Raw genomic sequence first — 57,671 nt, 5'->3', positions numbered from 1 at the left:
TGCAGGTCAACCTGCTGGGCAAGGATGAGCGCGACCGCCAGTCGCACGACATCGCCGTGGCCGTGCGTCCGCACCTGGATGCCATCGCGCGTCGCTTCGACGCCTCGGTGAAGGTGGCCGAGATCCCGCCGGGGCCGCCGGTGATGTCGACGCTGGTGGCGGAGATCTACGGCCCCAACGACAGTGTGCGTGTCGCGGCGGCCTCGGAGGTCCGGAAGATCTTCGAGACCACGCCGGGGGTCGTGGACGTGGACTGGACCATCGAGGCGCCGCAGGTGAAGCAGGCCTTCCGCGTGGATCGCGTGCTGGCGGCGCGCAGCGGGGCCAGCGTGGAGCAGATCACGCAGACGCTCTACCTGGCGCTCTCCGGCGCCCCGGTGGGCATCGCGCCTAACGCCGAGTCGCGCGAAGGGACGGCGATCGTCCCGCGGCTGACGCTCACCGATCGTTCATCGGTGCAGGCGCTGCTGGCCATTCCCGTGGCCACGATGCTGGGGCCGCAGCCTCTGGGGCGCTTCGTGACCGTCGACTCCACCAGCCGCGAGGGGGTGCGCGTTCGGCGCAACCTGCGCGCGGTCATCTACGTCACGGGTGATGTCGCCGGCTCGATCGAGTCGCCCGTGTACGCCATCCTGGCCATGAACGAGAAGCTCGACCAGCTTCGCATCAACGGCGCCGAGATCGCGCGCTACAACGCCGTGCAGCCGGAGCAGGTCAACGAGCTGGCGCTGAAGTGGGACGGCGAGTGGCAGGTGACGATCGAGGTCTTCCGCGACCTCGGGATCGCCTTCGCCGCGGTGCTGATCCTGATCTATGTCCTGGTCGTCGGATGGTTCCAGTCGTTCAGCACACCGCTCGTGATCATGGCCCCCATTCCGCTCACGCTCATCGGGATCCTCCCCGGGCACGCGATGACGGGGGCGTTCTTCACGGCGACATCGATGATCGGGATGATCGCACTGGCGGGGATCATCGTGCGCAACTCGATCCTGCTGGTGGACTTCATCGAGCTCGCCGAGGCACGCGGGCGCACATTGCGCGAGGCGGTGATCGAGGCGGGGAGCGTGCGATTCCGCCCCATCGCGCTCACGGCGGCGGCCGTCGTCATTGGCGGGTTGGTGATGGTGCTCGATCCGATCTTCCAGGGGTTGGCGGTGGCGCTGATGTCGGGCGCGATCGTCGCCACATTGCTCACGATGGTGGTGGTGCCGCTCCTCTACTGGGAGCTGATGCACCGCCGTGCTGCCGACTACACGAAGAATGCGATGGAGGGGGAGCGTCTCCACGTCGCAGTGACCCCAATGGAACGACACCTCTGACCAAGAGAGACGACAATGTGCAATGACGACCTGATCCGCCGGTTCGCCGGCACCTTCATCCTGCTGTCCGTGGCGCTCGGCACGTGGGTGAACCCGTGGTGGTTCGCCTTCACCGCCTTCGTCGGCTTCAATCTCGTGCAGTCGAGCATCACCCACTTCTGCCCGCTGGAAAGGATCCTGGGGCGCTTTGGCCTGTTCGGGTGCCGTCGCGGCTGACGGAGTATTACTGAATGGCTATATTATGGTCCAGCAACCACCCGGTGCCTTCTCGCCCTCGTGCGACACAGGAGTAGACCGCATGGCCAGGTCGATGTCTTCCGAGCTGCTCACGCTGGTGGCCGAGCGTTTCAAGGCGCTCGCCGATCCGGCGCGCCTGCGACTGCTCAACGCGCTTCGCCCGGGGGAGCGGACCGTCGGCGAACTGGTCGAGGTGACCGAGCTGTCACAGGCCAACGTCTCCAAGCACCTGGCGCAGCTGCACACGCTGGGCTTCGTGAAGCGTCGCAAGGAGGGGTTGTTCGTCTACTACGCCCTTGCCGACAAGGAGATCTTCCGCCTGTGCGACGTGATGTGCGGGCGCATCGAGGCCGAGCTGCGTGACCGCGAGCGCGTGATGCGCCCCACCGGGTAGCGACGCGCGCGCGCGGCCCGCGGCGCGCGGCGCGTGAGGCATCGGCGACAGGGGCGCTTCCACGTTGCGAGGGGGGCGCCCCTGTACCATCGTTGGGGGAGCCGGTGCACGTACTCTTGCCCCCTTCCATGGACTTCCTTCATTCCAAGCAGCAGCGCGCCGGGCTCCTGATCATCCTGCTGGGAATCGCGATCGTGTATGCGGTCGCGCCATTCGCCTCGGGGCTCCTCGGATCGGCGGTCTTGTACGTGTTGTGCGTACCGGTGTACCGGCGCCTGGCGCGACGCCTGAACGCCGACCTCGCGGCCGCCATCACGCTCGTAGGCGCGATCGTGGTCATCGCCTTCCCAATCGGGTGGATCATCTTCCTCGCTGCGGACCAGCTCCCCGACGCGCTGCGCAGCGCGCAGCAGAGCGCCTTCTTCCAGCGCGTCTCCGAGCTGCGCGTGGGGCGCATCCAGATCGGGAACGAGATCGCGAAGGCGAGCGGCTCGCTGATCCAGTGGGTGTCGGGGCAGGCGTTCGACCTCGTTGGCGGGGCGGCCAAGGCGACGCTCAACCTGGTCATCTCGTTCTTCGCGCTGTACTACATGCTGCTCTCGGCCAATCGGTCGTGGCGCGTCTTCCGTCGCGTCCTGCCGTTCTCGGAGGATACGGCCGACGAGCTACGGACGCGCTTCTACTCCGTGACGCACGCCACGCTGCTGGGGACCGCCCTCACCGCCTTGCTGCAGGGGACGCTGATCGGGATCGGCTTTCGCGTCGTCGGGTTCCCTAACGCGGCGCTGTGGGGCGTGGTGACCGCGTTCTGCTCCATTCTTCCCGTGCTGGGGAGTGCGATGGTCTGGCTCCCGGGGACGCTCGTCCTCGCGCTGGAGCAGCAGTACGGGATGGCGGCGATACTTTTCGTGATTGGTGCCGTCTTCGCCAGCAACATCGACAACGTCATCCGCCCCATCGTCTTCAAGCGCGTCTCCAACATCCACCCGATGATCACGCTCGTCGGCGCCTTTGCCGGCGTGACCATCTTCGGATTGTTAGGGATCCTGCTCGGTCCCCTGGCCATCCAGTACTTCTTTGTCCTGGTGCGACTCTACCGCGAGGAGTACATCGACAAGCAGGTCACGCGCACCATGGAGATGAAGATCCCGCATCCCCTTGCCGACCCCACGTGGGAGGTGGAAGAGCGGGACGCCTGATCGGACTGCCGAGACGGGCGAAGCGTATGGACGGGAGTGCCCCCCGGCGCCCCCCCCAGCATCGTGCAGCAACGCGAACGGCGCCTAACGGCGCCGTTCGCACTCCCGTCCCCCGTCCCCCGTCCGCCCCTAATCCCTTCGCAGCAACTCGAGGAAGCCATCCGCCGTCACCGGCTCCGAGAAGAGCGTCCCCTGCCCGTACTCGCACTTGAAGCGGAGGAGCTCGGCCAGCTGTTCCTCGCGCTCGATCCCCTCGGCCACGGTGCGCAGGCGCTTGAGCTTGCCCAGCGCGACGATGGCGCGCGTGGCGGCGTGCTCCTCGGGGCGGCGCGTGACCTGGCTGATGTAGCTGCGGTCGATCTTGAGGATGTCGACCGGGATGTCGGCCGGGTCCCCTAACGACGCAGAGCGTGACCCGTAGTCATCGATGGCGATGCGCACGCCCAGGGCGCGCACCTGGCGCAGCCGGTTGAGCGAGTCGGTCATGCTGCGCGCCAGCCCGCCCTCCGAGATCTCGAGCACCAGGCGGTGCGGCTCGATCTGGCTCTGCTGCAGCGCGGCGGCCACGTCGTCCACGAAGCGCGGGTGCAGCAACTGCCGCGGCGTGATGTTCACCGTCACGGTGAGCGAGCGGTCGGGACCGATCGTGTCCTGCCACACCTTGGCCTGCGTGCACGCCTCCTGGATGATCCAGCGGCCGAGGGGGATGATGAGCCCCGTCTCCTCCGCCACCGGGATGAAGGCCGCGGCGGGGATGAGCCCGCGATGGCGGTGGTTCCAGCGCACCAGCGCCTCCACACCGGCAATGCGGCGCGAGCGCAGGATCACGATGGGCTGGTAGACGAGCGAGAAGTCACCAGCCTCGATGGCCTTGCGAAGGTCATCTTCGAGCTTGTTGTGCGAGAGCGCCGGCTCGTGCACGCGCGGGTCGAACAGTTCGCAGGCGCCACGCCCGCGACGCTTGGCGGCGCGCAGCGCGACGTCGGCGTGACGAATCATGTCGTCCACCGAGTCCTCGGGCATGGCACTGGCAATCCCGAGGTTGGCATTGCCGATGAACTCCTTGCCGTCCACGAGGAGCGGCGCGGCAAACGCCTGCCCGATGCGATCGGCCACCTGCACGAAGTTCGACTCGTCCGTCATGTCCTCGAGGAGGATGGCGAATCGCGACCCTTCCACGCGGCCGGCCGAGTCGGAGGAGCGCAGGACGGTGTTGAGGCGCGTGGACGCCGAGACGATCAGCTTCTCCAGTTCCTCGACCTTGGCGCGGATCCCGCCGGCGCGGAAGTCGTCAAACTCGAGGTACAGCACGGCAAGCGGGAGCTGCAGGCGATGCGCGCGCGACAGCGCGTGTTCTGCGCGATCGCGGAACAGGGCGCGCGTGGCGAGCCCGGTGAGCGGGTCGCGGAGCCCCTCGTTCGCGCCTAACGCATCGCGCGGCGGTGCCTCGCGAAGCGCAATCACCACGCAGCGATCCACGGCGGCGTCGGCGAGGCGCGTTGCCGTGCACTCGGCCTCGAACCAGCTCCCGTCGGCGCGGCGCACGCGCCAGCGCTGCGGCAGGTGCAACTCGGCGCCGTCGGCCACGCGCTCGAGCGCCTGCGACGCCTCGGCCACGTTGTCCTCGTGGATGATCGAGGCCACGCGCCGCTCGCGCAGGTGCTCGGGCGACCACCCCAGGACGCGCTCGGCGCCGCGACTCGCATTGGCAATCACGCCGTCGCGCCCGGCAATGAGCACGGCGTCGGAAAGCTTGGAGAGAAACACGTCTTCGTTCATGGCATCGAAAGGGTCAGCCCCTGGAGGGGTCGAAGGGGCCGAAAGGAAATTCGGCGATGGCGGTTCGGGCGCGACGTTCGGCGCGGAGCGCGCCAGCCGGTTCCCCCACCACCAGCCGAGTCCCGCGACAATCGTCAGGACGCCGGCGGTCGCGGAGAGCACGGACAGCGTCACGCGGGCACCGCGCCGACGAGCTGTTGCCGGAGTTCGGGCACGAGGTCGAGGTCAGTGGTCGCTCGCGTGTCGTGGTGGAAGAGGACCGAGGGGTCGAAAGCTCCACCGACCGCGTCGAAAGGGAAGACGGTCGCAGCGTGTGGCTTCGCAGCAAGGACGCTTGGTGGAGTGTCGGCGTTGCATCGCGCATTCCTGAGTCGCACAACTGGGGTACTTTGGTGGTAATACGGAGCGGTCGACGCCGTACCGAGCTTCCATTCACATCACGACCGTGGTGCCATTGCCGAGCTGGCTAACGCAACTCCAGTTCCACGCCCCCTGGCTCCTGCTGGGCCTGTTGGCGCTCCCGGCCTGGTGGTGGTGGCGCCGCCGCCGGCGGCCGCCGGCGATCACCTTCTCGCGCGTGTCGCTGTTGGCCAAGGGGCCGCGCACGGGATCGTGGATCTCGCGCTCCCTCTTGGGGTTGCGAACCCTGGCCTTGGCCGGGCTGGTGATCGCCATGGCGCGCCCGCGGGTGGCGGGGCGCAGCGAGCAGTCCAGCAGCGAGGGGATCAACATCGTGATCGCCTTCGACATCTCGAGCTCGATGCTGGCCGAGGATTTCCAGCCGCAGAACCGGTTGGAGGTTGCCCGCGACAAGGTGAAGCAGTTCGTCGGCATGCGCGGGAGCGACCGGATAGGGATCGTCGCCTTCTCGGGGGAGGCGCTGACGCAGGTCCCGCTCACGACCGACTACCCGGTGGTGATTGCCGCGATCGATAACCTTCAACCGGGGCAGTTGGAGGATGGCACGGCGATCGGGACGGCCATTGCCACCGCCGCCAACCGGCTGCGGACGGCCCCCGGCCGCTCGCGGGTAATCGTCCTGCTCACCGATGGCGTGAACAATCGCGGCTCCATCGATCCCCGCACGGCGGCACAGGCCGCGGCGGCGTTCGGGGTGAAGATCTACGCGATTGGCGTGGGGACGGAGGGGATGGCTCCTGTCCCGGTGGGGCGAGGCGTGTTCGGGCTACGCTACGAGAACCGTCCCGTGGAGATCGACGACGCGCTCCTGACCGAGGTGGCGCAGAAGACCGGCGGCCGCTACTTCCGTGCACGCGACGCCGCAGCGCTCCAGCGCATCACCGAGGAAATCGACCGCCTGGAACGGAGCCCCGTGCGCACCCGCGTGTACACCCGGTTCACGGAGTTGTATCGATGGCCGTTGGGGCTGGCGATCCTCGCGCTGGTGTTGGAACTGGGGCTGGTGGCGTGGCGGGGGCCACTTCCTTAGGGAGAAGACGAGAAGACGGGAAGACGAGAAGACGAGATGGGGGTCGGGGACGCAGACTGCTGCGCCCGAGGGTCGAGACCTCGTCTTCTCGTCCTCTCGTCCTCTCGTCCTCTCGTCTTCTCGTCTTCTCGTCTTCTCGTCTTCTCGCTATCAGAGCCACTTCCTGCTCCTGAACAACCAAATCAACCCCACCCCCAGCACCAACTGCCCCACCAGCATGATCTCGAAACCGTACGGATGCCCGGCCAGCGGGATGCGCGTGAAGTTCATCCCCCACATACCGCTCACCACCACGAAGGGGACGCTGAGCGTGGCAACCACGGAGAGTCCCTTGGTCACGACGTTCAGGCGATTGGACACCTGGCTCAGGTACGATTCCATCGTGCTGCTCAACAAGTCGCGGTAGGTATCGAGCGAGTCGTTGATGCGGAGCATGTGGTCGTAGATGTCGCGGTAGTAGAGCTGAATGTCGGCGGGGAGGAGGGGCGACGGGCGGTTGGAGAGGACGTTGAAGATCTCGCGCTGCGGCGAGAGGTAGCGGCGCAGCGAGAGGACCATGCGCTTGACGGCGAAGATGTCGCGCAGCGCTTCTTCATCGAACGCGGCAAAGACGCGCTCCTCGAGTCCGTCGATGAAGTCGTCGACGCGGTCGAGGATGGGGAAGAAGGCGTCGACCGACACGTCCATGATGTGGTGAGCGAGCCGTGCGGCGCCGCGCGACACGAGGTCGGGGGTGCGCAGCGCCACGTCCGCCACCCGGTCCACGTTGGGCGACGCGCCCGAGTGCACGGTTACCAGGAAGGTGGGGCCGAGGAAGAAGTAGAGGTTGGCGGTCTCGAGGTCGTAAGGATCGTGCGTCTCTTCCTGGAAGCGCACCACGCGAAGCGTCACGAAGAGGTAACCGTCGTACTGCTCAACCTTCGGGCGCGAGACCGGGTTGAGGACGTCCTCGATGGCGAGCGGGTGGAAGTTGAAGACCTTCTCCAGCAGGGCGATCTGCTGCCGCGAGGTGGAGTCGATATCGACCCACAGCGTTCCCTGCGCCTCGCGAACGGCGTTCGCGATCTCGCGCACGCCAAGGTCCCGGTGGACCGCCCCTTCTCCAACGGCGAGGAAGCAGCGCGGGAGTCGGGAGTCGGACACGCCACCGGCAGCCGCCGTCGTCGCCGTAGCCGCACCGCCGTTCACGGTGGGGGCCGCGGCCGGGGGCGTGGTGGGCGGGGCGGACGAGCTGGGCGTGGTCGGCGGGGGAGCGTCACCGCGCTTTGGATCGTTCACGGAGAACTATCTCGGGTGATTACGGACGGAGTTGTCGGGGAGAGCCCCGGGTCACGAGGGGCGTCCTCTACGATTAGATTGCCGACTGTGAGAGTCAGGTTAGAGGACAAGGCTGTGGCGGCGGCCACGATCGACAGCGTCACTCGGCGTTTTGGACGCCGGTGGGCGCTTCGCGGTGTCTCGTTGACGGTGTCGCCCGGAGAAGTTGTGGGGATCGAGGGGCACAACGGAAGCGGAAAGAGCACGCTTTTGCGCATCCTCTCCACGGCCATCAAGCCAACTGGGGGAACGGCGACTGTCTTTGGCGCCGATGTGGTGCGCGAGGCGACGCGCGTGCGCGGCCTCATCGCCTTCCTCACTCACTACCCCGGCTTGTATGACGACCTCACCGCCGAGGAGAATCTCCGCTTCGCCTGCAAGATGCTGGGCGAGGACTTCGCGCGAATCCCGTCGCTCCTTGAGCGCGTGGGGTTGGAGCGCGAGGCCAGGGAAACGGTGCGCACCTTCTCTGCCGGGATGCAGCGCCGCCTCTCGCTGGCGCGCCTCCTGTTGCAGCGTCCGCGCCTTCTCCTGCTCGATGAGCCGTACAACAACTTCGACCCGGCGGGGATTGCACTCGTCAACGACGTGGTGCGCGAGACGCGCGCAACCGGTGGGGCGGCGATGATCGTGCTGCACGACCGGCACAGCGCCGGCGACATGCTCGATCGCCTCGTGGCCTTCAAGCAGGGGCTGATCCTCAGCGATGTCTCGCTGCGCGAGCGCGAGGGGGGTGAAGCGAGGGACGAGTCGCCCTTCACCCCTGAACTGGCCGAGGAGGTTCGGTGAGCTGGAGCGACGAATGGCGGCGCATTCGCGCGATAGTCTGGAAGGACCTCACCACCGAACGGCGCTCCAAGTCGGGGCTGAACGCGGTCGCCTTCATGGGGATCCTGGTCCTCCTCCTGTTCGGCTTTGCGCTTGGGCCCGACACGTCGGCGCTGCGAGCGGCCGCGGCTGGTGCGATGTGGCTCGCGATCCTGTTTTCCGGCGTACTGGCATTCAATAGGTCGTATCAGCTCGAGCTCGACGGCGGGGCGCTCGAATCGCTCCTGCTCTATCCCGGGTCGCGCAAGGCGATCTACCTGGGGAAGCTGATCGCGAACCTGGTGTTCGTCCTGATCGTGGAAGCAATCGTGATTCCGGCGGCGTTGGTGCTGTACCAGGTGGCGCTGCCGCCGGGGTGGCCGGCGATGGTGGGGGTCACAGTGCTGGGGACGGTCGGTTTCGTTACGCTTGGCACCTTCTACTCGGCCATGTCGAGCCGGAGCCGTGCGCGCGAGGTGCTCCTTCCGCTCCTTCTCTTTCCGATGCTGATCCCGGTCCTGCTGGCGGCGGTCGAGTCGTCGTCGGCGCTCCTGGCCGGCGATCCCATGTCGGAGGCAGGGGCGTGGGTGCGGTTGTTGAGCGCGTTTGATATCATCTTTCTCGTCGCCAGTGTGATGGCGTTCGAATACGTGATCGAGGTGTGAGATGGGAGTGACAGCTGCTGACCTGCGCGTGGGACCGGTTGCAACGTCGCGATCGCACGGCATGTGGCTCGGGGTCGGCGCGTTCGCGCTCCTGGCCGCGATGCAGGCCTGGGCGATTTCGATTTCGGTCCCGGACCGCGACATGGGACACCTGCAGAAGATCATGTATGTCCACGTGCCGGCGGCGTGGAGCATGATGATTGCCTACTTCATTGTCGCCATTGCATCGCTCCGCTACCTGTGGAAGGGAAAGGAGAGCGACGACCTCCTGGCCGCGGCGGCGGCGGAGGCCGGCGCGCTGATGACCGGGCTGCTCCTGGTGCTCGGGATGATCTGGGCCAAGCCCACGTGGGGGATCTGGTGGACGTGGGATGCGCGCCTGACGTCGTCGGCGGTGCTCTTTTTCATTTATGTCGGCTACCTGGTCCTGCGCGCCTTCGTGGACGACCCGGACCGCCGCGCCCAGTGGAGTGCGACGGTCGGTCTCCTGGGGGCGCTCAACGTCCCCATCGTGTACATGTCGGTGCGCTGGTGGCGCACGCTGCACCAGCCGCAATCGAATCCGGGCACGCTCGACCCCAACTATACGCTGGGGCTTCGCGTGAATGCGATCGCCCTGGTCATCATCCTCATCTGGTTCATCCGGCACCGCTACGAGACCGCGAAGATGGAGCGCGTTGCGGACCAGTTGCATGAGCAGCTCGTGCTGAGCGGGCGCGGAGGGATCAATGCCTGACAATCGTCCGTTCATCATCGGCGCCTACGCCGTCACGTGGCTGGCGCTGCTCGGCTACGCGGCGCGCCTGTACTTCGCGCGCGTGGAGGCGGAGCGTCGCTTGAAGAACGCAGCTGAGGACCTTTCCGGAGGGCAGTCATGAGCGGCAACGTCGAGGGACGGAAGCGCGCCACCTTGCTGGTCGCAGCGGTCATCGTCCTGGGAGCGTTCGGTTACCTGATGTACGGTGGCCTCGACAAGAACGTCGTCTACTTCCTCACGCCGCAGGAGCTGCTGGCCAAGGGAGCCAAGGCGGAGGATGTTCCGGTTCGTTTGGGGGGGATGGTGGCACCGGGGTCGGTCAAGTGGGATGCCGACAAGCTCGAGCTGCGCTTCCAGGTCATGGATGGCGTGAAGGTGGTCGACGTGCACTCCAAGGGCGCGCCGCCGCAGATGTTCCGTGACAACATGGGCGTGGTGTGCGAGGGGCGATTCAAGAACGGTGTCTTCGAGTCGACCAACCTGATGATCAAGCATTCCGAGGAGTATCGCGCGCCCAAACCCGGGCAGACGCCGCAGGAGATGTACAAGGCGATGTTCGAGACGCTCAAGCAGGACGCGAAGTCATGACCCGCCTGCTCGGGCACAGCGCCCTCCTGGTCGCGCTTTTCGTTGCGGCTGTCGGAATGGTGCTGGCCCCGATCGCCGTTCGCCGCACGCGCGACGACCTGGTGCGCGCGATGTACACGGCGACCTACGCGGTGTTTGCCCTGGTGACGGTGGCAACCTTCGCGATGATCTACGCGCTCATCACGCACGACTTCAGCGTCGGGTACGTGGCGCAGGTGGGGAGCCGCGCGACGCCGCTCTTCTACACGATCATCTCGCTGTGGGGGGCGCTGGAGGGCTCGATCCTCTTCTGGGCCTGGGTCCTCACGCTGCTGTCGGCGCTCGTCGTCTTCTGGAATCGCGAGCGCGAAGGGGCGCTGATTCCTTACACGACGATGACGATGCTGGCGGTCAGCGTCTTCTTCCTCATCCTCCTGGTGGGGCCGGCCGATCCGTTCACGCTGGTATCGCCGACGCCAGCCGATGGGCCCGGGCCTAACCCGCTGCTGCAGAACCATATCCTCATGGGGGTCCACCCCCCGCTGCTGTACCTCGGCTACGTGGGGATGACCGTCCCGTTTGCCTTCGCCGTGGGCGCCATGGCCGCCGGCGAGGTGGCGAGCGACGACTGGATTCGCCTGTCGCGCCGCTGGACGCTGGGGGCGTGGGCCTTCCTCACCGCGGCGATCATTGCCGGGATGTGGTGGTCGTATGAGGTGCTGGGATGGGGAGGTTACTGGGCGTGGGACCCGGTTGAGAACGCGTCGTTCATGCCGTGGCTCACGGCGACGGCCTTCCTGCATTCGGTGATGGTGCAGGAGCGACGCGGGATGCTGAAGCTCTGGAACCTGAACCTCATCGTCGCGACGTTCGCCCTCACCATCCTCGGAACCTTCCTCACCCGTTCCGGCGTCCTGTCGTCGGTGCACGCGTTTGGAGAAGGACCCATCGGGATGTACTTCCTGGTGGCCATCGCGCTCACGCTCCTGGTCTCGTTTGCGCTGGTGGCCGGGAACTCCGAGGCGCTGGCGAGCGAGGGGCGCCTGGATGGCGTCGCCGCGCGCGAGACGATCTTCCTCCTCAACAACCTCATGCTCACCGCCTTCACCTTCACGGTGCTGGTGGGGACGCTCTTCCCGATCGTGGCCGAGGCGCTGCGCGGGGTGAAGGTCAGCGTAGGGGAGCCGTTCTTCAACAAGATGACGCTCCCGCTGTGCGCGTCGCTCCTCTTCCTCATGGGGGTAGGGCCGGCTCTGCCGTGGCGCCGCGCCTCGAAGGAAGTCGTGCGCCGGCAACTCCTCCCGCCGGTGGTGGGCGCCGTGGTCGGTGCCATTGCCGCGATCGGTGCGGGGGCGCGCCATCCGTACGCGGTGCTGAGCTTCGCCTTCGCCGCGTTTGCGCTGGTGGCGAACATCCGCGAGTACGTGACCGGCATCACGGCGCGCATGCGCCTGCGCAACGAGGACGCGCTCACCGCGTTAGGCAGGCTGGTTGGCGCCAACCGGCGTCGCTACGGCGGCTATGTGGCGCACTTCGGCGTGATCGCGGTGGCGCTGGCCATCGCGGCGTCGGCCACCTTCCGCGCGGAGTACGAGGCCACGGTCAAGAAGGGCGCGTCAATGCCGGCGGGGGCGTTCGAGGTGAAGCTGCTCGACGTCTATGCGCGAGAGGAGCCGCAGCGTTCGCGCATTGCCGCGTCGGTCGCGATTCTCAAGGATGGCAAGGAGATCGGGCGACTCGACCCGGCGATGAACTTCTATCCCACGTCGCAGCAGCCCATTCCCACGCCCGACGTGCGCAGTCGTCCATGGGGTGACATCTATCTCAACCTGATGGCCTTCAAGCAGGATGGCTCGGACGCCACGCTCAAGGTGATCGTGGAGCCGCTCGTCCCCTGGATCTGGGTTGGCGGCGGGATCCTCTGCCTTGGCGCGATCATCTCGATGTTCCCCACGCGCCGGCGTTCGACGGCATGGTTAGGCGCCACTGCGGCCGACGTGCGCGTGGCGCCGTCGCCCGTTGCCGGTGGTGGAGCGATCATGGCCAGCGAGTCGCTGGAGGGAGCGGACTGATGAACTGGAAGCGCGCGGGGATAGCGGCGGCTGTCGCCGTTCCGATCATCGGCTTGCTGGGGTTCGGGATGACCCGCGACCCCAAGGATATTCCGTCGCCGCTGCCCGGGCGCGAGGCGCCGCTGTTCACGATGGCGGTCTTTGCCGAGGGGACGGGCGAGCAGCACCGGGCCACGGGCGACACCATTCGCCTCGCCGATCACAAGGGTGAAGTGGTGGTGCTCAACTTCTGGGCCTCGTGGTGCCTGGCGTGCCGCGACGAGCACGAGACGCTGTCGCAGGTGGCGGAGGTGTATGCGCGACGCGGCGTGAAGTTCTACGGAGTGCTCTACAACGACCAGCCGCAGAACGGAACGCGCTGGATCGCCGAGATGGGAGGGCAGAGCTATCCGTCGCTGCAGGACCCGCGCACGCGCGTGGCGATCGACTACGGGCTGTACGGCGTTCCCGAGACGTTCTTCATTGGGCGCGACGGGCGCGTGGCGTACAAGCACGTGGGGCCGGTGACGGCCACGGTGCTGGCGTCCAAGCTCGATTCGCTGTTGGCGCAGCCGGCGCCAGCCGGGGGCGGGGGCAATCCGTCGCTCGAGGGCGGGCCCGGCGACTCGGCGCGCAAGGTCACCGTACCCACGACGGGGCAGTGATGCGCGCTCGACTCTGGTTTGTCGCCGCCGCGTGGGGCGGTGCGCTCTTCTCCGGTGCGGTGCGCCCGATTGCCGCGCAGCAGACCACGGCAGGGGCCGCCCTCGCCGACTCGGGGATCGTGGGCGAGCGGAGCGCGCCGGTCTCCAACGATCCGGTGCTGGAGGAGAAGACGCGACAGGTTGCGTCGGAGCTGCGCTGCCCGGTATGCCAGGGGAACAGTATACAGGATTCCCCGTCCGAGCTGGCGCAGGAGATGAAGGGGGTCGTGCGCGACCAACTGGCATCGGGCAAGTCGCCGGACGAAGTAAAGGCGTATTTCGTGGCCAAGTATGGCGAGTGGATCCTGCTCGAGCCCAAGGCCAGCGGCTTCAACCTGGTGGCGTACCTGCTCCCGGTGGTCATGGTCGCGGCCGGTGGGTTGGTGATCTGGCGTGCCGTGACGAAGTGGACCAATGCGGCCAAATCCGGGGACGAATCGTCGCCGGAGTGAGCGAAGCCCGACGCGTCCGTACCGAAGTTACCTGACAAGCGTTAGGCGAAACCCGCAGGGCCGTCCCACAGGGGCGGCCCGTTGTCGTTGCGGAGGTGTGGTGTGGTCGAGGCTCGTTAGGAAAAACTGTCGTGCGCGCGTGCGTGAAGATTACCACGATGTCAGGGGTTTCCCCCGTGGCGTAGAGAAAGCACCTACGTAGAATTACGGCCGAATGAACGATTCATCAGGTGAGGATCGCTTGGCAGTCGAATTGTTGTTGGTGTGTGTGATCCATATCAGCAGGAGGTCGGGTCAATGACTAGGCGCAGTGGGATTCACTTGGCCGCCGTGGGCATCGGGGCACTGATGCTCATCAGCGTGAACGGCTGTGTGGACGAGAAGATCGTCTACCGGGACGGCCCTAACTACGCGGCGCCTCCGACGGCGGCCGCGAGTTTCCTTGGCTATACGGATGAAGCAACGAAGGCGACCGTGTGTGGGAGCTGCCACGTGTCGCAGCAGGCCAAGTGGCAGACGACGAAGCATGCGGGCGCATGGAACACGCTCGACAAGAGCGGCTCGATGCAGGGCTATTGCCAGCCGTGCCACACGGTGAACAACCTGGGCAACACGGTCACCGATACGCTGGCCGGGTGGCGCACCACGAAGGACGCGCGCTATCACGACGTGCAGTGCGAGAGCTGCCACTCCTCGGGGTTGGCGCACGTGCAGAAGCCGGCGCGCGGGCAGATGCTGGCCTCGGCCAAGGCCGACACCGGTGCAACGCAGACCAACGGCTGCTCCGAGTGTCACGCGGGAACGCACCATCCGTTCGTGGAAGAGTGGCGCCGCACGCGTCACGCCACGTCGTACACGCGAGCCTACAACGGCACAACCGCCACGGCCCCTGAAGTCCCGGGTGGCCCGCGCGCGGCGTGCCAGGGGTGCCACATCGGGCAGCGCGTGCTCGAGGCGTGGGGCGTGAACACGAACTTCGTCGAGAAGTCACAGGGCACGACTTCCGCAACCGCGCTTGGCGTGACGTGCGTCGTCTGTCACGACCCGCACGGTGGGTCCAACGCGAAGCAGTTGCGCTTCCCGATGGATTCGCGTGACGTGGAGAACAACCTGTGCATGAAGTGCCACTATCGCCGCGCCAACCCCGACTTCGCGGGGAGCCAGAATTCGCCGCACTCGCCGCAAGGGCCGATGCTCATGGGTGAGGCGGGCTGGTGGCCGCCGGGAGTGACGGTCGACACGTCGCTCGTGGCGACGCATGGCAGCGCGAAGAACCCGAAGCTCTGCGCGACCTGCCACCTCAACAAGTACGACGTGACCGACAAGGCGACGGGCAAGTTCGTGCAGACCGTGACCGGTCACCGCTTCGCCGCCATCCCGTGCGTGGACGCCAATGGCGCCCCCACGGCGAGCCAGACGTGCGCGACCACGTCGCGTTCCTTCAAGTCGTGTCTCGGCTCGGGCTGTCACAGCACCGAGGGCTCGGCTCGTGCGATCATGACCACGGCTGAGGGCGACATTCTCCTGCTCGCGAATGCGCTCCTTCCGATGCTGAACGACGCCAAGGTCCCGGCGGGCGACAAGGTGGCTGGCAAGGCTTCGACGTGGCGCGGGGCGACGTTCAATCGCAACCTCGCGCTGCACCCAGGGTCGGAAGTCCACAATCCGTTCCTGGCCAAGGCGCTGCTGAAGGCGAGCATCGCGCAGATGGCGAAGGACTACGGCATCACGCCGCCGATCGCCCTCCCGATGCTGGCACCGTTCGACCAGCAGATCCTCGGACGTCGCGGCAACAACTAGATGTGATGGGATGACGGACTCCCATTGAGCGAAGCGGGTGAACGGCAGGCATGCGTTCACCCGCTTCGTGCAAGATCCCCCTGCGCACGCGGGCCGTCCCGCGTGCACTCCCCCTCGCATGACCGCGATTGCCCCGACGGTGTCGTACGACATGGCGCGACGCGTGGCATCACTGGAGGCCATGCACGGCGCTGTGCCCGACTCGGTTCGCATGGACCAGTCGCCGTTGCCTGGTGGCGTGGCCACCGTCTTTCGCTTCCTCTTCTCCGGGGTCCCGCAGTGGATCCAGATCGGGGGCGTCGTCCTCGGCACCGTCCTCGGACTCATCGTCGTCTGGCTCGCCTGGAAGCGTCGCGCCGCCCTTGGTGCCTGGCTGGCCTCGCGCACGCGCGGCTACAAGCTGGCGTTAGGCGCCGGCGTCGGGACAACGCTCCTGGCCGCTGGCCTCGGCGGCGGCTGGACGTACCACTACATGATGCACGAGAACGACTTCTGCTCGAGCTGCCACGTCATGTCGTCGGCGTTCGGGCGCTTCCAGAAGTCGGAGCATTCCAAGCTGCAGTGCCACTCCTGCCACCAGCAGTCGATCTTCGCCAGCACCAAGGAGCTGTACTTCTGGGTGATGGATCGCCCGGAGAAGATCGAGGCGCATGCCAAGGTCCCCAACCGGATCTGCGCCGAGTGCCACATCACGCAAAAGCGCGACAGCGTCTGGCAGTTCATCAGCCAGACGGCGGGGCACCAGGCGCACATGAAGTCCGACTCGGCCTCGCTCAAGGACTTGATGTGCGTGAACTGCCATGCCCGCGAGGTGCATCGCTTTGCCCCGACCGACGCCTCGTGCAAGCAGTCGGGGTGCCACGACCAGATCAAGGTCAAGCTCGGAAAGATGGCCGACCAGACGTCGCTGCACTGTGCGACGTGCCATGAGTTCTCGCGCCCGATGGTCGACACCGCATCGGTCGACTCGGCGCGGGTAGGGCTCGTCCCGCTCAAGCCGCAATGCTTCTACTGCCACGAGATGCGGGAGAAGCTGGAGAAGGCTGGGCTCGACAAGGACCCGCACAAGGCGCAGTGCGGCATCTGCCACAACGCGCACAAGCAGGACCGGGCCGACGGCGCCATCAAGTCGTGCGCGACGGCCCAGTGCCACGCGAGCGCCGACACGTTGACGGTCTTCCACCGCGGCCTTGGCGACCACGCGATCGACGACTGCACCCAGTGCCACAAGTCGCACACCTGGAAGGTGAAGGGGAAGGAGTGCCTGAGCTGCCACTCCACCATCTTCGAGGATCGGCCGGCACGCCGCGGTTTGTTGCGAAAGGTGACGAACGCCGAGGCGCCAGTTCGCGGCAGCGGCGCCAGCGCGACGGTGCGCCGCCGGGGCGGGCCCTCGCCCGCGGATGATGGAGCGTACGATTCCGATGGGTGGAGCGACGTGACGCGCGGCGAGGATGCGCCGTTCGTTGCGCCGCCGGCGATGGACCAGGAGAAAACCACGCTCCAGGCGCAACAGCTCCCGCGCCCCGGGCAGGGCACAGCCGCGGACTCCACTTTTCCCCACTCGCGGCACAAGACGCTCTCCTGTTCGGCGTGCCACGACATGCAGACCGGGCACGCCACGCTCACGGTGCGCGACAAGGCGTCGTGCCAGGGGTGCCATCATGCGAAGGAGCGCGCCGACCAGTGCACCAGGTGCCACGAACCGCGGGAACTCGCCACGAGTCGTGCGGCGCGCGTCACGATCCACGTCTCGGTGCGCAAGATCGACAGCACGCGCACGCTGGGCTTCGAGCACGAGCGGCACCAGAAGCAGGCGTGCGCCACGTGTCACGCCGAAGGCGTGAGCAAGACGCTGGTGAAGCAGTGCACGTCGTGCCATCGCGACCATCATGACGTCGAGCGCAACTGCATTGCCTGCCATCCGTCGCCGCGTGTGGCGCACGAGCGCGTGACGCATGATGGCTGCGCCCGATGCCACAAGGATGCGTCAGCGGCGGCCTTTCCACCGACCAGGTCCATCTGCCTCACGTGTCACCGCGACCAGCTCTCGCACTTTGCGCAGAAGGACTGCGTGCAGTGTCATCGCGTGAGCTGGAACGAGGTGAAGATCGTGGAGGAGGTGAAATAGTGCGCTCCTGGACGCGATGCCTCGTGGCGGTCGTGGCGCTCAGCGGGCCTTTTGGCGAAGTGGCGGCGCAAGGCGTCCGCATCACGGGAGCCACGTGGGTGCAGTCGATCGACCTGCGCCCCTGGCGCGAGGACTCCCTGCCGGCGTCGGATGTCCCCGGAGAGGGAACGACGCGAACCACCGCGGACGGCAAGCTGGTGCAGTGTCCCGTCGACGCGAGCTTCTGCTATTACAACACATCCGGTATTCGCGAGCGCACCACGCCGCTGTTGCAGGACCTCACCTTTGCCGCGTGGGGGCTGGGGCGCGGGATCAGCGCCCACGCCCATGTTCGCGCGCGCAGCTCGCTGGGCGGCGCCGACCTGTGGCCTCGCATGGGCGACCGTTTCGATGCGCTCGATGCGTACGTGGAGATCGATCGCCCCAGCGGAAGGGCGAGGCTGGGGCGGGTGTGGGCCTACAGCGGGCTGGGGACCTACAACTTCGATGGCGGATCGTTGCTGCTGCGGCGCGGCGTGCAGTCGCTGGAGGTGTACGGCGGGCGCGCGCTGGTACAGGGGCTCAACGACTCATACACCACCAAACTGATTGGTGCAGTCGACGACATTCCTCCCGAGGACGATGGGATCCTCGTGGGTGTGCGCGTGCGCACGCGTCCCAGCGACCTCAGCTCGGTGTCGGCCGTCTATCAGCGCATCGTGTACCGCGATCGTTCGGCCCTCCTGTCGGAACGCGCGGGCCTCGATGCCTCGATGAGCATTCGCAACACGACGATCGATGCCTCGCTGGCGTATGACGTCACGGGGCGCGCGCTGAACGTGGCGCGCGTGCGCGCCGCCCGGCTCCTCCCGTTGCACCTGGAGGGGACGGTCGAGGCGCGTCGCCGACGCCCATTCTTCGAGACGTGGACCATCTGGGGGGCCTTTGCCCCGGTCGGCTTCGACGAGGGGCGCGCGGAGGTCGCGTGGCGCGCGCCGAGCGACATGTGGCAGGTGAGCGGGCATGGCGCGTATCGGGTCTACGCCGAGGATCACACCGGTGTCGACTACCTCCCGCTGCGCTCCGACGGATGGCGCACGGGAGTCGACGCGAGCTGGCTGCCGAGCCAGCGCTTCGCCGCGACGGTGAGCTACTCCGCCGACCTGGGGTTCGGCGCCTCGCGCACCGACGCATCGGTGGGGGCGCGATGGACGCCGACGCCGCGATGGGCGTTAGGCGCGAGCGCCACCGACTTCCAGACCATCTACGAGTTTCGCGTGGGAACCGGGCGCGTGCTCGGCGTGACGCTCGATGGGAGCGTGCGTGTGTCGGAGGACGTGCGACTGGTGGCGGATGGGACCGTCTTCCACCATCGCCTGTCGAGCGATGCGCCGGGCACCGACTGGAGCCAGCGTCGCGCGTCGGTGCGGCTGGAGTGGGCGCTGGGCGGCGATCCGGGGCTTGCGCGCGGAGCCGGCCGATGATGCGCCGCTTCTTTGTCACTCTCCGGCGCGGCCTGACTTCGCGGCGCTCGCGAATGGCAGCTGCATCGCTCGTGTTGGGAGTCGTGCTGCTGGCCGTCGTCACCGTCCCGGCGCCGGCGCAGGTCTATGGACGGCCGACGGTCGAAGCGTTCCCGCACAAGCGGCACGGGCGCCTCTTCCCGACATGCACGGGGTGCCACGCCGGGGCAACGACGGGTGACACGCTGGCGGTGATGCCGCCGCCGTCGCTGTGCGCGGAGTGCCACGACGGGATCATCAAGCCGCGCGTCCCGTACGTCGGCGCGCCGACGCGTCACGACTTCCTGCGCTTCGTGCACAAGGACCACGCCACGCGCGTGGATGCGCCGGGACGCTACTGCCAGACGTGTCACGCGGTGGCGCCGGGGGCCGACTGGATGGACGTCCGTCGCGCGCCGCCGGAAATCTGCCAGTCGTGTCACGCGACGATAGCCACCGGGCACCTGTCCGCTGACAGCCGCTGCGCGAAGTGCCACCTGGCGGCCGCGGCGTCGAAGACGCTCACCGCTGCGCATCTCTCGTCACTTCCCAAGCCGCCGTCGCACAACGTCGACCGCTACTTGTTGAAGCACAATCCCGACAAGGACACCGACGTCTCGATGTGCGCGATTTGTCACACGCGCGAGTCGTGTGCGCGCTGCCACGTGAACGCGGCCGACGTGAAGGCCATCACGTCGCTCCTTCCCGATGCACGCGTTGCCGCCATGCTGCGCGGCAAGGGGGCGACATATCTCACCCCCGACGATCACCGCGCCGACTCGTGGAGTTCGTCGCACGGACGCACGGCGTCGTCCAACACGCGGCGCTGCGGCGCCTGTCATGCGCAGCCCAGCTGTACTGTCTGCCACACCGGGACGATCGGGATGTCGGTGATCCGGCGGCTCCCCGACGGCCTCACCTCGCTCCCCGGCGTGCAGCTGGTGATTCCGCGCCGCGTCGTGAGGCCGGAGGCGCCCACGGGCTCCGATCCCACGTCGGGGATGCGGGTGGCGCTGCCGCACGCCGACCCCACCCGGACCGTAGTCCGCCCGCACCCGCTAGGCTTTGACAAGAAGCATGCGAGCGCGGCCGGAAGCGGGCGATTCACCTGCGAGGGGTGCCATGCCCAGCGCTTCTGCTCGGACTGCCACGCCGGGGAGTCGCGTCGCAACTTCCACGGCGTGAACTTCGTGGCGCGCCACGCACGCGACGCCTACGGGCGCGACATCGAGTGCGCCGGTTGTCACAACGCGGAAGTGTTCTGTCGCGGCTGCCATCAGAAGCAGGGGCTCGCGCGGGCGGGCCAGCACGCGTCAAATTACCACAACAGGCAGCCGCTATGGCTCCTGCAGCACGGGCAGGCGGCGCGACGGGGGATCGAGGGGTGTATCACCTGTCACGCGCAGCGCGACTGCCTGCGTTGCCATTCACAGCGAGGGTGGGGCGTGAATCCACACGGGGCTGACTTCGATGCGTCTCGCCTCGGGAAGCAGGCCTCCACGATGTGCCTCCGCTGCCACCTGACCGAACCAACAAGGGGACGTTCGTGAGACATATGATGCGATGGATGGTGGGCGGCGCGCTTCTCGTGTGCGCCTGCTCCAAGCCAAACGATGCCAAGCAGGGCATGGCGGCGAGTGACTCGCTCCCGCCGGGTCACGTGCCAATCGACCAGCCGGCCAGCGCCGGTCCCAAGCTGACCGCAGCAGGACAGGCCTACGTCGACTCGGGCAACACCGCCTTCCGCGTGAAGGACTTCAAGGGGGCGCTGGCGTACTACAGGAAGGCGACGGAGTCCGATCCGACGCATGCGGCGCCGTGGTTCGGCGCGTACATGGTGGGACAGGCGACCTCTGACAAGGGGCTCGCCGACAGCGCACTCGCCGAGGTCAAGAAGCGTGCGCCACAAATGGACGCGCACCCGGGCGGTACGCCAGGAATGCCCAACCCGGCGGGAGCGCCACCAGCCGGCGAGCCATCGCCATACTCGCCACACGGCGGCACGGTGGCCCCAACCAGGAAGTCGTGAGTGCGCGAGCCGGCGCGTCCGTGAGCGGGACGCGCCGGTTCGTCTTTCATGAGCGCGTGCGCACGCCGTCGCATCATGCAGAACGCCCGACGGTCGCGGGGTGAAAGTCTGACTGACGGTCGGTGTGGGCTCGCCGAACATAGGGATACGACGTTCCGTACGCTTCACCGCCGTCCGGCAGGAGGTCCCATGCTCAGGGTACGCGAGATCATGACGCCCAGCGTCGTCTCCTTCAGCGCAGACCAGACGCTGCGCGATGCCGTGGAGGTCCTCGTCTCCTGCCGAATCGGTGGTGCGCCGGTCCTCGACGGTGGCAAGGTCGTCGGCGTCCTCTCGGCCACCGACATCATCGAGTTTGAGTCGGTCACGCCGCCACCCGACCAGGAGCTCGATGTGGAGCCCGACGATGAGGCGGACGAGGAAGAACTCGAAGAGTGGCAGGAGGGCGAGACGCTGTCCTCGTCCTACTTCACCGATTGGTGGCCGTCGGAAGGCCCGGACGTTGCCGAGCGCTTTGCCTCGTCGAAGGGACCCGCGTGGGATCTGTTGGCCGACCATTCCGTGGCCGAGGCCATGTCGCGCACGGTGTGTACCGTCGAAAGTGCGATGGAAGTCTCCAACGCGGCGCAACGCATGCTCGCGTCGGGCGCGCAGCGCGCGCTCGTGACGGAGGACGGGGCACTGGTGGGAATCCTCACCACGACCGACATCCTGCGCGCAGTTGCCGAGCGGCGCCTCACGGTGCGGCAGTACGTCTTCGAGAAGTAGCGCGTCGTCGCAATGCGACACGGCACGAGAACGGGCGACCTGTTGCGGTCGCCCGTTCGTGTATCGCTCGATGAGCGCCTGCGTGACTAAGGCTTTGCGACGACTTTCCGCTTCACCCACCAGCTCCCCTTCTGCTGTGGCGCTGACTGATCGCTGTGGTCGGTGGTGAACGTCCCGTCGATGCGGTCGCCGCTGATCGTGCCGCGAAAGACCGTGCGGAGCGTGCACCCGCAGTCGGGCGACTTGTACGGGTCCAGCGTCCCCGAGATCGTACTGGTGGCCACGCGCACGAACGAGATGGGGAGGACCTGTGGTGCCGTGGGGATTCCCGGGACCGCGCTGCGCGGATCGCTCGTCGAAGGGACAACGGCGCGCGGGACCATCACGACGTCGCCGAATGCTGTGTCGGTCCCCGCCTTGAGCGAAAACGAGATGTTGCCGCTGCGCCCGGTCTCGACGCTGTGGTATTCTCCCTCCCATTCGCCGGCGATCACGGCCACCTCCGAGCGCGTCCCGACCACATGGACGGGGGAGGGTGTGGCGGTGCAGGCGGTGAGCAGCGTCGCGACACCGAACACCGCGGCGATCGCGAAGCCTCCCCTTCCGGTGTGCGTGCGAAGCATGGGTTGCATGGGTCCTCCTGAACGGAACACCGACAGCATGTCAACGCGCGCAGGCGTCACGCATCGGGTGCTTCCCTCGCGAGCTGTCGGGCAATGAGGCGGGACGAGACATCGCGCGTGGCAATGTGGCGCGCGGCGATCCTCCCCGTTGGCGCGCTGGCGGGGATGCTATTCGGCGGCGTTGCCCACTGGAAGGGTGGCGACGAGATCGCGCGCTTCACGTGGCTCCTCGCGCTCGGCATCACCGGAGCACCGGTGCTGGTCCGCACGCTGGTTGCCGTGTCGAAGGGAAACTTCGCCACCGACGTCATTGCCGCGCTGGCCATCGGCGCATCGTTGGCGTTGCAGCAACCGCTCGCCGGGCTCGTCGTGGTCCTCATGCAGACGGGCGGCGAGGCGCTGGAGCGATACGCCGAGGGGCGAGCGTCGGCCGCGGTGCGTGCGCTGGAAGACGCCGCGCCGCGCACGGCGCACCTCCTCACCGAAGGTCATGAGCACGACATCCCGGTGGAGTCGATCGCGGTGGACGATCGACTGGTGGTGAGGCCGGGCGAGGTGGTGCCGTGCGACGGCGAGGTGGTGGAGGGACATTCGGAGCTCGATACCTCGCGACTCACCGGTGAACCCGTTCCGCGTCGGGTGGCGCCCGGTGCCGCTGTGCTGAGCGGGATGCTGAACGGGAGCGGGGCTCTCGTGATGCGAGCCACGGCGCGCTCCGGCGAGAGCCAGTATGCCCGCATTGTCGAGTTGGTCAAGTCAGCCGAGTCCTCCAAATCTCCGTTGCAGCGACTCGCGGACCGCTACGCCGGCTGGTTCACCCCGGTCACGCTCCTGGTCTGCGCGCTGGCCTGGTGGTTGAGCGGCGATGCCACGCGGGCACTCGCTGTGCTGGTCGTGGCCACGCCGTGTCCGCTCATCCTCGCCACCCCCGTGGCGATCATCGGCGGGATCAATCGCGCGGCGACGCGACACATCATTGTCCGCAGCGGGAGCGCGCTGGAGCGGCTGTCCGATGCGCAGGTCGCCATCTTCGACAAGACGGGGACGATCACCGAGGGGCGTCCGCGCGTGAGTCGCGTGCTGACGCTCGACGGCATCCCCCAGCGCGAGCTGTTGCGGCTGGCGGGCGCGGTGGAGCAGCGCGCCGGCCACCTGCTGGCACGCTCCACCACCGAGGCGGCGCGCGACGCGGTGGGCGTGCTCCCCCTCCCCGCGAACATTCGCGAGGCGCCGGGGCAGGGCGTCGCCGGCAACGTGGAAGGGCACACCGTCGTGGTCGGTGCCCGCGCGTACGTCCTGCAACAACTCGGCGCCGATCCCGCCGCTGCCACACCGCTCGATGACGACGGCGTATCGCTGCGGGCCTTCGTTGCGGTGGATGGCGTGCTGCGCGGCGCCATCGACTACGACGACCGCATTCGCGCGTCGGCCAGCGGGCTCCTGCGCGCGCTCCCGGCACTCGGCGTGCGCCGCACGTTGCTGCTGTCGGGTGACAACCGACGAAATGCGGAAGCGGTCGCCGCGACGGTCGGGATCTCCGAGGCGGTCGGCGACCTGCTGCCGGGCGACAAGGTGGATCGCGTCGCCGCACTCTCCCGCGAGGTGGGACACGTGATGATGGTGGGCGACGGCACCAACGACGCCCCGGCGCTGTCGCGCGCCGACGTCGGGATTGCCCTCGCCGGTCACGGGGGAGGGATCACTGCCGAGGCGGCCGACGTCGTGATCCTCATCGACGACCTCTCGCGCGTGGGCGAGGCGATGCGCATTGCGCAGGGGACGCTGCGGATCGCCAGGCAGAGCATTGGCGTCGGCCTCGGACTGAGCGCGGCCGGCATGGTCGTCGCGGCCCTCGGCTACCTCCCCCCGGTGGCTGGTGCACTCGTGCAGGAGGCCATCGACGTGGCGGTGATCCTCAACGCGCTGCGCGCCAGCCGCGTCGCCTACGAGGAGTGATGCCGCGTGATGTCTGCGCCGAGCACGTCAGCGCCGTTCATGTCAGAGCCGTGTCAGAACCGCGTCGCAGGGGCGGGGGAACGCGTATGGTAGGGCACGCGCTTCGCCCCATCGTTGGCACGACCGCCCCCGCGACATAAGCTCCGCGCATGCCGTCTCGCCTGTCCCGCGCCGTCCCGACGCGCGTCACCCTCCTCGTCGTCCTGTTGATGGCGACGGTGCTGGTGTCGGCGCGCCTGGCGTACGAGGCGCACCAGGCGGCGCGCGCCGAGCGCATGACGGCCGAGCGCGCCCTGCGCGAGTACGCGGCCATGGCGGCGTGGGAGTTCCGGAGCGATGCCCGCCAGCGCCTGGAGGGCGAAGTGCTCCGCGCGTTAGGCATGGTAGTGGTGGGAACGGCCGCCTCGCCGTACGAGCCGCCGCTCGCGCTTTCCACGCTCGCCGCCAGTGCCGAGGGGGCCTTTCCGTGCATGGCCGGCGACAGCGCCCCACCGCGCGCCTTGGCGCGCCTGGATCTGCGCAGCGGGGAACGCGCCATCTGGCCGGAAGGAGTGCCTGACGAGGTACAGGCGGCGCTGTTCGGGGTGCTCGCGCGCGCGGGGCGCACGCTCCCGGTGCCGGAGGCGCCGTGGCGGTTGGACATGGCGACGATTGCCGGAAGGCGGAGCGCCGTGGTGATGGGGGTGCGCTTTGCACGGCTCGGGACGCCAATCGCCGTCTACGCGCTCACGGCCTGTCCCTCGGCGGTGGAGCGACGCATCCCCGACGCGGTGATGCGCGAGCATCGACTGCTTCCCGCCGTGACGCCGCTTCCCGTGCCAAACGATTCGCTGCTGGCGGTGCGCGTGCGCCGCGGCGCGCAGGAGGTGTTGCGGCTGGGGCGTGACGATGGGACGGTGTATCGCGGGAGCGCCGAGTGGAGCGATGCCGCGCTCACGATCGATGTGTCGCTGCGACGCGATGCGGCGGGGCGGCTCGCCGTGGGGACGCCGGAGCGGTCCAACGTTCCGTTGCTGGTGGGACTGCTCGCCCTCACGGCGGCGCTGGGGGCGGTGGCGCTGGTGCAGATCCGGCGCGAGCACGAGCTGGCGCGCCTGCGCGCCGACTTCACCTCGAGCGTGTCGCACGAGCTGCGCACGCCGCTGGCCCAGATCCTCCTGTTTGGCGAGACGCTGTCGCTGGAGCGGGCGCGCACCCCGCGCGAGGCGCGGCAGGCAGCCGAGACCATCGTGCAGGAGGCGCGCCGTCTCATGCACATGGTGGAAAACATCCTGCACTTCTCGCGCTCGTCGCGCGGCGCCGCGCCGTTGCAGCTGGAGCCGGTCGACCTGGGGACCGTGGCGCGCGAGGTGGCCACGGCGTTCGTCCCGCTCGCCGAATCGTCGGGGGGGGCGCTGACGTGGGAGCTGCGCGATGCGCCGTGCGTGCGCGGCGATGTCGGAGCCATTCGCCAGGTGCTGCTCAACCTGCTGGACAACGCGGTGAAGTACGGCGTCCCGTCGCGCGGCGTGCACCTGGCGGTGTGGCGCGCCGGCGACGAGGGCGTGGTGCGCGTGGACGACGCCGGTGCCGGGATCCCGGCCAGCGACCGCTCGCGCATCTGGCTCCCCTACGTGCGCCTGACGAGTGCGGGCGACAGTGGGCGCGGGGGGAGCGGGCTCGGGCTCGCCGTGGTGCAGGAGCTGGCCGTCGCGATGCACGCCCGTGTTTGGGTCGAGGAGGGCCCGCGCGGGGGCGCCGCCTTCTGCCTGGCGCTGCCGCTGGCGGCCGAGGCGACCGCCGGTGCACCAGCGTCGCGCCCGGGACGGGTGGCCTGATGGCGACCATTCTCGTGGTGGAAGACAACGAGCGCCTGGCAACCGGGCTGCGCAGCAACCTGGAGTTCGAGGGGTATCGCGTGGTGGTGGCGGGGACGGCGCAGGAGGGGTTGGCGCAGGCGCGCGATGCGCGTCCGGACCTCATCCTGCTCGATCTCATGCTCCCCGACGCCGACGGCTACCGAGTGCTGCGCGACCTGCGCGAGCGCGGCGACGACGTCCCCGTCCTGGTCCTCACGGCGTTAGGCGAGGAGGCCGACAAGGTGCGCGGCTTCCGGTTCGGCGCCGACGACTATGTCACCAAGCCGTTCGGGTTGATGGAGCTGCTGGCGCGCGTCGACGCGCTCCTGCGGCGCGCCCGTCGTGAAGGGCGCGAGGGGCGCGAGGCGGGAGCGGGCACTGCGTCGCCCGCGGCCGCCGCGTCGACCGCGTCGCTGCAGCGCTTTGGTGACGTGGTAGTCGATGCATCGACGCGCACCGTGCGCCGCGACGGACGCGAGGTGGCGCTGCGCCCCAAGGAGTTCGAGCTCCTGTGTGCGCTGCTGGAGCGCAATGGCGAGTTGGCCACGCGCCTCGACCTGTTGCGCGAGGTGTGGGGGTACGACGACTCGGTGATGAGCCGGACCGTCGACACGCACATCGCGGAGCTGAGGCGAAAGCTGGAGCGCGATCCGTCGTCGCCGCGGCACATTCTGACGGTGCTGAAGGTGGGGTATCGACTGCAACGTTAGAAGACGAGAAGACGAGAAGACGAGAGGACGAGAGGCCTGTCCCAGCGAGGGCTGGGAACGAGACAGGGCTCGGACGGGGGGCGGACGGGGGGCGGACACTTGTCAGGGGGGGCTCGCTCCATTCTGGGGGGCGCGCGTGGCGGTTGGGCTGCGCGCCGTTCCCCAGGATGGAGGGCACATGGCGGGCTACATCAAGTCGATCGCGCAGTTGCACGTGGAGGCGGGGCGGGGGGTGCTGCGGCGGACGCTGGGGCCGGTGCACCTGACGGCGTTAGGCGTGGGCTCCATCATCGGCACCGGCATCTTCGTCCTCACCGGGACCGCGGCGGCGCGGCATGCGGGGCCGGCGCTCGTCCTCTCCATGATCATCGCCGCCGTGGCCTGTGCGCTGGCGGGGCTCTGCTACGCGGAGCTGGCGGCGATGATTCCGGTGGCCGGGAGTGCGTACACCTACGCCTACGCCACCGTGGGCGAGGTGATGGCGTGGATCATCGGGTGGGACCTGATGCTCGAGTACGCCCTCTCCGCGTCGACGGTCGCGGTGGGGTGGTCCGGCTACTTCGTCTCGCTGATGCGCGACCTGGGGTGGCACCTCTCGCCGGCGCTCACCGCGCCACTCGGCGCCGCGGTCCCGCTGGCAGGAGGTGCGACCGCGACCGGGGTCTTCAACCTGCCGGCGGCGCTCATCGTCCTCGCCGTCTCGGCGCTCCTCGTGGTGGGGATCAAGGAGAGCGCCAGCGCCAACGCGGCGCTGGTCATCGTGAAGATTGCCGTCCTCATCGTGTTTGTCGCGGCGGGGGCGGCCTATGTTTCGCGCGACAACCTCACCCCCTTCCTCCCGCCCAACAGCGGCACGTTCGGCGAGTTTGGCTGGAGCGGGGTGATGCGCGGGGCGGGGGTGATCTTCTTCGCCTTCATCGGCTTCGACGCCGTGTCCACGGCGGCGCAGGAGGCCCGCCAGCCGCAACGCGACATGCCCATCGGGATCCTCGCCTCGCTCGTCATCTGCACCATCCTCTACATCGCCGTGGCCATCGTGCTGACGGGGATCGTGCGCTTCGACCGGCTCGACGTGGCCGACCCGCTGGCGGTGGGGATCGACGCCACCGGGATGCGCTGGCTCAGCCCCTTCATCAAGGTGAGCGCCCTGTTCGGGCTCTTCAGCACCATGATGGTCCAGCTCATCGGGCAGACGCGGATCTTCTACGCCATGAGCCGCGACGGGCTCCTCCCGCCGCTCTTCTCGCGAGTGCACCCGACGTTCCGCACGCCGCACGTGAGCACGGCGCTGGTGGGGGGCGCCATTGCCATTGCCGCCGGGCTCCTCCCGTTGCAGCTGCTGGGGCAGCTGGTGAGCATGGGGACGCAGCTGGCCTTCGTCCTCGCGTGCATCGGGATCCTCGTCCTGCGCCGCCGCGCGCCGGAAGTCCCGCGCCCGTTCCGGACGCCGGGAATGCCGTGGGTCCCGATCGCCGGCGCCCTCGCCTGCTTCGTTCAGATGGTGTCGCTCCCGTGGGCCACCTGGATCCGCCTCTTCACCTGGCTGGCGCTGGGGATGGTCGTGTACTGGGCCTACGGGCGCCGCCAGGCGCAACGGCAGCGCGCGGCGATGGCCGGCGCCGCCCCGGCGCGGTACGCCGACCCAGGCCGCACGGGCGACGCACCGCCCCCGCACGGCTGAGCGGCCCGTCGGGTTTGCCTTGCCCCCGAGCGCCGGCGCGAGTTCTCCCGCCGAGGTCGGCGGCGAGGCGCCCCGGGCGCCAAATGAGGACTGTTTCGTGCGGCTTTACCCGACACAAACCCTCCGACTCCCTCACGGGGCGTGGGTTGAGGGAGGACAGACGCCTTCCCGGCCGACTCGCACTATCGAGGTAAGTCGAGCGGCGACCGCAGGGTGCGGCCCCCTCGGCGATGCGGTGGAGGTCCCCTCATATGTCAACCGCACTTGCAACGCCCCAGGTTGGGGTCGATGTCGTGACGGGCGATCACAACCTGCTGGGGCCCATTGTCGTTGCTACTGACGGTACCGCGTCGGCGGCCGCGGCGCTCAAGCTGACTGCGGCGCTCGTCGAGCGTACCGGCGCCAATGTCATCGTACTCTCCGTGCTCGAGCCGCTCCCCCTCGTGGCGGCCGACTACGGCTTGTTGCTCCCGCCGGTCGAGACCGACGATGCGCGTCGCAACGCGCTGCGGCAACGCGTGAGCGACCAGGTCACCGAACTCGCCGGATCGCACCCTACGTGGACGCTGCAGGTCAAGGATGGCGATCCGGCGGCGCTCATCGCGCGGACGGCGCGCGAAGCCGGGGCTCGAATGATCGTGGCGGGGATCGGGCATCACGACCTGCTCGACCGCATGTTTGGCGGCGAGACGGCGCTGCACGCGTTGCGCCTGTCGCGCGTTCCGGTCTTCGCGGTAGCGCCCAAGTTCACCGCGCTCCCGCAGCGCCTGGCCATCGCGATCGACTTCAGCGAACCGTCGATCGTCGCGGCGCAGGCAGCCATTCGCCTGCTTCCCACGGCGACGCTGGTCTACCTGGTGCACGTCGCCCCGCGCCTCGAGCTGCAACCCGAGGCATACGCGGCCTGGATGTCGGACTACAGCGAAGGGGTCGAACCGGCGTTTGCCCGCGTGCGGGGGCGCCTCGAGATCCCCAGCGGCATGACGGTGGAGACCATCACGCTCACCGGCAAGCCGAGCAAGGCACTGCTCGACTTTGCCAAGTCCGCCCACGTCGACACCATCGTGACGGGGAGTCGCGGCGCGGGGCTGGTGGACCGCATCCTGGTCGGGAGCACCGCCACCGGCCTCATTCGCGGTGCGCACTGCTCGGTGTTCGCTGTCCCTACGCCAACAGGGGCGGTTTCCCGACAGCTACCACAGGGGGATCCAGACGAGATTCCCCAGCACGAATGGGCGGCGTGTCTCGAGGCCTTCACTCGCCGCAACGCCGGGCGCGTGACGACACTCGAAGTCGATGACCCCGAATTCGGGGCGCAGGCGCAACAGCACGACTATCCGTTCCTCGGTGCGGCGTACGATCACCACGACCGCCGCATCGAACTGATGCTGGGTGACATGGAGAACTCCACCCGGCACCTCACGCGTGGCATCGGCGACGTCAAGCACCTGGACCTGCTCAAGGATGCCGCCGGACGTGACTGGGTTCTCCGAATTGCGCATGGCTCAGGACAAACCATCCTGACGCTCGCTCGCTGAGGGGGCGCGCGGGTCCGGGGGAGGGGCAACCCAAACCCGGCATGTGCATGCGGCGCCGTTCCGGTTCTCCGGACGGCGCCGCATGCAGTTTGTGGGCAGTTTGTGGGTCACGCGCGTGCGACGGCGGCCGCCTGACGCCCTAACGCGCGAGCAGCACGATGGTCGCGACGCCGACGATGAGCAGCACCAGCAGCCCCGCCGCCGCTCGCGGACGAAAGCGCGATCCGCCCAGCGCCAGCGCCACCACCAGCTTGAGCGCCGCGTTGGCGCTCACCCCCACCGCGATGGCCTGCGCCGCCAGCGGGACCATCCCGTCGGCACGCCCCATCTTGTTCATCGACAGCGTGAGCGCATCCATGTCGGTGAGTCCGAGGAGCGCCGCCGAAAGCAGGACCCCGGGCGAGCCAAAGGAGCCGCGCACGAACTCGATCGCCATCAGCGCCGCCTGGAATGCGACCGACATCCGGATCGCCGACCAGAGGCGCAGCGGGTTGCGCTCGACCTCCGCTCCCTTGTCGTCACCGGTGACCCGGCCGCTGCGCACGAGGAGGGCACCGGTGGCCAGCGCTCCCGCCAGAAACGGGGGGGCAAGGTACGGCACCAGGGCGAGCGCGACCGACGGCGTGAGTACGAACGACAGGACCAGCACCCGCGGGAGGAGGATGGTGCTGGCCGCGGTGGTGCCCACGGCGAGCGCTGCGCTGAGCTCCGGGCGCAGCTTGCTCAGGCGGGAGAGCTGGAGCGTGACGGCGGTCGACGAGATCAGGCCGCCTAACGCCCCGGTGACGCCGTAGCCGCGCGACGCGCCCACCACACGGCGGGCGATGAAGCCGGCGAAGTTGATCCCCGAGAAGATCAGGACGACGATCCACAGCTCGCGCGGGTTGATCCCGCCCAGCGGACCGTACGATTGGTTGGGGAGGACCGGGAGGACGATGAGGGCGAGCACGGCGAACTGGACCGCGGCCCGGAACTCGGTGGAGTCGAGGCGCGCCACGGCGCCGTGGATTGCCGCCTTCTCGGAGAGCGCAAGGACGAGCAGCGCCCCCGCGCCGCCGGCCACACCAACTTCCCCCCACCCGGCCAGCACGCCTAACGCCAACACGAGGAGTGCCGCCATCTCGGTGGTGCCGTCGATGGCCTCGCGCCCGCCAGCGCGCGCCGCCTGCCAGTAGGCGAGCCCCACCAGGAGCGCCGCCCCCGCCACGAGCGCCACCGCCATTGCCGACGAGCCCACCGTCAGGAGCCACCCCGCCGTTCCGCCGAGCGCCCCCATCAGGAAGAAGGTGCGCACCCCCGCGAATCGCGGATGGGCCCCGCCCGCGCCGTGCCCGGACCACTCGCGCTCGATGCCCACCGCCAGCCCCACCAGGGCAGCGATGATGAGGCGGATCACCAGCGTGCTCGTCATGCGCTCACGCTAGCGGGGGGGTGAAAGCGGGGCAATCGCGCCACGATCGCGTCGCGCGCCGCACGTCACCGCATACGGCGGCATGCAAGGGCATGCGACTGCGCGCCACCGCACGCGCTGCACAACCGGGCCCCTCGCTAGGCGGCGCTCACGCTCCCGAACCGGTGGCTGCGCAGGTCGACCACGGCGCCGTTGGCGTCGAAGTCGAAGCGCAGGATCGCCTGCGGCGCGCCGGCGGCAAAGAGCACCGAGCGCAGCGCGTCGCGCAGGAGCGGGTGATGCAACGGCTCGTTGAGGAAGACGGCGGTGAGCCCCTGCACACTGGCGTGCAGGAGGACGCGCTGCAGCGCAGCGCCGGCCTTGAGCCAGGCATCGGGGGAGTCTTCGCTCGCGCCAAGGACGGCGAGCACCGGGGCCTCGAGCGCGCTCCCGCGCGCCGCCGCGGCGCGCCCGGAACTCCACTCGTTCGACGGCTGCACGTTGGCACCGAGCGCCCCCAGCAGTTCACCCAGCGATGCGCCGCCGCCCATCGCGAACTGCGCCCCGCCGCCGACGCTGCCGCCGCCGCTGGCGCCAAGGCGCGCGGTGAGCAGGCGGCGCGCACCACGCTCGGCGTCGGCAATGGCGGCGGCCTCCGACTCGAGGTCGCCGACGATCTGACGCCGCGCGTCGTCGGACACGACGTCCAGCCACCCCCCTTCGCTGCGCGCGGCGTGACGCAGCACCGCGATCAGGGCGGGGGAAACACCGCCGCCAATGCGGGTGCCGGCTGCCTGCGGGGCGCTGGAGAGGACGGAGTACAGCGCTTCTTCCTCGCGGCGCGGGGAGAGTGCCTGGCCCAGCGAGAGACGCGCGACGACGGAGTGCTCCTGCCCGTAGGGCCACGGTTCGACGACGAGTTCCGCGCGATGGTGGTGGGCGGCGATCCTGAGGTTCTCCAGGACCGCGCCGCACGCCATGACGACTTCCCGGTTGGCGCGATCGCCGAGTGCTTCCTCGCGCGTGCGGTCCAGGCGCAGGAGGAGGCGGTCCTTGCCGTCGCGCACCACCGACCACGGAAGATCCCGCCAGACGGTCAGCGGCCGTCCGGCAAAGGGGAGGATCGCGGAAATCGGGTCGCCAGAGGCGATCACCTCACCCGAGGCGGCATGAGGGGTTGGCGCATCGATCATGGTCCGTCTCCGAGGGAGCGCGTGAGGGTCGTCAAGGCTCGCGAAGACATTTTCGGTACAACGGGGGGGGTGGTCTGTCAGGGGGTGGCGAACGGTGACGGCCAATCCCCCTGATCCGAGGCGGTGAAACCCCCGACCCGGTAGACGAGGTAGGGCAAAACCTGACATTATGTGGGATGTTACAGCGGGGTTTATCCGACAAGCCCCCGACAAAGCCTGACTTTCACATGCCCCATACTCTCGAACAGAGATGCATGTCAGGTGCCCAACCGATGGCAGCAGCATCGGTTGTGTTGTTTCGGGTGTGGTCTTCTGCGTCGATTGCCGTGACGCGCCGGGGTGCGCGCATCTCGTGGCAGGGGGACCGAGCAGGAGCAAGCGCGGCACGGCCGCCGGGAGAGATTACGGAACCGCAACTGTCGTCCGCCACGACTCAACCGGGGAGCGTTCCGAGCGTCCGTGCGCCGGTGGTGCACACTGCGAGCGGGACGAAGATCCCGTCGTGGGTCGGATCGCTGCTGCAGGTCCCGCTGGCTGCAAAGCTGGTGGGGGCCAACGCCATCATGCTGATCGTCGCGCTCTCCGCGGTGGCGATCATCCGGCGTGGTGGCGCGGGCGACGTTCCGATCATGGTCCTCTTTGGGGGGACGCTCATCGGGAGCGCGATCGTCAACCTCATCCTGATCTTCTTCGCGCTGCGCCCGCTGGCCGACCTGGAGTCGACGGCGCAACGCGTCTGGCGCGGTGACCTCACGGCGCGCGTCCCGCGTTCGATCCTGGCCGACGTCAACCTGCAGCGCGTCGGTGGAGCGCTCAACGTCCTGCTCGATGGAGTTGCCGCCGACCGGGGGCGGCTTCGCGAGTTGACGGCGCGCGTCATCCGCGCCGGTGACGACGAGCGGTCGCACATTGCCCGCGAGCTGCACGACTCGACCGCGCAGTCGCTCGCCGCGCTGCTGATGGAACTGAGCGTCGTGATCCGCGAGAACGACGATCCGCGGGACGGCGAACGCCTGGAGCGCATTCGGCGTATTGCCAGCGACGTGCTGGATGAGGTGCGCATGCTCTCCCAGACGGTGCATCCGCGGGTCCTGGACGACCTGGGGCTGGGGGCCGCACTGCAGCATCTCGCGCGCGAGTCCGAGGCGCGCGGCTCGATTCGCATCGAGGTGGTCGTGGAGGACACGGCCCACCAGATCGGACAGGCGGTCAGCTCCGTGCTGTACCGCGTGGCGCAGGAGGCGCTCAACAACGCGCTGCGCCACGCCAATGCCACGTGTGTCCTGATGCGCGCCGGCGTGGAGGGGCGCATCGCGCGGTTGGAGGTGAGCGACGACGGCGTGGGCTTCAGTCCCGAGGATGCCGATCGCCGGCGTCCGGGGATGGGGCTCTTCACCATGCGGGAGCGCATGGCGTTGGTCGATGGGGCACTCGGGATCGACAGTGCGCCAGGGCGGGGGACGCGGGTCATCGCCAGCGTCCCGTTATTGGCGCCGGCCCGTGCGGCGGCGTCGAGCGAGACGACGGCAACCTAACGTTATTGTCGAGGCGTGAATGACTTCTGATCTGATCCGGGTGGTACTTGCAGACGATCACACGGTCGTCCGGGCGGGACTCAAGGCTGTCCTGGGAACCGCGAAGGACATCGATGTCGTGGGCGAGGCCAAGGACGGTCGCGAAGCGATCGCGCTGGTAGACCGCTTCAAGCCTGACGTCGTCGTGATGGATCTCTCGATGGCCGGGATGGACGGCACCGCCGCCACCAAGGAGATCGTCGCCAAGGGAGTCAGCACGCGTGTCCTGATCCTCACGATGCACCCCGAGGAGGACTACCTGGTCCCGCTGCTCGAGGCCGGAGCGGCCGGCTACCTCGTGAAGAGCGCCGCCGATCGCGAACTGGTCGATGCGGTGCGTGCCGTGGCCAAGGGCGATGTCTATGTGCGCCCCACCGCCGCGCGCGTGCTGGCAAAGGGGCTCACCAAGAAGGATCCGCACCAGGTGGATCGCGAGCGCTTCGAGAAGCTCACCGAACGCGAGCGCGATGTGCTCCGCCTGACGGCGCAGGGGTACTCGGCACCCGAGATCGGCGAACGCCTTTTCATCAGCCCCAAGACCGTCGACACGTACAAGCAGCGGATCAACGAGAAGCTGGGGTTGTCGCACCGCGCCGATTACGTGCAGTTTGCGTTGCGGCTGGGGTTGCTCGCGCAGCCATAGGGGGCGAGATAGGGAGCGTCGCAGCGAGCGCCACATCGCCCGAGGGGCGTCGAGTATCTTGCGCGTTGCCGGTTGGTGCTGACGCCAGCCGGTGGCGCGCCACCAGTGGAGGGTAGCGGGATGCGTCGTTCGCTTCGACTGGCGGTCGAAGATCTCGGACGGACGACCCGCACTTCGATAGAAGGGGCGGGGCGAACCTGGCGTTTCGTGGCCGAGACGGTGCGCTCGGCGCGCGACGTCCGCACGTGGGGTCCCGAGGCGACCGCGCAGGCCCGCTCGTTAGGGGTCGACTCCCTGCCCATCGCCCTCTTCATCGCCGTCTTCACCGGCATCGTGCTCTCGCTTCTGGCGAGCTACTCGTTCACGGGCGCCGTCCCGCTCTATTTCGTGGGGACGCTCGTCGAGAAGACGATCACGATGGAACTGGCCCCGGTGCTTACCGGCCTCGCCCTGGCGGGACGCGTGGGTGCCAACATCGCCGCCGAGTTGGGGACCATGCGCGTCACCGAACAGATCGACGCGCTCGAGACGCTCACCTACGATCCGCACGCCTTCCTGGTCTTTCCGCGCGTGGTGGCGGGGACGGTCATGTTTCCGGTGGTGGTGGGGTTGGCGATGGTGGTGGGGGTGGGGGCGGGGTGGGCGGCGTCGGTCTCGCTTCTCGACCTGTCGACGCACGACTTCCTGCGGGGGTTGCGCATGTTCTTCCAGCACTTCGACGTGCGCTACGGCCTGGTGAAGTCGGCCTCGTTCGGCACGGCGGTCACGCTCATCGGTTCGCTGCACGGCATGGAGGCGCGGGGTGGGGCACAGGGAGTGGGGAAGGCCGCCACGAACGCCGTCGTTTATTCCGCCATCATGATCCTCGTCCTCGACGCCTTCTGGGCCGTGGTCTGGCTCCTCGGACGCAACCCGTCAGGCAACTCATGAAACGCGCCAACGACTTCATCGTGGGGCTGACGATCATCGCCGCCACCGTCATCCTCATCGGCGCCGTGCTCTGGGTGCAGCAGTCGGACCTGGGGCAGAAGCGCCGCACCGTCACCGTGCGCTTTCGAGATGTAGGGAACGTGCGGGTGGGGGCGCAGGTGGTGATTCGTGGGGTGCGCTCCGGGCGCATCGAGCGCCTCGAACTGGCTCCCAACGATTGGGTGGAGGCGCGCCTGGCGCTCAGCGCCGACGCCGAGCTGCCGAAGAACCCGGTCGTCCTGCTCAACGAGTCGTCGTTGTTCGGCGAGTGGCAGGCCACGATCCTCGGGCGCGAGGGGCTCCCGCGCGACGAGAACGTGGCGCGACAGATCAAGGAGGCCGACATCGGCGGCGGCGTGATTCCCGGGGCCACGCTCCCCGACATCGCGCAGCTCACCGCGGTGGCCGGCCGCATTGCCGGCGACGTGGCCACGGTCGCGGAGCGGGTGGAAGTCGCCTTCGACGATCGCGCCGCGCGCGAACTGCGGGCCTCGATCCGCAACTTCGCCGACCTCTCCGCCTCGCTCGCCGAGACGGTGCGCGAGCAGTCGCGCAACATGCGGAAGATGTCCGGGCAGGTGCAAGGCGGCGTCGACTACCTGCTCTCGGCCTCGCAGGACATCAAGTCGATCTCGGCGCGCTTCGACTCGTCGACCGCGCGCGGCGAGGTACGGCAGATCGTCGAGGATGCGGCCACCGCCGCCCGCGAACTGCGCGAGACGAGTCGCCGCCTGCACGAGATTTCCGGCCAGCTGGGATCGTCGGAGCAGCGCCTGCAGCGCTTCATTGCCAGCAGCGATTCTGTCATGACGAAGATCAACCGCGGGCAGGGCTCGTTAGGACTCCTCGTGAACGACACGTCGCTGTACCGCAACGCCGACTCCACGCTCCGCGAGCTGCAAGCGCTGATCAGCGACATGCGACGGAATCCCAAGAAGTACGTGAACGTGCGCGTCTTCTGAGCCGAGCCTTCGCACGGGCGGACATCGGCGTTCGCGTGCCGGAACCAGGCGTGCGAACGTTCTCGCCAGCGCTCACGCCAGCGCTCACGCGAGGGTGACGTGGCGCGCGGTGTACGGCGCTCCCCGCCGTCACCTTCCCGAACGGGCAGTCTGTGGATATCGTGTGCCCGCGGATGATTGCCCAGCCCAACGGTGGGCGATGCCTCATCCGTCCCTGCTGCCGGTGCCGTGAATCAGTCGTCCCCCTCGTACTTCACTCCAACGCGCGTTGTCCTGCTCCTGTCGATCGCCGTCCTGGCCGTCGCGGGGGGGCTGCTTCTGGCGCAGGCCGCCACGGCGAGTGCGGATGCGCGCGGTGGGCTGTGGCGCATCTCGTTCGTCCTCGCCTTCGTCTCGGCCGTCATCGCCCTCACCGGCGCCTGGTTCCTGTCGCGTGAGCTGGAACGCCGCCTCGGGGCCGAACTGGAGCTGCGCGCCTCGAGGGCCAAGTTCGAGGGGATCCTCTCCATCGCGGTCGACGCGATCATCACCGTCGACGAAAAGCAGGAGATCCTCCACTTCAATCACGGTGCCGAGACGCTGTTCGGCTACTCCGAACGGGAGATGGTGGGGGCGCCGCTCTCGACGCTCCTCCCGATGCGGTATCGCGACGCCCATGCGCGCTACCTGATCGATTTTGCCCGCGGAGGACAGGTGGCGCGCCGCATGGCGGAGCGACGCCCCATCTTCGGGCTGCGACGCGACGGATCCGAGTTTCCCGCCGAGGCCTCGATCTCGCGGCTCGAACTCCCGGGGGGGCGCCTGTTCACGGTGGTGCTGCGCGACATCACCGAGCGGCTGCGCAACGAGGAGAGCCAGCGCTTCCTCGTGCGCGCGGGGAGCGTGCTGGCGACCTCGCTCGACTACGAGTCGACGTTGCGCAGCGTGGCGCACCTGGCCATGCCGCACCTGGCCGACTGCTGCATCCTTGCGCTTGACGATGGTGCCGGTGGCGTGCGCACCGTGGTGAGCGTGCACGAGGATCCGGAGCGCACCAAGCGCCTGCGCAGCTTCGAACGGCGTCACGCCGCGCGCGGCAACTGGCCCTTCCCGGTGGCCGACGTGATGGACGAAGGGCGCCGCATCGTGCAGCGCCGCCTGGCCGACGGATGGGAACGCGACGGGGCCACCGACAACGACCTCGCGGACGCTCTCGCCGCGCTCGGGATACACGCCGCGCTCACACTCCCCCTCGTGGCGCGTGACCGCGTGCTGGGCGCCATCACGCTGATCTCGACGGTCGCCACCCGGCAGTTCGATGACGGTGAAGTCGCACTGGCCGAGGACCTTGCCCACCGCGCCGCCTTCGCGATCGAGAACGCGCGGCTGTACCGTGAGGCGCAACAGGCCTCGCGCGCGCGCGACGAGATACTCGGCGTCGTCTCGCACGACCTGCGCAATCCGCTCAGCGCCATCTCGATGTGCGCGCGCGTCCTGCTCGAGAGTCCACCCAACGAGGCCGACGATCGTCGCGAACTCGCCGAGGCGATCCTCGAGTCGACGCAACTGATGCAGCGCCTCATCCAGGACCTGCTCGACGTCTCGACCATCGAGTCCGGGCACCTCAAGATCAATCCGCGCCGCGAGGCGCTGGGTCCGCTGGTGGATGCCACATTGACCATGGTGCGCGAGGCGGCAAACGAGCGCGGTCTTCTCATCGAGCGCGATCTCCCGGACGCACTCCCCGAGGTGCACGTCGACGCCATGCGATTGCAGCAGGTGATGGTGAACCTCGTGGCCAACGCGGTGAAGTTCACGGAGCGTGGCGGGAGCGTCACGGTGCGCGCCGAGGCGCGCGACGACTCCGTTCGCATCGCGGTGATCGACACCGGGAGCGGGATTCCTGCCGAGCATCTTCCTCACATCTTTGACCGCTACTGGCATGCGCGCCGGCAATCGCGCACGGTAGGGACGGGGCTCGGGCTGGCCATCGCGCAGGGGATCGTGAAGGCGCACGGCGGGAGCATCACCGTCGAGAGCACGCCGGGCATGGGGACGACGTTCATTTTCACCGTCCCGACCGCCGACTCGACGCGCCCGGCAGCGCACGCTTCCACCCCGCGCGCTGCGGTGAGCGAGCCTCCCCGACGCGCCTGATCAAACGCGTGAATGCAAGCACGCCAATGACTTGCGCGTGACGGTTTCCAGTCATCAAGCCGTCTTCCAGGGTGGGCGCCGTGCCCGGTACCGGCATTCGCGACACCCGAGGAATCCCGTGCAGGACAGCGCAGAATTTCGCTTCATCGCCACTCCCGCGTGGCCGATACTTCCTCGTGTACCGCGGGGCGAACGTCCAGGTCGCCCCGGGAAGGTCCATCGCAACCCCGGTCCACGAGAAGAGCATGACCGTCCCCAAATCAGGCAGCGTTGACGGCTTCGTCACGGCTCGCGCCGGAGACACGGGAACGGAGAGCGCGCCGCCGCCGGAGATGATCGAGGCGTTGGCGCTGGTGCAGCGCATTGGCGGGAAGGAACTCCTGCACAAGGTCATCGCCCTCTTTCGCACGACGTCGGAGCAGCGCCTTGGCGCCATGCACGCCGCGCACGCGATGTTCGACCAGTACCAGGTGTCGCGACTGGCGCACGCCATGAAGGGGAGCGCGGCGCAAGTGGGTGCCGAGTCGTTGCGCGCCGCCGCCCTGTCGCTGGAGAAGGAAGCGCAGTCGCTCACGCCCGACGACACCGTCGTGCGCCTCGCCACCCTGGCCGACGAAGCCGCGCTCGCGTGGGCGCAGCTCGACGCGTACGCACGGAGCGTTGGAGGCGACGCGTGAGGCGCATCGCGATCGTCGAGGACAATCCCGACAACCGCCTCCTGGCCACGGCGCTGCTGGAGGGGATGTACCGCTGCACCGAATACGAGACCGGGATGGAAGCGCTGGAGGGGCTCCAGCGGGAGACGCCGTCTCTGGTGCTCCTCGACATCTCGCTCCCCGGCATGGACGGCGTGGAGACGTTGCGGCACATCCGCTCCAACCCCGCGCTGCGGCACCTGCCCGTCATCGCCCTCACGGCGCACGCCATGACCGGCGACCGCGAGAAGTACATCGCCGCCGGCTTCGATGACTACGTGACCAAGCCGATCGTGGACGAATCGATCCTGCTGGAGGCGATTGCGCGCGCGCTGGATGGCGCAGCGGTTCGCTGAGCGCGCTTGGGCAACCACGGTGACCGGATCATGAGCGCCGGGGTGCAGAAGGAGCGCGTTCTCGTCGTCGAGGATGACGACCTCACCGCGACCATCGTGGTGGCGGCGGTAACGGCGGGGGGAGCCAACGCCGACGCCCGCGCCGACTTCGAGGCCTTTCGTGTTGCCACGCTGGAAGGGGCGATCGAGGCCATGCGTCGCGAGGCCTTCGCCGCCGTCCTCCTCGATCTCTCGCTCCCCGACAGCACGGGACTCGACACGCTCAACGCGGTCCTGTCGATGGCCGCCGACAGTGCGGTGATCGTGCTGACGGCGCTGGACGACAGCGCCATCGCGCTGCAGGCGGTGCGCCTCGGGGCGCAGGACTACCTGTTCAAGGGGCGCGTCGATCCCACGCTGATCGTGCGCTCGCTGCTGTACTCCATCGGGCGGCACCGCGCCGAGACGCAGCTTCGCCAGGCGCAACAGATGGAGGCACTCGGCCGCCTGGCGGGCGGGGTGGCGCACGACTTCAACAACCTGCTCACGATCGTGATCGGCAACGCCGAGGCGATCGAGAACCAGCTCCTCCCGCCCAGCGAGGTCCCGGCCGCCATTGGCGAGATACGCGTGGCGGCGCGGCGGGCGGCCGCGCTCACGCAGCGCCTCCTCGCGTTAGGCCGCCAGCAGCACCTGCAGCCGCGCGTGCTGGACATCGGGGAGTCGGTGGCGCTGATGGAGCCCATGCTGCGGCGCATCATCGGCCCCGACATCGCCTTCACCTCGCTCGTCTCCAGCGAGGCCGAGGGCGTCAAGGTCGATCCGACGCAGTTCGAGCAGGTGGTGCTCAACCTGGTGCTCAATGCGCGCGACGCGGTCGGAGCCAACGGGCGCATCACCGTCGAGGTGGTCCCGATCGAGGTGCGCGACACCACGGGGTGGAAGCCGCGCGTGCGTCCGGGGCGATACGTCGCGCTGGTCGTGCGCGACAACGGCGAGGGGGTCCCGCCCGAGGTCATGGCGCACCTGTACGAGCCGTTCATCTCGACCAAGGCGCCGGGCAAGGGGGCCGGGCTGGGGCTGTCGATCGTCTACGGCATCGTGCAGCAGAGCGAGGGCGCTATTCACTGCGAGTCGTCGTCAGGGCGGGGGACGACGTTCACCGTCGCCTTCCCGGAGGTGAAGGGGGGTATGCCGCCTGCGCCGCCCGTGGTCGTGGAGGAGGCGACGCCATCTTCCCCGTCCGAGACGATTCTCCTGGTCGAGGACGAGCCGTCGGTGCGCGCCATCTCGCGCCGCATCCTGGAGCGGGCGGGGTATGCGGTCTTGGAAGCCGGCTCGGGCGACGAGGCGCTGACGATTTTCGCGCGCGAGGGGCGGCATGTGCGCCTGGTGGTGACCGACGTCGTGATGCCTGGTCTTCGCGGCCCCGAGCTGGTCGCCGAACTGGAGCGCCTGCGCCCCGGCCTTCCGGTGGTCTTCACCTCCGGTTACTCGCACGACGAGTCGCTGCGTCGCGGTGTCCTTCCCGAGCATGTCGCCTTTCTCAAGAAGCCGTTCACGTACGTCGACCTGCTGGCGACCGTGCGGGAGCAGTTGCAACGCGCGCGCGACACCCGCCGTCTCGAGATCGCCTGACGGGGGCGATCGGTCGGCGCGTCGTTAGGCGGTGGTCGGTGTGGTGGCTGCGGCGGCCCCTGTGGTTGACGGTGCTTGCTGGTGCCGTTGCCCATGCGTCCGAAGCGGCTATGGCCGCACGCCCTCGTGGAGTGCGATCCCGCCCAGCAGGTGGTCGCGCTGCCGGCCGGGCGTGAACCCCGCGCGCTCCATGGCCCGCGCGAACTCCTCGGCGGTGACAAAATGCCGAATGGAGTGGGCGATGTAGTTGTAGATGACGGGGGCGCGATGCCACCACCACGCCACCAGGCTCCCCGACAGTTGCAAATAGCCGAGGAAGAGCGCGCGCCATGGGGCATGGGGCGGGCGGTAGAAGTCGAGCGTGAGCAGCGTGCCCCCCGGGCGCAGCACGCGGTGCAACTCCCCCAGCGCCTGCTCGTAGCGCGGGACGTTGCGCAGCGCGTAGCCGCCCAGGATCACGTCGACCGATGCGTCGGCAAAGGGAAGGCGCGTGAGGTCGCCGGCCGAGAAGTGGACCCGCTCGCGATCGCGCGCACTCACGCGCTCCCGGGCGCGCGCGATCATCCGCTGCGCCGCGTCGATCCCGTGCACGCTCCCCCGCGGGCGCAATCGGGCGGCCGAGAGCGCGAGGTCTCCCGTGCCGCACGCCACGTCCACCACCATCGCCCCCTCAGGCGCACGTTCGTCGAACCAAGCCATCAGTTCGCGCTTCCACGTGGCATCCATCCCGAAGGAGAAGAGCCGGGTGAAGGCGTCGTAGCGCGGGGCGATGTGTTCGAACATCGGCGTCACGAACGACTGCTTGCGCACCGGGTCGAGGAGATACTCGTCCAGATCGAGTGCCGCCAGCTCCTGCGGTGACGCAGGTGAACGCGCGGGCTCTTGCACAGGCTCGTGCGCAGGGTCTTGCGCGGGTGGCGTCGGGGGGAGGGACGGAGGCATGCCGGGGCGGGAGGGGTACGTCGCGACCGAGTAGTTTATCTTGCGGGGCCAGCCGGACGGGAGCGATGTGCACTTCGCGCGGTCCCGTCGCGGCCAGCCAGCAGATCCCCTCCAGACGTACCCTTCAAGCACGGGACATGTCCGTCGGCGACACCACACCCACCGGATGGTCCCCTTTTGACGGTGCCAGCGCGGCCGGGACCCTCCCCGCCGAGCAGCTGGCGGCGTCGGAGCTGCTCTCGTCGGACACCGCGCTCTGGGCGATCGTCTTCGCAGGCGGGATCGGCTCGCGCTTCTGGCCACTCTCCTCGCCGCACCGCCCCAAGCAGCTGTTGCGCCTGGTGGGGGAACGCCCGCTGATTGCCGAGACGGTGGGGAGGCTGCACCCGGTGGTCCCCGCCGAGCGCACGCTGGTGGTGACGTCGGCCGACATCGCTGCGGCCATTCACGGCGCCATCCCCGAGATTCCCGCGGCGAACCTCCTCGTGGAGCCGCGCCCGTTAGGCACGGCGGCGGCGCTGGCCTGGGGGGCGCGCGAGGTGGCGAAGCGCGCCGGCCCGCAGGCGCTGCTCTGTGCCCTGCACGCCGACCTCGCCGTCGCCTTCGCCGACGCCTTCCGTCACACGCTGCGGCAGGGCGGGGCGGTGGCGGCGCGCGAGGAACTCATCGTCTCGGTCGGGATCCCGGCCACGCGCCCGGAAACGGCCTTCGGCTACCTCGCCGTGGGCGCCCCGCTCAGCATCGACTTCCCCCTTGCGGCTGGCGGCCCCGCGCTCGTCGACCGCTTCGTGGAAAAGCCCGACGCGGCACAGGCGGCGGCGCTCTGCGCCAACGGCGCGATGTGGCACTCCGGGATCGCCCTCGCCCGCGCCGGGCTCCTCCTCGAGCAGCTGCAACGACATACGCCCGAAGTGCACGCGCTCCTCGAGGCCAGGGTGCTCACCGACCACGACGCCTTTGCCGCCGACGTGCGCTCCATCTCGCTCGAGCGCGGCCTCTTCGAGCGCGTGGGGACCATGGCCGTCCTCCCCGGCGACTTCGGCTGGGACGACGTCGGCACCTGGGCCTCCCTCAAGCGCGCCCGTGACCTCGATGACGAAGGGAACGGGGCGATCGGCGACGTGCACTTCGTCGACGCCTGCGGCAACATCGTGCACGCCGAGGGAAGCGCCGTGGTGCTCTACGGCGTCGAAGGGCTCCTGGTCGTGTCGATCAAGGGGACGACCTTCGTGACCACGCTCGACCGGGCCGCGGAGCTGCGGCCACTCCTCGAGCGCCTCCCGGATGAGGTGCGGTTGCAGCAGCCGCCGGAGGAGTAAGGCGCGGAGGGGGCGTTTCCGCGGGAGGTCGTGAGCGGGGTGGGTCCGTCAAGAGCGGTGTCACACGACGACACGCAGTTGATCTGGTCGCACCACCACCCTCACCCCTCACGCGCCAGCGCCGCCAACTCCGCTTCAGCCGCCACGTACCCGAATGACGCCCACTGCCCGCGTGCCCGGACGATGCGCCCGAAGATCTCCCGCGCCTCCTCGCGCCGCCCGTTGTACAAATGCCAGTTGCCGACGCCGTACGCGGTCGTGATGTCCTCCAGGTTGCCCTCGCTCCCCCACTCACCCAGCACGTCGCGCGGCTGCAACTCGCCTTTGTACAGAAGCAGGAGCCTGTGATAAGCGCCGTTCTCGATCACATCCATCTCCTTCGAAATCGGCACCAGGACCTTCGCGGCCTCGGCGTTCCGCCCCAGGCGACGCAACGTCATGTACAGCCAGTGCGATGAGGCAACGAGCATGTCCGGGTTCCCCTTCGAGGCCGCCACGTCCTCCTGATACAGCGGGAGCGCCTTGTCGAAGTCGCCGTTGAGGTAGTAGGCCAGCGCCAGGTGGTAGCGGATGTTCCCCTTGAGCGTGCTGGTGGGGATGTTACGCGCGTTAGGCTGGCCGTCGGGCTCGACTTGATCGGGCTTGTCCTTTGTGAGCGCGTAGGCGCGCTCCAGGTCGGCGATCGCCTTGTCGAACTGCCGGATGGTGATGTAGCGGTGCCCGCGGTGACGGTACATTCGCGCGTCGTCGGGGAACTTCGCGATCCCGTCGGTGAGGATCGCGATCGCCGCGTTGAAGCGCCCCGGGTACGCGGTGCGCCGGGCGTACCAGATGATCGAGTCGGCGTTGCCTGGTGTGTGGCGCCAGGCGGCGCGCGCCTCGGCGAGCTGCTGCTCCATGCGGGCCAGCGTTGCGGCTGGCGGCACGGGGCGCGACAGCGGTTCACCGAGCAGCGAGATCGCCTCCACCGCGCGCTCCTGCACCGGTCCCTTGAGCGTGCGATCGAAGAACGCCACCAGCCGGTCGTGGAAGTCGATGAAGTCGGCCGGCGTCGTGCTCGGCGTCCCGTGGCCGCCGTTCATGTAGTTCACCCAGGTCACGTCCTTCCCCAGGCGACGCAGCGCGTAGAACATTTCGCGCGTGTTGTCGGCGGGGACGTTCCCGTCCTGCGCCCCCGTCACCAGCAACAGCGGCGTCGTGATACGGTCGGCGAACATCACCGCCGAGTGCGCGACATACTTCTGCGGCTGCTGCCAGAGCGTGGCGCCAATGCGGTCCTGCGACTTCTCGGCGGCGTGGACATTGCGCACGCCGAGTCGCGGTGAGTCGGTGTAGAAGGAGATGAGGTCCACCTTCCCCGAGATGTTCACCGCGGCGCGAAAGCGCCTGGTCTGCGTGATGAGGAGGTTGGTCGCGTAGCCGCCGTAGCTCGTCCCGAAGACGCCGAGTCGCGACGAGTCGGCGACGCCCGTCTCGATCAGGTGATTGGCCGCCGCCGTGACCCCCTTGAACCACGCCTCGCCCGGGTATCCGGTCTCGAAGCCGACGCTCGGCTTCACCACCACGTAGCCGTTGGACGTGAGGACATTGATCGTGGCGTCGAAGGTGTCGTCGAAGAACTCCTCGTAGATGTTGAACAGCGTTGGGTACTTCTTCGACGCGTCGTAGTCAGCCGGGAGGTAGGCCACGCCGTAGCGCGTGGCGCCGTCCAGGTCATGGTAGGTGAGGAGCCGCGTGCGCGCGAATGCCTTGCCGGCCAGGTGCGCGTTGGCGTTGGTCACGGCGCGCGCGTTGCGCATGGCACCATCGGCTACGAACAGCTCCTGCGGGCGGTTCCCCTCGCCTGACGAGTAGACCAGCACGTCGCCCGAGCGGGCCAGACGCACGCCGCTGTACAGGCGCGCGTCCTTCACCAAGTCTTCCATCGTCCCCGTCTGGCGGTCATAACGGGCAATGCCGCGCTCCCACGAGGTGCGGCTGGCGACGGAGAAGTAGAGCGATCTCCCGTCCTGGCTCCAGGCCACCGGCTGGTAGCGGGGAGCGGTCCCCGAGTCGCTCGAGGCGACCACGCGCGTGCGTTCGCCGCCGGCCAGCGGGGCGAGCCAGTACCCCTCGCGGTTGGAGAGGAGGAGCGCGTCGCCGCTCGGCGACCAGCGCACGAGCGTCCACCGCGCCTTGGCCAGCGCCTCGCGTCCGCTGGCGCTCGTGTCGCTGGCGAGTGCGGAGTCGGGCGCGGCGACCAGTTGCGCCGCGGCGCCGCTCGCGGCGCGCTGCACCCGGACCTTTCCCTCGCTCCCCCAGGCGAACTGCTTCCCGTCGTTGGACCAGGCGAGCGTGATCCCCTTGAGCGATGGGAGGAGCACGAAGGGAGCGCCGCCTGACGAGGGGCGCGCCATCAGCCGCCGCTCGCTCCCGAAGATCACGTCGTAGTCCGTCTGCCGAGTGATGTCGTCCTCGTAGGTGACCAGCGAGTCGTCGTCGCTCAGCGCGAAGGTCGCAGTCATGGCTTCGGGGAGGAGTTCCTGCGCCTTTCCCGATGCCACGTCGATGGCGTACACCGCGCGCACGTTCCCCTCGCGGCGCAGTCGGTCCCACGCCAGGAAGGGGTCGCGCCCGTCCTGCACGAAGACCGGGCCCAGCGTCATGCGCGCGAACTCGGCGCGAATGCGCGCGCGCCAGCGATCGCGCCGGAGCGAGAGCACGAGCCGTGCGTCGTCGCGCGACCAGCGCACGTCGCTGTTCTCGGCCACGTACCACCCGGCGGGGATGGCCACCGTGCGCGTGCGTCCGGTGGCGCGATCCCAAACCGTTGGCTGCAACCGCTCGCGCACCAGCTCCAGCCAGGCCAGCCTGGTCCCGTCGCGCGACCAACTCGGGGAACGCAGCACGCGCGGCTCGCCCACCACCGCCTGCGTGGCTCCTGACGCGGTGTTGATGCTGACGAGGCGCGAGACGGCGGGGCGGATGTACGAGGGGTCGCCGTCACGCCGGAAGTCGGTCCCGAAGCCGTCGCGGCGCGTTTGCACCAGCACGGCCAGCCAGCGCCCGTCATCGCTGAGGTCGGCGACCTGCGATGTGGTGACGCCGAGGAGGTCGCTGGCCGACATCGCGCTCGCCGCCCAAGTCGCCGCCGGCGGAGGGGCGGTGGCAGTCGATGGCGTTGCGCGCGGCGTTGCAGCTTCGAGCGCCTGTTGCGCCTGTCGTGTGGATGTGCGCGCCGCCGGTCGCGTCCCCGGGCGAGCCTCCGTGCGAGCCCCCGTTCGAGCGCCCTGCGCGGGGACGACTCGTCCGGCTGTCGCGATGAGCGCGAGCACCGCGCATCCGAGGGTAGCCAGCCGGAAGAGGGGGCGTGGTTTCGCGGGGGGGGCGGCACTGGGGGAGGCTGCCGAGGCGCGCGGGGTTGGGCGCAGCATGGTGGCGGCGAGTGGGAGGATGGGGATTCGGGAGCGGGCCTGGACGTGGACTGACCGCTTATCAGCTGGTTGGCGGGCCGGTAACACGCTCGGCGATTTCCTGCAACGGGTGGAGGACAGACTATGCGCTCTTTTTCGCGCGCGGAGAACCGTCGACTTCGCTGGGGCGCAATGCGCCGCGCAAAGCGCGAGGAAAATTCTTGACACTCTAGCGTCACATCCAGAGGTTTGGCGACTCGCGCACGTGTGCCGCAGGACGCGTCCTGTCGGTGACGGTGGGATGATAGGGTTCGCCTCGCCCGGTCGCTGCCATCGTCGCTCCCGCCCTCGCCGGGCGGTCACGAACGCGGGTTCATCGAGTCCCCCCCCAACCTCGGGAGGTTTTTGTGCGAAGGTTCTTTGTGCTTGCAGCAGCATTGCTTGCGTCGTTCGCCTTGCCGGCGAGCGCGCGGGCGCAGACCCGCGAAGTCACCGGCAAGGTGACGGTCGCCGGGACTGGCACTCCGCTCCATGATGCGATCGTCGGGACCGTCGGTGCGGCTGGCGGTGCCCGTACCAACGAGCGCGGCGAGTATCGCCTCCGAGTCCCGAACGGTGACGTCACCGTCCAGGTGCGCGCCATCGGCTACAAGCGTCAGCAGATCCGCGTCTCGGCGTCGCAGACCACCGCCGACTTCGCGCTCGAGAAGGACGTGCTCCAGATCGAAGGCGTGACCATCACCGGTGCCGCCACGACCATCGAGCGCAAGAACGCCGCGACCGCGGTCGCCGCGGTGAGCGCGGAAGAACTGGCGCGCGTTCCGGCTCCGGCGCTCGAGAGCGCGCTGCAGGGCAAGGTCGTCGGCGCCAGCATCAACATGAACAACGGCGCCCCCGGCGGCGGCGGTCAGGTCCAGATCCGTGGCGCCTCGTCGCTCATCGGCAACACCAACCCGCTGTTCGTCGTTGACGGCGTCATCATCTCCAACGCCGTGCGTTCGAACCGTCTGGCGGTCGTCACCGGCTCGCTCAACGCCGGCGAAGAGAACGGGACCAACCGCCTCGCCGACATCAACCCGAACGACATCGAGAACATCGAAGTCCTCAAGGGTGCGGCGGCAAGCGCCATCTATGGCTCGCAGGCCACCAACGGCGTCGTGGTGATCACGACCAAGCGTGGTTCGGCCACGGCGCCGCGCGTGAACTTCACGCAGCGTGTCGGAACGTTCCAGGCGCAGCGACTGCTGGGGTCGCGCAAGTTCGAGAACCTGGGTCAGCTCACGGCGCTCGGTCTCGGTGCCGAGGCGACTGCGGCGGCCACGGCCGCCTGTAATCCGAAGTGCCCGTACTTCGACTACCAGGGACAGCTCTACGGCCAGACGGACCCATCGTTCGAGAGCGTCGTGTCGCTCACCGGTGGCGTGAACAGCACGCGCTACTTCTTCTCGGGTCTCGACCGCCAGGAAGCCGGTGTCATCCAGAACACCGGTGCCCGCCGCCAGTCGCTGCGCGCCAACCTGGACCAGGCGATCGGGAGCAAGGTCACCGTCTCGCTCGGCGCCAACATCCTGCGCTCATTCTCGCAGCGTGGCATCTCGTCGAATGACAACGCGCTCTCGTCGCCGATCTACTCGTTCGGATACACGCCCGCTGTTGTCGATCTTCGCCAGAAGAACGAGCAGGGTCGCTACATCCTGAATGCGTTCCCGGCGACGGTGTCGACGTCCAATCCGTTCCAGACGATGGACCTCATGCTCAACAATGAGGATGTGTATCGTCAGATTTTCTCGAGCCGCGTGAACTATGCTGCGCTCTCGATGGAGCACAACATCGTCAACTTCTCGCTGCAGGCGGGGGCTGACCGCTTCTCGAACGAGAACTACATCTATGCGCCGCAGGAACTCCAGTTCCAGCGCCTCGGGACGGTACAGGGTGGGCAGTTCCCTGGGACGATCATCCAGGGGAACGGGACCAACCTCTTCTCGAATGTGACCGGTTCCGGCACATGGATCAACACGACGCTCTCGTGGCTGAACGCCACGACGTCGTTCGGTGGGCAGTTCGAGAGCCGTGAGACGAACGACTACAACATCGTCGGGCGCGGCCTTGGCCCGGCGCAGAAGAATGCCGCGGGTGCCGCAAACACGTCCGTCACCAACGGGCGCACGCTGGTGCTCAACCAGGCCTTCTTCGCGCAGGAAGAACTCCTCATGTTCGGCGAGAAGCTCTACCTCTCGGGCGCCGTGCGCGGCGAGCGCTCGAGCGTCAATGCCGATCGCGACAAGGTCTTCTACTTCCCGCGCGTCAGCGGTTCGTATCGCTTTGCGAACCCCATCGCGGGTGTCACGGAGCTCAAGCTCCGCGCCGCGTACGGCGAGTCGGGCAACCAGCCGAACTTTGGCGAGCGTGACCTGACCTTCGCGAGCTATGGACTCATCGGCGGCCTGGCGGGCTTCGGAATCCCCGGAACCGTTGGCAACACCTCGGTGAAGCCGGAGCGCCTCAAGGAAATCGAGTACGGCATCGATGCTGGTTTCCTCAAGGATCGCGTCCGCCTCGAAGCCACATACTACGACCGCAACATCGTCGACCTCCTCGTGCGTCCCACCCTGGCTCCGTCATCGGGTATCTCGACGACGACGGTCAACGGTGGCGAGATGAAGGCGACGGGCGTGGAACTCGGCATCACCACGATCCCGATGCAGACGTCGAACTTCCAGTGGACGTCGCGCGCCACCTGGTATCAGAACAAGGCCGAGATCACCTCGTTCCCGGAAGGCGTGAAGCCGTTCCGCGACAACACCGCGGCGCGCGGCTTCGGTAACGCCTACGGCCAGCTCTTCTACACCCCGGGCCACACGGTCTCGACGATCTGGGGGAACGGCCTCGTGAACGGCGTGCAGACCACGCAGACGCCGCTCGCAGACGCCAACCCGCGCTACGTGATGTCGTTCTCGAACGACTGGAACTACAAGCGCTTCAACGTCAACATGCTCATCGACTACCGCCGCGGCGGCACGTTGTCGAACATGACGAAGAACCTCTTCGACGAGGGTGGCAACTCGTGGGACTACGACGAGAAGTCGCCCGAAGCGAACGTCCCGCTCGGCGAGTATCGCTACAACACGTGGAACGGCGGTCGCAGCACGGCCGTGTATCTCGAGGACGGCTCGTACACGAAGATCCGCGAGATCAACCTCTCGTATGACCTTCCGCAGAGCTGGTGGTCGGTGGTGCCGGGCGCTCGCTCGGGGCGTGTCAGCCTCGCCGCGCGCAACCTGTTCATCATCTCGGGCTACAACGGCTTCGACCCCGAAGTGAACAACGGCGGTAACTACGTGGTCCGCTTCGTCGACCTCGCGCCGTTCCCGCCGACCCGCTCGTTCTTCTTCTCGGTCGACCTCGGCTGGTAATCCGATGACGTTCCGACTCAATCTGACTTCAGCGAGCACTCGCTCGATGGGAGATCATATGCGCATGAGGTCCGTTGCGCTCCTGGGAGCGCTCATGTTCAGCGTGATCGGTTGCAATACCGAGAAGCTGAACGTGCCGAACTACAACTCGCCCAGCGTCGACGCGTTGTCGAAGGACCCCAACGGGATCCAGTTGCTTGCCACGGGAATTCTCGTGTCCGAGCGCGGCGCGCTCGCGGGGTACAATCGCGACGTCGGCATTTTCGGCCGCGAGGTGTACAACTACTTCACCACCGACGCCCGCAACGTCTCGAATTACCTGGTCGGGCTCGCAAGTCCGCAACGTCTCGATCCGGGTGGTTTTGCCAGCGGCAACTGGGCGGGGCGCTACCAGAACATGAAGAACGCGCTGTCCATCGTCGACGCGGCCAACGCCTCGACGCTCAGCGCGTCCCAGAAGTCGGCGGTGGAAGGGTGGGCCAAGACGTGGTACGCGCTTGACCTGCTCTACCTCATCGCCACTCGCGACTCGATCGGAGTGCCGACCGAGATCCCGACCACGCCCAGTTCGCCGGCGCCGTTCGTGGCTCGCGCGCAAGTGTACCAGCGCATCATCGCCACGCTCGACACGGCGAAGGCAAAGCTGGCGGGCGGTGGAGCCGCGTTCCCGTTTGTCATGCACTCCGGCTTCGCGGGCTTTGACACGCCGGCGAGTTTCCTCAAGTTCAGCCGTGCCATCGCCGCCAAGGCGAACGTGATCTACGGATCGCTCGGCTGCGGCAATGCCTGCTACAACGCAGCGCTTGCGGCGCTGAACGAATCGTTCATCTCGACGACGGCGACGATGGCGTCCCTGAACAGCGGGCCGCAACACATCTTCTCGACGGCGACGGGCGACGGGACGAATGCCAACTCGTTCGCCCAGCAGAACTTCATCTACGCGCACAAGCAGGCGGTGACCGTTGCCCAGAATCAGGCCGATGGCGTGACGCCGGACGATCGCGTCACCCGCAAGCTCGTGAAGCTGGCGACGCCCGTCTTTCCGCCACTCAATACCAACATCGCGGCGGAGTATCGGTTCGACATCTGGCAGACGCCGAGCACGCCGGCGGCGATCATCCGCAACGAAGAACTCCTCCTCCTGCGCGCCGAGGCCAACTGGGCGCTCGGGAACACCAGTGCAGCGTTGGCGGACCTGAACATCGTTCGCACAACGTCCGGGAAGCTCGCGCCGCTGGCCTCGCTGGCGTCCGGTGCGGCCGGGCTCGATGCGATCATGTATGAAAAGCATCAGTCGCTGCTGTTCGAAGGGAGTCGCTGGGTCGACATGCGCCGTTGGGGGCGCCTGAGCCAGCTGCCGATCGACACTCCGGGGCAGTTCGTCGCCAAGGTCATGCCGATCCCGCAGGCGGAGTGCGATGCGCGACGTCCTGTCGGAGCCCCGGCCTCGGTCCTGCCGCGCGGTTGCGAAGGCAACCTGTAAAACGCTCCGAGCGCCTAACGGCACGACGAGTTCCACGAAACGCCGACGACCGGTCCCGAGAGGGGCCGGTCGTTTGGTTTATCGGCCGGGCGGATCGCGCGGCCCGCACGGTTGAGCGTCGTGACTGCGCGGTCGTTCGTCCGCGCTGCGCAGTCGTTCGGTCGCGCTGCGCGGTCGTTAGTTCGTACCTCGCAGTCGTTAGTTCGTACCTCGCAGTCGTCGGTTAGGCTCTTCGAGCCTCACACAGCGGCGTCGCAACGTCCGCCTTGGGGGTGCTCAACGAAGGACGGCGACAGCGGGAGCGCCCCTCGCGACAGGCGCTGTCACGGCGAGCCCCGCGCCGTGATCCGTCGGTCACAACGCACAAGGCTGGGGCGCAAATGAGTGCTCCACCACGAGTTGCGAATGAACCGCCAAGCGCTCGCACGCCTTCGCGAGAACTGTGCGCCCCACGCTGAAACGCGTCCGCTCCCCGCACGTACATTCCAGCATTGCCGCCGCCTCGCCCCTCGCCGCCCCCAACGCCACGCTCCCCGCAAAACGGCGCGGATACTGGCACGACTCGCGTGCGCCGCGCTACTCGCTCACCTTCGCCCTCCCGCTTCTTATCCTATATGAACTCATGGCGGCGGGGCTCTCGGAGGCGTCGAACGGCGTTCGCAACGGCGCGGATGTCCTCCTAAAGTCGGCCTTCCAGGCGGTGCTCGGCGAGCGCGGGCAGCCGGTCTTTGGGGCGCTCCTGGTGGGGACAATGCTCGTCTTCATCATCCGCGACCTTCGCCGTGCGCCCGGTGGACTCAAGGGCTCGACCTTCGTGGCGATGCTCGCCGAGTCGGTGGTGCTGGCGGGGGTGTTCGGTACGGTGGTCGGGATGCTCACCGCGCAGCTCGTTGGGGCACTTGCCGGCGCGGGGGCGAGTACCGGAACCGGGCTGGCGATGGGGGGGCTCGACGGCGTCGGCTGGCCGACGGCGCTGATGGTCTCGTTAGGGGCGGGGCTCTACGAGGAACTCCTCTTCCGCGTGATCCTCGTCTCCGTCCTCCTCTGGGTGGCGAAGAAGATCTTCGGCTGGGGGCCGGTGGCTTCCGGGACCTTCGCGACTTTGACGGGGGCGCTGATCTTCTCGGCGTTTCACTACGTCGGGCCGTTTGGCGACCGGCTGGAGCTGGCCTCGTTTACCTTCCGGGCCATCGCCGGTGTGGCGTTCAGCGCGCTGTACGTCGTGCGCGGCTTCGGAATCACCGCGTGGACGCACGCGCTGTATGATGTGATGTTGCTGGCGACGCGGGGGTAGGCGCGCGCTTTGGCGAGCGCTGCGCCGGGCGTCGTGTGCGCGCTCACGGGAGCCAGGGGCGCTCTCACGCGAAGACGCGAAGGCACGAAGAGGGTTCGAGGTTTCGGCTGGTGGCTTCTTGGCTTCGTGTGACACGGTACTTGGCGTTACCTGCGCCCCCGCCACCATCCGTGGAGCACACCCCCCACACGAGCGCGCGCACACATTGCGCTGCACGCCCCGCCCCGCGAGGTTCCGGAGAGCGCCTCATCAGGTGGCGCGCGACCTCATCGCCCCGACATGACCCGACTCATCTCGCGCGCCCCGTTGGCGCGACGACTCTCCGTGGTGGCCGCGGTTGCCGCGGCTGCGCTCGCCGCATGCTCGCGAACCGCCTCGGTCACGAGCGGCGGTGCAACGCCGTTCCGGTCGACGACCGTCGACTCGGCGTATGTGCTCTCGCTGCTCTCGACGCTCGCCCACGACTCCATGGCGGGGCGCATGACCGGATCGCCGGGGAGTGCGCGCGCGGCGCGCTTCATCGGCGAGCAGATGCAACGCATCGGGCTCTCCTCGGCGGGCGACTCGGGCTTCTTCCAGCGCGTCCCGATGTACCAGGTGCAACGCACCATGGGGGGCCAGACGCGCACCGTGCCGGCGCTCGCATCGTCGTTCGCGGCGCTCGACACCATTCCGGCGGCGCGGCGGCTGACGGGGGTGAACGTGGTGGGGATCATGCGGGGGAGCGACCCCGCGCTGGCCGGCGAGGCGATCCTGGTCGATGCGCACTACGATCACCTCGGGACCGGGCCCGCGGTCGAGGGCGACTCGGTCTTCAACGGCGCCGACGACGATGCGTCGGGGACGGTGGCGGTGCTCGAGATCGCACGCGTCCTCGCCGCCGGGCCGCGCCCCAGGCGCACGATCGTCTTCGCCGCGACCACTGGTGAGGAGGTCGGCTTGTTAGGCACGCGCTGGTACATCCAGCATCCGCCGCACCCCCTGGACCAGACGGTGGCCAACCTGGAGATCGAGATGATCGGTCGCCCCGATTCGCTTGCTGGCGGGCGAGGGAAGGGGTGGCTCACCGGCTACGAGCGCTCGACGATGGGCGAAGCGCTCGCTGCGGCCGGGATCCCGCTCGTACCCGACAAGCGCCCCGAGCAGAACTTCTTCATGCGGAGCGACAACATCGCCTTTGCGCGCCTGGGGATCCCGGCGCACACGCTGTCGTCGTACAACCTGCACACCGACTATCACAAGCGGAGCGACGATGCGTCGCACGCCGATGCGGGACACATGGCGCAGGTCATCGATGCCGCGGCGCGCGCGGTGCGACTCCTGGCCGATGGCCCCAGACCGACGTGGAAGCCCGGCGGTCAACCGGGGCCCGCGCAGCCGCGTCGTCCGTAGGCGTCACCCGCTGGCGACCGTCGCGCATCGACTCAACAGCGGCGCTGCAGCCGCCCAAGCGAATCCCGTTCACGCCGCCCTCCCGGAGCCTCATGCACAAGGAAACCATCGCCGTCCACGCCGGCCACTCTCCTGATCCGGCCACCGGGGCCATCGCCGAAGCGTTGCACCTGTCGACGACCTTCCTGCGCGAGCCGGATGGATCGTTCAGCTCGGGCTACATCTACTCGCGCGAGAAGAGCCCCAATCGCTCGGCGCTCGAGACAGCACTCGCCGCGGTCGATGGTGCCGCCGATGCCGCGGCCTTCTCGTCCGGACAGGCGGCGGTTGCCGCGGTGCTGCAGGCGCTCGACCCCGGGGACCACGTCATCATCCCCAACGCCACCTACTACGGGACCAAGAAGCTCCTCAAGGAGATCTTCGGGCGCTGGGGGCTCGAGTACTCCATCGTCGACACGACCGACCTGGCCAACGTGCGCGACGCGCTGCGCGCCAGGACCAGGCTGGTCTGGATCGAGACGCCGTCCAACCCGACGCTCTCGGTGACGGACATTGCCGGCTGCGCCGAGATTGCCCACAAGGCGGGGGCGCACCTGGCGGTGGACAACACGTGGGGAACATCGGTCGGCCAGCCGACCATCCCGTTAGGCGCCGACCTCATCATGTACTCCACCACCAAGTATCACGGCGGACACTCCGACGTGCTGAGCGGGGCGCTGGTGACGGCGAAGCGCGACGCACTGTGGGAGCGCATCCGCACCGTGCAGTCCACGGCGGGGGCGGTGCCGTCTCCCTTCGATTGCTGGCTCGTGCACCGCGGCATTGCCTCGCTCCCGTGCCGCGTGCGCCAGCATACCGCGAACGCCGAGCGCGTGGCCGCCTTCCTCGCCACGCACCACAAGGTCGAAGTCACGCACTACCCCGGCCTCCCCACGCACCCAGGCCACCGCGTGGCGGTGAAGCAGATGCAGCTGTTCGGCGGGATGGTCTCCTTCCAGCCGATCGGGAGCGCCGATGACGCCCTCGCGCTCACCGGTCGCCTGCGGCTCTTCACCCGCGCCACGTCGTTAGGGGGAGTGGAGTCGCTGGTCGAGCACCGCAAGTCGATCGAGGGCCCCGAGTCGCCAACGCCGGACAACCTGTTGCGCCTGTCGATCGGCCTGGAACATGCCGACGACCTCGTCGAGGACCTTCGCCAGGCGCTGGGGTAGGAGGGGCGGACGGGGGAGGGGAGTCCAGTCGTTGCGGTGAAGGAGTCGTGAGCTTGTTTCTCCCCTCCTCTCGCGTGTTGGTTCAGGGGGATTGCGCGATGCTGTCCCCACGTGCCTCCCCGTGAGGGCCCCCCCGCCTCCCGCGCATCACCCCCGCACCACCCCCGCACCGCACCCGTCCGGACGCTCGTCTCCCGTCTCCGTCTCCCGTCTCCCGTCCGCCCTTCCAATGGATGACCGTCGCTTCCAACACCTTTACGGCCTCGGCGCCGTTGCCGTCGCCATCCTCCTTGGCCTCTTCTTCGTCTCCGGCGCGCTGAAGGACATTCGCAAGGGGAACGAGGAGGTCACCGTCACCGGGTCTGCCAGGCGCCCCATCCGTTCCGACTTCGTCGTCTGGCGCTTCACCGTGAGCGTGCAGTCGTCGTCGATGGTCGCCGCCTCGCAGGAGCTGTCGCGCGGGACCGCGCGCGTGCGCGCCTTCCTCAAGGAGCAGGGAGTCGCCGATTCGCTCCTCACGGTGCGGCCCGTCGAGGCGAGCGGCGTCTCCGAGACGCTTCCCGACGGTCGCGAGACCGGACGCGTGATCGCGACGCGCCTCTCGCAGGCCTTCGAGATCCGCAGCTACGACGTGGACGGCGTCACCAAAGTCTCGCAGCAGGCGAGCGCGCTCATCGCCGAGGGCGTCCCGTTGCAGCCGTCGAGCCCCGAGTATCTCTACACCAAGCTCGGTGACATCCGCGCCGGCCTCCTCGAGGACGCCACCCGCGACGCCAAGCAGCGCGCCGAGGCGATCGCCAAGAGCACCGATCGCACCGTGGGCGCGGTGCGCGACGCCCGCATGGGCGTCTTCCAGATCACGCCGCGCTTCTCCACCGAGATCTCGGACTACGGCGTGAGCGACGTCTCGAGCATCGAGAAGGACGTGACCGCCGTGGTGCGGGCGACCTTCCAGCTCAAGTAGCGCAGGGCCGGGACGTTCGAGGTCAAGGGCGCGATAACCCGGAGTAGCGTCGGGCCAGGAAGTTCAAGTTCAAAGGCGCTACAACACGGAGGTAGACGGAGACACGGAGGAGATCACGGCGATTGGACTCCTCCGTGAACCTCCGTTCCTCCGTGTGTCCTCCGTGTTCAAGGCTCTTGATCTTCAAGCGCCCCCGAGTCCCCGCGAGCCCGCGCCAGACGCAGCAAATGCGTAGGGCCAGGGAGTTCAAGGTCAAGATCGTCATGACACGGAGGTAGACGGAGACACGGAGGCCCACGGAGGAGATCACGGCGATTGAACTCCTCCGTGGACCTCCGTTCCTCCGTGCGTCCTCCGAGTTGAAGGCTTTGGTTGTTGCGGTCATTGGCGCCCGAGGCAGCCGATCGCGAGTGTGCCGAGGACAAATGGATCCCAGCTTTCGCTGGGAAGGTGGGCGTGGGGCGCTGGGTTCG

General features: G+C 68.4%; 46 protein-coding genes (1 of these 46 running past the window's edge). 39 read left to right on the top strand and 7 right to left on the bottom strand.

Features of this window, described 5'->3' with window-relative positions; translation table 11 throughout:
• The 4 genes from IT359_07385 to IT359_07370 form a co-directional block, all read left to right on the top strand.
• A protein-coding gene (locus IT359_07385; GenBank protein MCC6928798.1) for an efflux RND transporter permease subunit crosses the window boundary here: on the top strand, positions 1-1,319 show its 3' end. The gene continues 1,915 nt to the left of window position 1, outside the view; the window shows 1,319 of its 3,234 coding nt (coding positions 1,916-3,234); its start codon lies off the left edge, out of view; the stop codon is at positions 1,317-1,319.
• Positions 1,320-1,334: 15 nt separating this feature from the next.
• Positions 1,335-1,535 (top strand): DUF2892 domain-containing protein, encoded by a 201-nt coding sequence (locus tag IT359_07380; GenBank protein MCC6928797.1) that lies wholly within the window; start codon positions 1,335-1,337, stop codon positions 1,533-1,535.
• A gap of 82 nt (positions 1,536-1,617) precedes the next feature.
• Positions 1,618-1,950, top strand: a complete 333-nt coding sequence (locus IT359_07375; GenBank protein MCC6928796.1) for a winged helix-turn-helix transcriptional regulator — start codon at positions 1,618-1,620, stop codon at positions 1,948-1,950.
• 128 nt (positions 1,951-2,078) lie between these two features.
• Positions 2,079-3,149 (top strand): AI-2E family transporter, encoded by a 1,071-nt coding sequence (locus IT359_07370; GenBank protein ID MCC6928795.1) that lies wholly within the window; start codon positions 2,079-2,081, stop codon positions 3,147-3,149.
• A 129-nt stretch (positions 3,150-3,278) separates the two neighbouring features.
• Here IT359_07370 and IT359_07365 read toward each other — a convergent pair whose 3' ends face one another.
• On the bottom strand, positions 3,279-4,928 hold the full coding sequence (locus tag IT359_07365) for a GGDEF domain-containing protein (GenBank protein MCC6928794.1): 1,650 nt from the start codon (positions 4,926-4,928) through the stop codon (positions 3,279-3,281).
• Between the two features lie 454 nt (positions 4,929-5,382).
• On the opposite strand from IT359_07365, the gene IT359_07360 reads away from it, so the two are divergent.
• Positions 5,383-6,378, top strand: a complete 996-nt coding sequence (locus IT359_07360; protein ID MCC6928793.1) for a VWA domain-containing protein — start codon at positions 5,383-5,385, stop codon at positions 6,376-6,378.
• A gap of 150 nt (positions 6,379-6,528) precedes the next feature.
• On the opposite strand, the gene corA is transcribed toward IT359_07360, so the two are convergent.
• On the bottom strand, positions 6,529-7,656 hold the full coding sequence (gene corA / locus IT359_07355; GenBank protein ID MCC6928792.1) for a magnesium/cobalt transporter CorA: 1,128 nt from the start codon (positions 7,654-7,656) through the stop codon (positions 6,529-6,531).
• A gap of 87 nt (positions 7,657-7,743) precedes the next feature.
• Here corA and ccmA point away from each other — a divergent pair, with 87 nt between their 5' ends.
• From ccmA to IT359_07285, 14 genes are all read left to right on the top strand, one after another.
• Positions 7,744-8,484, top strand: a complete 741-nt coding sequence (gene ccmA, locus IT359_07350) for a heme ABC exporter ATP-binding protein CcmA (protein MCC6928791.1) — start codon at positions 7,744-7,746, stop codon at positions 8,482-8,484.
• Positions 8,481-9,167 (top strand): heme exporter protein CcmB, encoded by a 687-nt coding sequence (locus tag IT359_07345; GenBank protein ID MCC6928790.1) that lies wholly within the window; start codon positions 8,481-8,483, stop codon positions 9,165-9,167. Before ccmA ends, IT359_07345 begins: the two co-directional genes overlap by 4 nt.
• Positions 9,168-9,228: 61 nt before the next feature.
• On the top strand, positions 9,229-9,903 hold the full coding sequence (gene ccsA / locus IT359_07340) for a cytochrome c biogenesis protein CcsA (GenBank protein ID MCC6928789.1): 675 nt from the start codon (positions 9,229-9,231) through the stop codon (positions 9,901-9,903).
• The gene (locus tag IT359_07335) at positions 9,896-10,045 is read left to right on the top strand and encodes a CcmD family protein (GenBank protein ID MCC6928788.1); all 150 of its coding nucleotides are present in this window, start codon (positions 9,896-9,898) and stop codon (positions 10,043-10,045) included. The genes ccsA and IT359_07335 overlap by 8 nt, the downstream gene beginning before the upstream one ends.
• A complete protein-coding gene (gene ccmE, locus IT359_07330; protein MCC6928787.1) occupies positions 10,042-10,512 on the top strand; it encodes a cytochrome c maturation protein CcmE in 471 nt (156 codons plus the stop codon). Before IT359_07335 ends, ccmE begins: the two co-directional genes overlap by 4 nt.
• Positions 10,509-12,563, top strand: a complete 2,055-nt coding sequence (locus IT359_07325; protein MCC6928786.1) for a heme lyase CcmF/NrfE family subunit — start codon at positions 10,509-10,511, stop codon at positions 12,561-12,563. The genes ccmE and IT359_07325 overlap by 4 nt, the downstream gene beginning before the upstream one ends.
• Positions 12,563-13,207, top strand: coding sequence for a redoxin domain-containing protein (locus IT359_07320; protein MCC6928785.1), 645 nt, complete (start codon positions 12,563-12,565; stop codon positions 13,205-13,207). Before IT359_07325 ends, IT359_07320 begins: the two co-directional genes overlap by 1 nt.
• Positions 13,207-13,698, top strand: coding sequence for a cytochrome c-type biogenesis protein CcmH (locus IT359_07315; GenBank protein MCC6928784.1), 492 nt, complete (start codon positions 13,207-13,209; stop codon positions 13,696-13,698). The genes IT359_07320 and IT359_07315 overlap by 1 nt, the downstream gene beginning before the upstream one ends.
• Before the next feature lie 297 nt (positions 13,699-13,995).
• Positions 13,996-15,498, top strand: coding sequence for a hypothetical protein (locus tag IT359_07310; protein MCC6928783.1), 1,503 nt, complete (start codon positions 13,996-13,998; stop codon positions 15,496-15,498).
• A gap of 118 nt (positions 15,499-15,616) precedes the next feature.
• Complete coding sequence (locus IT359_07305) at positions 15,617-17,629, top strand: hypothetical protein (GenBank protein MCC6928782.1); 2,013 nt, start codon at positions 15,617-15,619, stop codon at positions 17,627-17,629.
• A complete protein-coding gene (locus IT359_07300; GenBank protein MCC6928781.1) occupies positions 17,629-19,092 on the top strand; it encodes a hypothetical protein in 1,464 nt (487 codons plus the stop codon). Before IT359_07305 ends, IT359_07300 begins: the two co-directional genes overlap by 1 nt.
• Before the next feature lie 53 nt (positions 19,093-19,145).
• Positions 19,146-20,660 (top strand): hypothetical protein, encoded by a 1,515-nt coding sequence (locus tag IT359_07295; protein ID MCC6928780.1) that lies wholly within the window; start codon positions 19,146-19,148, stop codon positions 20,658-20,660.
• Positions 20,661-20,665: 5 nt separating this feature from the next.
• Positions 20,666-21,139, top strand: coding sequence for a hypothetical protein (locus IT359_07290; protein MCC6928779.1), 474 nt, complete (start codon positions 20,666-20,668; stop codon positions 21,137-21,139).
• 189 nt (positions 21,140-21,328) lie between these two features.
• On the top strand, positions 21,329-21,907 hold the full coding sequence (locus tag IT359_07285) for a CBS domain-containing protein (protein ID MCC6928778.1): 579 nt from the start codon (positions 21,329-21,331) through the stop codon (positions 21,905-21,907).
• Positions 21,908-21,993: 86 nt separating this feature from the next.
• Here IT359_07285 and IT359_07280 read toward each other — a convergent pair whose 3' ends face one another.
• Entirely contained in the window at positions 21,994-22,539 is a 546-nt protein-coding gene (locus tag IT359_07280) for a hypothetical protein (GenBank protein MCC6928777.1), read from the bottom strand.
• A gap of 108 nt (positions 22,540-22,647) precedes the next feature.
• Here IT359_07280 and IT359_07275 point away from each other — a divergent pair, with 108 nt between their 5' ends.
• The 5 genes from IT359_07275 (at position 22,648) to IT359_07255 (ending at position 30,253) form a co-directional block, all read left to right on the top strand.
• The gene (locus IT359_07275; GenBank protein ID MCC6928776.1) at positions 22,648-24,486 is read left to right on the top strand and encodes a heavy metal translocating P-type ATPase; all 1,839 of its coding nucleotides are present in this window, start codon (positions 22,648-22,650) and stop codon (positions 24,484-24,486) included.
• A gap of 149 nt (positions 24,487-24,635) precedes the next feature.
• Complete coding sequence (locus IT359_07270) at positions 24,636-26,303, top strand: HAMP domain-containing histidine kinase (protein ID MCC6928775.1); 1,668 nt, start codon at positions 24,636-24,638, stop codon at positions 26,301-26,303.
• Complete coding sequence (locus IT359_07265) at positions 26,303-27,034, top strand: response regulator transcription factor (GenBank protein ID MCC6928774.1); 732 nt, start codon at positions 26,303-26,305, stop codon at positions 27,032-27,034. The genes IT359_07270 and IT359_07265 overlap by 1 nt, the downstream gene beginning before the upstream one ends.
• Positions 27,035-27,212: 178 nt before the next feature.
• The gene (locus IT359_07260) at positions 27,213-28,715 is read left to right on the top strand and encodes an amino acid permease (GenBank protein ID MCC6928773.1); all 1,503 of its coding nucleotides are present in this window, start codon (positions 27,213-27,215) and stop codon (positions 28,713-28,715) included.
• A gap of 251 nt (positions 28,716-28,966) precedes the next feature.
• The gene (locus IT359_07255) at positions 28,967-30,253 is read left to right on the top strand and encodes a universal stress protein (protein ID MCC6928772.1); all 1,287 of its coding nucleotides are present in this window, start codon (positions 28,967-28,969) and stop codon (positions 30,251-30,253) included.
• A gap of 139 nt (positions 30,254-30,392) precedes the next feature.
• Here IT359_07255 and IT359_07250 read toward each other — a convergent pair whose 3' ends face one another.
• Both IT359_07250 and IT359_07245 read right to left on the bottom strand, forming a co-directional pair.
• Positions 30,393-31,664: a DUF4010 domain-containing protein gene (locus tag IT359_07250; protein ID MCC6928771.1), complete on the bottom strand. Its 1,272-nt coding sequence runs from the start codon at positions 31,662-31,664 to the stop codon at positions 30,393-30,395.
• Between the two features lie 137 nt (positions 31,665-31,801).
• Positions 31,802-32,836 carry a hypothetical protein gene (locus tag IT359_07245; protein MCC6928770.1) on the bottom strand — a complete coding sequence of 345 codons (1,035 nt, stop codon included), beginning with the start codon at positions 32,834-32,836 and terminating at the stop codon, positions 31,802-31,804.
• Between the two features lie 467 nt (positions 32,837-33,303).
• Between IT359_07245 and IT359_07240 the strand changes: the two genes are divergently transcribed.
• From IT359_07240 to IT359_07205, 8 genes are all read left to right on the top strand, one after another.
• Positions 33,304-34,371: a sensor histidine kinase gene (locus tag IT359_07240; protein MCC6928769.1), complete on the top strand. Its 1,068-nt coding sequence runs from the start codon at positions 33,304-33,306 to the stop codon at positions 34,369-34,371.
• 19 nt (positions 34,372-34,390) lie between these two features.
• Positions 34,391-35,053: a response regulator transcription factor gene (locus IT359_07235; GenBank protein ID MCC6928768.1), complete on the top strand. Its 663-nt coding sequence runs from the start codon at positions 34,391-34,393 to the stop codon at positions 35,051-35,053.
• A gap of 120 nt (positions 35,054-35,173) precedes the next feature.
• The gene (locus IT359_07230; protein ID MCC6928767.1) at positions 35,174-35,983 is read left to right on the top strand and encodes an ABC transporter permease; all 810 of its coding nucleotides are present in this window, start codon (positions 35,174-35,176) and stop codon (positions 35,981-35,983) included.
• On the top strand, positions 35,980-36,984 hold the full coding sequence (locus tag IT359_07225) for an MCE family protein (GenBank protein MCC6928766.1): 1,005 nt from the start codon (positions 35,980-35,982) through the stop codon (positions 36,982-36,984). The genes IT359_07230 and IT359_07225 overlap by 4 nt, the downstream gene beginning before the upstream one ends.
• Before the next feature lie 228 nt (positions 36,985-37,212).
• The gene (locus IT359_07220; protein MCC6928765.1) at positions 37,213-39,120 is read left to right on the top strand and encodes a PAS domain S-box protein; all 1,908 of its coding nucleotides are present in this window, start codon (positions 37,213-37,215) and stop codon (positions 39,118-39,120) included.
• 245 nt (positions 39,121-39,365) lie between these two features.
• The gene (locus IT359_07215; GenBank protein ID MCC6928764.1) at positions 39,366-39,797 is read left to right on the top strand and encodes an Hpt domain-containing protein; all 432 of its coding nucleotides are present in this window, start codon (positions 39,366-39,368) and stop codon (positions 39,795-39,797) included.
• Positions 39,794-40,171: a response regulator gene (locus IT359_07210; protein MCC6928763.1), complete on the top strand. Its 378-nt coding sequence runs from the start codon at positions 39,794-39,796 to the stop codon at positions 40,169-40,171. Before IT359_07215 ends, IT359_07210 begins: the two co-directional genes overlap by 4 nt.
• A 30-nt stretch (positions 40,172-40,201) precedes the next feature.
• A complete protein-coding gene (locus IT359_07205) occupies positions 40,202-41,788 on the top strand; it encodes a response regulator (protein ID MCC6928762.1) in 1,587 nt (528 codons plus the stop codon).
• Between the two features lie 108 nt (positions 41,789-41,896).
• Here IT359_07205 and IT359_07200 read toward each other — a convergent pair whose 3' ends face one another.
• Positions 41,897-42,676 (bottom strand): ubiquinone/menaquinone biosynthesis methyltransferase, encoded by a 780-nt coding sequence (locus IT359_07200; protein MCC6928761.1) that lies wholly within the window; start codon positions 42,674-42,676, stop codon positions 41,897-41,899.
• Positions 42,677-42,867: 191 nt separating this feature from the next.
• On the opposite strand from IT359_07200, the gene IT359_07195 reads away from it, so the two are divergent.
• On the top strand, positions 42,868-44,049 hold the full coding sequence (locus tag IT359_07195; GenBank protein ID MCC6928760.1) for a mannose-1-phosphate guanylyltransferase: 1,182 nt from the start codon (positions 42,868-42,870) through the stop codon (positions 44,047-44,049).
• Between the two features lie 101 nt (positions 44,050-44,150).
• Here the strand turns inward: IT359_07195 and IT359_07190 are convergent, their stop codons facing one another.
• The gene (locus tag IT359_07190; protein ID MCC6928759.1) at positions 44,151-47,156 is read right to left on the bottom strand and encodes a prolyl oligopeptidase family serine peptidase; all 3,006 of its coding nucleotides are present in this window, start codon (positions 47,154-47,156) and stop codon (positions 44,151-44,153) included.
• A 692-nt stretch (positions 47,157-47,848) separates the two neighbouring features.
• On the opposite strand from IT359_07190, the gene IT359_07185 reads away from it, so the two are divergent.
• The 6 genes from IT359_07185 to IT359_07160 all read left to right on the top strand — a co-directional run bounded on the left by IT359_07185 (position 47,849) and on the right by IT359_07160 (position 57,198).
• Positions 47,849-50,854: a SusC/RagA family TonB-linked outer membrane protein gene (locus tag IT359_07185; protein MCC6928758.1), complete on the top strand. Its 3,006-nt coding sequence runs from the start codon at positions 47,849-47,851 to the stop codon at positions 50,852-50,854.
• Positions 50,855-50,900: 46 nt separating this feature from the next.
• Complete coding sequence (locus IT359_07180; GenBank protein ID MCC6928757.1) at positions 50,901-52,337, top strand: RagB/SusD family nutrient uptake outer membrane protein; 1,437 nt, start codon at positions 50,901-50,903, stop codon at positions 52,335-52,337.
• A gap of 442 nt (positions 52,338-52,779) precedes the next feature.
• Positions 52,780-53,631, top strand: coding sequence for a CPBP family intramembrane metalloprotease (locus IT359_07175; protein MCC6928756.1), 852 nt, complete (start codon positions 52,780-52,782; stop codon positions 53,629-53,631).
• A 279-nt stretch (positions 53,632-53,910) separates the two neighbouring features.
• A complete protein-coding gene (locus IT359_07170) occupies positions 53,911-55,023 on the top strand; it encodes a M20/M25/M40 family metallo-hydrolase (protein MCC6928755.1) in 1,113 nt (370 codons plus the stop codon).
• Between the two features lie 92 nt (positions 55,024-55,115).
• The gene (locus tag IT359_07165) at positions 55,116-56,234 is read left to right on the top strand and encodes an aminotransferase class I/II-fold pyridoxal phosphate-dependent enzyme (GenBank protein MCC6928754.1); all 1,119 of its coding nucleotides are present in this window, start codon (positions 55,116-55,118) and stop codon (positions 56,232-56,234) included.
• 229 nt (positions 56,235-56,463) lie between these two features.
• Positions 56,464-57,198, top strand: coding sequence for an SIMPL domain-containing protein (locus IT359_07160; GenBank protein ID MCC6928753.1), 735 nt, complete (start codon positions 56,464-56,466; stop codon positions 57,196-57,198).
• Positions 57,199-57,671 lie beyond the last annotated feature (473 nt).

It is taken from the genome of Gemmatimonadaceae bacterium, from assembly GCA_020852815.1.
Lineage (GTDB): Bacteria > Gemmatimonadota > Gemmatimonadetes > Gemmatimonadales > Gemmatimonadaceae > SCN-70-22.
This window is presented reverse-complemented; position numbering and strand designations above follow the sequence as displayed.

Coding starts and splice junctions, on each gene's coding strand:
- IT359_07205 (MCC6928762.1), top strand. CDS start 40,202: ATGAGCGCCGGGGTGCAGAAGGAGCGCGTTCTCGTCGTCGAGGATGAC.
- IT359_07290 (MCC6928779.1), top strand. CDS start 20,666: ATGATGCGATGGATGGTGGGCGGCGCGCTTCTCGTGTGCGCCTGCTCC.
- IT359_07265 (MCC6928774.1), top strand. CDS start 26,303: ATGGCGACCATTCTCGTGGTGGAAGACAACGAGCGCCTGGCAACCGGG.
- IT359_07235 (MCC6928768.1), top strand. CDS start 34,391: ATGACTTCTGATCTGATCCGGGTGGTACTTGCAGACGATCACACGGTC.
- IT359_07380 (MCC6928797.1), top strand. CDS start 1,335: ATGTGCAATGACGACCTGATCCGCCGGTTCGCCGGCACCTTCATCCTG.
- IT359_07190 (MCC6928759.1), bottom strand. CDS start 47,156: ATGTCGGCCAGCGACCTCCTCGGCGTCACCACATCGCAGGTCGCCGAC.
- IT359_07370 (MCC6928795.1), top strand. CDS start 2,079: ATGGACTTCCTTCATTCCAAGCAGCAGCGCGCCGGGCTCCTGATCATC.
- IT359_07280 (MCC6928777.1), bottom strand. CDS start 22,539: ATGCAACCCATGCTTCGCACGCACACCGGAAGGGGAGGCTTCGCGATC.
- IT359_07375 (MCC6928796.1), top strand. CDS start 1,618: ATGGCCAGGTCGATGTCTTCCGAGCTGCTCACGCTGGTGGCCGAGCGT.
- IT359_07285 (MCC6928778.1), top strand. CDS start 21,329: ATGCTCAGGGTACGCGAGATCATGACGCCCAGCGTCGTCTCCTTCAGC.
- IT359_07270 (MCC6928775.1), top strand. CDS start 24,636: ATGCCGTCTCGCCTGTCCCGCGCCGTCCCGACGCGCGTCACCCTCCTC.
- IT359_07335 (MCC6928788.1), top strand. CDS start 9,896: ATGCCTGACAATCGTCCGTTCATCATCGGCGCCTACGCCGTCACGTGG.
- ccmE (MCC6928787.1), top strand. CDS start 10,042: ATGAGCGGCAACGTCGAGGGACGGAAGCGCGCCACCTTGCTGGTCGCA.
- IT359_07165 (MCC6928754.1), top strand. CDS start 55,116: ATGCACAAGGAAACCATCGCCGTCCACGCCGGCCACTCTCCTGATCCG.
- IT359_07160 (MCC6928753.1), top strand. CDS start 56,464: ATGGATGACCGTCGCTTCCAACACCTTTACGGCCTCGGCGCCGTTGCC.
- IT359_07180 (MCC6928757.1), top strand. CDS start 50,901: ATGGGAGATCATATGCGCATGAGGTCCGTTGCGCTCCTGGGAGCGCTC.
- IT359_07315 (MCC6928784.1), top strand. CDS start 13,207: ATGCGCGCTCGACTCTGGTTTGTCGCCGCCGCGTGGGGCGGTGCGCTC.
- IT359_07250 (MCC6928771.1), bottom strand. CDS start 31,664: ATGACGAGCACGCTGGTGATCCGCCTCATCATCGCTGCCCTGGTGGGG.
- IT359_07310 (MCC6928783.1), top strand. CDS start 13,996: ATGACTAGGCGCAGTGGGATTCACTTGGCCGCCGTGGGCATCGGGGCA.
- IT359_07225 (MCC6928766.1), top strand. CDS start 35,980: ATGAAACGCGCCAACGACTTCATCGTGGGGCTGACGATCATCGCCGCC.
- IT359_07305 (MCC6928782.1), top strand. CDS start 15,617: ATGACCGCGATTGCCCCGACGGTGTCGTACGACATGGCGCGACGCGTG.
- IT359_07260 (MCC6928773.1), top strand. CDS start 27,213: ATGGCGGGCTACATCAAGTCGATCGCGCAGTTGCACGTGGAGGCGGGG.
- IT359_07325 (MCC6928786.1), top strand. CDS start 10,509: ATGACCCGCCTGCTCGGGCACAGCGCCCTCCTGGTCGCGCTTTTCGTT.
- IT359_07365 (MCC6928794.1), bottom strand. CDS start 4,928: ATGAACGAAGACGTGTTTCTCTCCAAGCTTTCCGACGCCGTGCTCATT.
- IT359_07295 (MCC6928780.1), top strand. CDS start 19,146: ATGGCAGCTGCATCGCTCGTGTTGGGAGTCGTGCTGCTGGCCGTCGTC.
- IT359_07215 (MCC6928764.1), top strand. CDS start 39,366: ATGACCGTCCCCAAATCAGGCAGCGTTGACGGCTTCGTCACGGCTCGC.
- IT359_07320 (MCC6928785.1), top strand. CDS start 12,563: ATGAACTGGAAGCGCGCGGGGATAGCGGCGGCTGTCGCCGTTCCGATC.
- IT359_07195 (MCC6928760.1), top strand. CDS start 42,868: ATGTCCGTCGGCGACACCACACCCACCGGATGGTCCCCTTTTGACGGT.
- IT359_07230 (MCC6928767.1), top strand. CDS start 35,174: ATGCGTCGTTCGCTTCGACTGGCGGTCGAAGATCTCGGACGGACGACC.
- IT359_07245 (MCC6928770.1), bottom strand. CDS start 32,836: ATGATCGATGCGCCAACCCCTCATGCCGCCTCGGGTGAGGTGATCGCC.
- IT359_07170 (MCC6928755.1), top strand. CDS start 53,911: ATGACCCGACTCATCTCGCGCGCCCCGTTGGCGCGACGACTCTCCGTG.
- ccsA (MCC6928789.1), top strand. CDS start 9,229: ATGTGGCTCGGGGTCGGCGCGTTCGCGCTCCTGGCCGCGATGCAGGCC.
- IT359_07255 (MCC6928772.1), top strand. CDS start 28,967: ATGTCAACCGCACTTGCAACGCCCCAGGTTGGGGTCGATGTCGTGACG.